This window comes from Marinomonas lutimaris (assembly GCF_019426345.1).
GTDB lineage: Bacteria > Pseudomonadota > Gammaproteobacteria > Pseudomonadales > Marinomonadaceae > Marinomonas > Marinomonas lutimaris.
Genome location: NZ_JAHLLW010000005.1, coordinates 113,852 through 171,522, shown reverse-complemented (window position 1 = coordinate 171,522; position 57,671 = coordinate 113,852). Strand labels below are relative to the sequence as shown.

The window sequence follows — 57,671 nt, the reverse complement described above, 5'->3', positions numbered from 1 at the left end:
CGTCGTCTCCGCAGCTGAACAGAACTCTGATTGTTTAAGCAATAACACATTACGCGGAATATGCATGGCTGCCCTCTATGCTCCGACCAAGCCACAACTCGAGCAAAACATTAATATCAATATTAATCCGTTTAGTGACCTAATCTTATCGGATACAGCAACGGCATCGGGTTACTTAGGTCCTCAACAAGTTGTGTCCTCCCCAAAACTACCACTCGCCTTTTCGGCAATAGAATATGCTTTGTCTGTAGCGCGTTTTCATCAAGGGTTTGATGACAGCTTAAAAGAGTTAGGATTACCAAAACATTTCGATCCGGTACATTATGAGCCTGAGTGGCAATCAGCCTTTGCTCAATTAACACAATGGCTGTGGAGCAATCGAAATTATCAAACTAAGACTGGCGAAGTGGCTGATAGCACTTTAATGGATCGCTTTTTTCAACCTCTACTCGTCCCTGATTTAAAAGGAAAAGTGACCGAGTTTGATCTCAATGCCACTCAAAATAAACAGCAGCAGGTCGATCTCGCTCCACATAGAGTATTTATCATTGGCGACTCGACAGCGTCAAATTACCCACAAGTCGTTGCCCCACGCATGGGCTGGGGACAAACCTTCCAAGAAAATTTTGACGCCACGAAAGTACAAGTTATTAATGGCGCACAATCTGGCCGTAGCTCTCGCTCCTATTATAATCAAGGCTGGTTTCGCTACATCAGCAGCATGATGCGTCATGGAGACTATCTATTTATCCAATTTGGTCACAATGACGAAAAATGTGACGCGAGCAGCGCTGGACGCGGCCCTCATGATGTCGCCAACACCTGTACCTATCCGAATGATGCCGATGGCCAAATACAAGCACCAGCAGGCCAAGAAAGCCTTTCATTCCAGCGCTCACTGGAGATCTTTATTGACTATGCCCAGTTACATCAAATCACACCAGTTCTACTAACGCCCGTAACTCGGGTGAAAACTATGAAAGGAAAAGATAAATTCACTGTAATTTCTACTCACCTTACTAAGCAAAATAACACCAAAGGATTTGCCTTTATTGGCAATTATAGCCAAACCATTAAAGACACAGCCCAAGCAAACAGCTCGATTTTATTAGATATAGAAACACGTTCAATAGAGCTTGCTAATAGACTAGGAGAGGATAAGTGGAAAGATTATTGGTTAGCGGTCGACCCAGCTAAATACCCTTATTACAAAGACCGAACCGGTAGATTAGATAAACCAGATATTACCCATTTCCAAGAACAAGGCGCTAAAGCGGTTGCGAAATTAGTCGCTGACGAAATCCAAAAAGCACCAAAACTAAAAGCATTATCAGAATCAATAAACAATTAATCCAGCATAAAAGCTTAATCTAACATAAAAGTAACGGGGCCATCATTGGTAAAAGACACCTTCATGTCAGCACCAAAACGCCCCGTTTCAACCTTGTCATACTGAGTACGAACCTTATTCACAAAGTCGTTAAATAAGCGCTCTCCTTCTTCGGGAATAGCCGCCGTGGAAAACCCTGGACGTAAACCTTTTTTAGTTTCAGCAGCTAAGGTGAATTGCGATACCAGTAAAACACTACCATTAACTTGCTGAACATTTAGATTCATCTTGCCATCTTCGTCACCAAACATGCGGTATTTCAATAGCTTATCAGCTAATCGCTGTACATCATCTTCCGTGTCACCTTTCTCTATACCGATCAATACAAGCTGTCCATGATCAATCGCACCAATGGTTTCACCATCAACGACAACGCTTGCGTTTAAGGCTCGTTGCACTAAGACTTTCACCAACTTCTCCCCAATACTTGCCCAGATAAATAAGGCCAACAACCTTACCAAAGTCCAGAAAAAACAAAAGCGCCCGAAGGCGCTTATGTCGCTCACGAATTCATTTACATGAACTCATTTGCTGCTGCTCTTTATACTATTACATCAAAAGAACACTATTACTTACGACCAGCGCGTTTACGCTCGTTTTCAGTCAATAATTTCTTACGAATACGAATGCTTTCTGGTGTTACTTCTACCAATTCATCGTCTTCGATAAACTCAAGCGCTTGCTCTAGTGTATGACGAATCGGTGGAGTCAAAGTCAATGCTTCATCTGTACCAGAGGCACGCATGTTAGTTAACTGTTTACCTTTAACTGGGTTAACAGTTAAGTCATTATCACGTGAGTGAAGACCGATAACTTGACCTTCATATACTTCAACCGCGTGACCCAAGAATAAACGACCACGGCTTTGCAGGTTAAACAAAGCGAACGCTGCTGTTTTACCAGTCACCATACTGACCAATACACCATTCTGGCGGCTACCAACATCACCTTCTTTTACTGGACCATAATGGTCAAATACACTGGTCATGATACCAGAACCAGAAGTTAGTGTTAGGAACAAGCCACGGAAGCCGATCAAGCCACGAGAAGGCGTCATGAACTCAAGACGAACACGACCTTTACCATCTGGTTCCATGTTAGTTAACTCAGCTTTACGCAAGCCAAGTTCTTCCATGATAGAACCTTGATGCTGTTCTTCAACGTCGATAACCACTAATTCAAATGGTTCTTGAATTTTGCCGTCTACTTCTTTCTGAACCACTTCAGGACGAGAAACACCCATCTCAAAGCCTTCACGACGCATATTTTCAATCAATACAGAAAGATGAAGCTCACCACGACCTGAAACAATGAATTTATCAGGTGTTTCGCCTTGACGAACACGCAATGCTACGTTGTGGATAAGCTCACGATCAAGACGATCTGAGATATTACGAGTGGTAATGTATTTACCTTCTTTACCAGCAAACGGAGAGTCGTTAACCATGAACGTCATGCTTACTGTTGGCTCATCTACTGTTAGAGCAGGAAGCGCTTCAACACACTCAGGATTACACAAAGTATCAGAAATACTTAGGCCGTCGATACCAGTAATACAAACGATATCACCAGCGCCAGCTTTGTTTGTATCAACACGCGCTAGACCATGGTAGCCCTTAACGTTAAGAACTTTACCTTTACGCTCTTTACCGTCAGCAGATTTTACAACTACTTGTTGGTTAGGAGACAGACTACCACGGGTAATGCGACCGATACCGATAACACCAACATAAGCATCGTAATCTAATGCAGAAACCTGCATTTGGAACATGCCCTCTGGATCAACATCAGGAACAGGTACGCTGTCTACGATCATTTGGTAAAGTGGCGTCATGTCTTCTGCCATGTTTTCTGGGTCATTACCAGAAATACCATTGATTGCAGATGCATAAATAACAGGGAAGTCTAGCTGCTCTTCAGTTGCACCAAGGCTATCAAACAAATCAAAAACCTGATCCATAACCCAATCAGGACGAGCGCCTGGACGGTCAATTTTGTTGATAACAACAATAGGACGTAGGCCACGTTCAAATGCTTTTGATGTTACGAAACGAGTTTGTGGCATTGGGCCATCAACTGCGTCAACCAACAAAAGTACAGAGTCAACCATAGACAATACACGCTCAACCTCACCACCGAAGTCGGCGTGTCCAGGTGTGTCTACGATATTAATACGGTAGTCGTGCCACATAATTGACGTATTTTTCGCCAAAATCGTGATGCCACGTTCTTTCTCTTGATCGTTAGAGTCCATGATTCGTTCAGAACCTTGATCTTTACGATCTAGTGTGCCAGATTGGCTTAATAGCTGATCAACCAAGGTAGTCTTACCATGGTCAACGTGGGCAATAATAGCTACGTTACGTAACTTATTGATATCATTAGACATTTATAGTTCTCTGCATTTAGCGTGAGCAAAAAGATATACCGCCGCTTGATACGGGCAGATATGCTCTTCAAGCGTCTCGGATCTTGGTGCGGGGTAAAATTGGCGCAATTGTACCCTTATATTGATAAATATCCCATTAAAGTGACAAAAAAAGTCCACAAAAATACTTCAATAGGGTAACAATGCGCATTCATATAAAACGATAACATTCATATACTACAAAAATGCTACCGTTCATTAGTACTTATTAAGGTAAGTAAATACCTATATTTTCATGCCCTTTACCTAAAAGGTAAGAAGCATGCATACGACTCATGACACCTTTGCCGCAGTACAACAAATGCGTCACATCTTTTTCTAATTCAGCCCAATTAGATTCTAGCGCAAAAAATGGAATCACTTTGACAGGACGACCACTTACTTTTAAAGGTCGGTTGCTTGCTTCATCAGGATGGCGAATATCAATAATCACTTCATCACCCACTGGCATACGCACAACGGGCACTTCACCCTGATATTGTTTCGCCACATCGTCCATTACATTTTGAATAGACATGACCTGGGCGTTTTCAATCGCGCGCTCTAATACAGCAAAATCAAAATTAGACTCTTGCTTCTCTACACGATGCATTTTAGCGCGAGTGGTTGGTTTGACAGAAATAACACCACAGAATTCAGGCATACTGGCCGCAAATGGTGCAGTTCCGATTTCAATAGCCTTATCTATGATGACCTGCTTATTCGTGGTAATCAAAGGACGAAGCACTAACTCTTCCGTCACCTGATCAATGACTTTTAAATTCATCAAGGTTTGGCTGGATACTTGAGCAACACTTTCGCCCGTCACTAAGGCTTTTGCTCCGACTTCTGACATTAACTGAGAGGCTGCTCGCAACATCATACGTTTTAGGATCACGCCCATCTCAGCGTTATCGACTTTAGTTAAAATTTCACCAACAACCGCCTCGAAAGGCACAGTAATAAACTTAACATTAAGCGCTGAACCGTATTTTTCCCAAATGAAGTTAGAGACTTGCTTTACCCCAATCTCATGGGCATCACCGCCAAGGTTAAAGAAGCAAAAGTGTGTCTTCAATCCTCGACTCATGGTCAGAAAGGAACTCACGGTAGAATCGTATCCACCAGACATTAACGACAACACTGAATCTTGCGACCCAAGCGGATAACCACCAAGGCCCTCAACACGTTGTTCAATCATCCACACTCGATTATCACGAATATCGATAGGCACTAATACTTCAGGATTTTTTAAGCGAACAGCCAAGGCACCACAACGCGCTTTTAAGCATCCGCCAATATGTCTTTCTGCATCAACTGATGTGAAGTCATGATGACCAACACGTTTGACACGAACGGCAAACACCGCATCTTTAATAACATCGCCATAAGAAAGGATGGCTTGTTCTACAATGTCATCCAGATCTACTAATGGAAATTCGCGGACGAACTGAAAATGGGCAATGCCGGCAATATTAGATAAAGCCTGTATAAAGTCTTCTCGTAATTCATCCCTATCGGAAAACACTTCAATAAAATCCCAATTGCCAGAAACAACAACATCGGCATCATGTTTTTTAAGAACCAACTTAACATTATGTCGAAGCTGTTTAATAAAAGCCTTTCTAACTGGACGACTTTTAATAGTGATTTCTGCAAAGAACTTAACAATAAATTTCATAGAGGGTGCGATTTATACCGGATATTGGAAAGGCGCATAGTATAAAGAAAAGCCAGTAGATACGAAAACGCTAAATGCGCACCAACATAGAACAAAAAGCAAAAATGATGATCGAATATGGTGCATATTAGCTTTTTTAAAGGCTGGATTTAGCTACGATTAAGTGCACCACAAAATAAAAAGCACTTATCTTATTGTAATATAAGGAATTGTTAGTCCGCACAAAATTCTGGCACAAGTTATGCTTACTATCTGTTTGATAAATAACTCGACAAATGGCGCTTTGTATTAAATATTAAAGCACCTTTTACAACGAAAAATAATTTCGCTTTAACTACGACTGGAGAACAACTATGTCAAACAAGACCCTTGCCTTGATTGCTGAGCATGACGCGAAGTGGGTTGACCTTCGCTTTACCGACTTTAAAGGTAAAGAGCAACACGTAACTATTCCAGCTATTACGGTAGATGAAGAGTTTTTTGAAAACGGCCAGATGTTTGATGGTTCATCTATCTCTGGCTGGAAAGGCATTAACGAATCTGACATGATCATGTCTCCTCAAGATGATACTGCCGTTATCGATCCTTTCACTGAAGAATCAACTGTTATCGTTCGTTGTAACATCATCGAACCTTCTACTATGCAAGGTTATGACCGCGACCCTCGCTCTGTTGCCCTTCGCGCAGAAGAGTTCCTTAAGTCGACAGGTCTTGGCGACACAGCTTTCTTTGGTCCAGAGCCAGAATTTTTCATCTTTGACGATGTTAAATGGAAAACAGACATGTCAGGTTGTTCTGTAGAAATCAACTCTGAAGAAGCTGCTTGGTCTTCTAACAAGAAATTTGAAGGCGGCAACATGGGCCACCGTCCTTTCGTAAAAGGCGGCTATTTCCCAGTACCACCAGTTGACTCTCATCACGATCTTCGTGGCGCTATGTGTAACGCTATGGAGAGTATGGGCCTTGTTATTGAAGTGCATCACCACGAAGTAGCAACTGCTGGTCAAAACGAAATCGGTGTTAAATTTAACACGCTAGTTAAAAAAGCAGACGAAGTTCAAATTCTTAAGTACTGCGTACACAACGTAGCTCACGCTTACGGCAAAACTGCGACTTTCATGCCTAAACCAATCGTTGGTGACAACGGTTCTGGTATGCACGTTCACCAGTCTTTCTGGAAAAACGGCGAAAACCAATTCGCTGGCGATCAATACGCTGGCCTATCTGAAATGGCGCTTTACTACATCGGTGGTATCATCAAGCACGCTAAAGCATTGAACGCATTCACTAATGCTTCAACTAACTCTTACAAGCGTCTTGTTCCTCATTTCGAAGCTCCAGTAATGCTTGCATACTCTGCGCGTAACCGCTCTGCTTCTATCCGTATCCCATACGTTGCAAGCCCTAAAGGCAAACGTATTGAAGCTCGTTTCCCTGATCCAACCGCTAACCCATACCTAGCATTCGCAGCTATGTTGATGGCTGGTATCGACGGCATCAAAAACAAGATTCACCCTGGAGATGCTGCAGACAAAGATTTGTACGACCTTCCAGCTGAAGAAGCTCATGCCATTCCACAGGTTGCTAGCAGCCTAGAAGAAGCGCTTAAGTGCCTAGACGAAGATCGCGCGTTCTTGACTCAAGGCGGCGTATTCTCTGATGACATGATCGATGCTTACATCGAACTTAAAACTGGCGAAGCTCGTCGCGTATCTATGACGACTCACCCACTTGAGTTCGAACTTTACTACAGCGCTTAATATTTTAGACCGCTAAGTAAAACACGAAAGCCTCGACCTAGTTCGGGGCTTTTTTTTTACGATTATTTAAACACTTTTCTTACCAATCTTTTTTTATCCGTTGATTTATTTTGCACAAAAATAAACACGAACACCTACATGCACTATAATTGTGCATTAAACTTTTATAGTTAATACAAAGGCCTTAATAAATAAGCTATCTCGGACTGCCCAATGTTGGTTCGCTTTTTGCAACTATTTTTCAAGGAAACCATAAAAGCAGGAGTCAATAGAGAGGCACTGTCTGTGTATAGCTTATTAATAGACCATTTATCTACTGCGGTTGTTCAACTGAACGACAAGCTTGAGATCGAGTATCTAAATCCTGCAGCCGAAATGTTGCTGGCGGTGAGCCGACGCCGAATTTATGGCAATGATATTGGCGCCGCTTTTCGCGAAAACGAAGAAAGTATTCAAGCTCTGTATGCAGCAATAGAATCTGGCCACCCGTTTACTAAACGTGAGGCTGAAATTGAATGTAGCAACAGCAAAAAACTCTTTTGTGACTATACCGTCACACCAATAATGGGGACATCAAGCGATACCGAAAGTCTCATTATAGAACTGTACCCACGCGACAGAATGAAACGCATCTCACAAGAAGATGAAATCATAGCGAATCATGAAAGCAGCAAAGAGCTGGTTCGCGGCTTAGCACATGAAATTAAAAACCCATTGGGTGGAATTCGTGGCGCGGCACAATTGATTAGTCGCGCCTTCACTGACGAAGCCCTAAACGACTACACACAAGTAATCATTGAAGAATCGGATCGTTTACGTGACCTTGTCGATCGTTTGTTAGGGCCGAGGCAACTGCCTAAAAACAAATCACTCAATATCCATAAAGTAATTGAGCGTGTTAGACAGCTTATTTCCGTTGAAACAGAGAATCAAATTGAACTGATTCGTGATTACGATCCAAGTATTCCAGATCTGATTGGTGACGAATCTCAGTTAATACAGGCGTTGCTGAATATCACCAGAAACGCCATGCAAGCCCTAATGGATGATGAAGATAATCACCATAAAACGATTCACATGGTGACCCGAACATTGCGTCAATTCACTATTGGCTCTAAACGCCATCGCTTAGTGTGTAAAATCAGTATTATTGATAATGGACCAGGTATACCAGAAGCCATTCTCAAAACCCTCTTTTACCCCATGGTCAGCGGACGAGCCGATGGAACAGGCTTAGGACTGTCCATCGCACAATCCGTTATTCATCAGCACCATGGCATTGTTGAATGCAACAGTTACCCGAAAATGACCGAATTTAATATATTAATTCCCATTGAGACGACAGTCCAAGACCAGGAGAAACACTCATGACACCAGAAGAAACCGTATGGATTGTTGACGACGATCGTTCTATTCGCTGGGTATTAGAGAAGACATTAGAGCAAGAGGGAATCCAATGTCGTTTATTTGATTCCGCAGAAAATCTAGTCAACATGATTGATAAAGAGCAACCAAGTGCCATTATCAGCGACATACGCATGCCAGGCATGGATGGCTTAAAACTGCTCGAAAAATTGCAAAAAGATCACCCTTATTTACCTGTTATTATTATGACAGCGCACTCAGATCTTGAGAGCGCTGTTGCTTCTTACCAAGGTGGTGCTTTTGAATATTTACCTAAACCTTTCGACGTAGAAGAAGCAGTTAGTCTTGTTAAGCGTGCCATGCTGCATCACCGTAACGCCAGACCTAGCACTGATAACATGGAAGTGGCAGAAGAAGAGCCACAAGTTGATAAAGAAATCATTGGCGAAGCGCCAGCTATGCAGGAAGTTTTCCGAGCTATTGGCCGTCTTGCAAATTCAAATATTACCGTTTTAATTAACGGCGAATCTGGAACAGGTAAGGAATTAGTTGCACAAGCACTACATACCCACAGCCCTAGAGCTGCCAATCCTTTTATCGCTTTAAACATGGCAGCCATTCCACACGACTTAATCGAGTCTGAGTTATTTGGTCATGAAAAAGGCGCATTTACGGGAGCCAATACTCAACGTCGTGGCCGCTTTGAACAAGCTAACGGCGGTACACTTTTCCTAGATGAAATAGGTGACATGCCAGCTGAGACACAAACTCGTTTATTACGCGTTTTAGCCGATGGAGAGTTTTATCGTGTTGGTGGTCATACTCCAGTAAAAGTTGATGTTCGTATCATTGCTGCGACACACCAGAACTTAGAAAACTTGGTACAAAAAGGCTCTTTCCGTGAAGATTTATTTCACCGCCTAAACGTCATCCGTATTCATTTGCCTAAATTAGCTGAGCGTCGCGAAGACATTCCAAAACTTGCTCGCCATTTTTTAAGCCGTGCGGCGGACGAACTTTCCGTTGAACCAAAACAACTCACTAAAGAAACCGAAAACTACCTTACTCAACTTGAATGGCCAGGTAACGTTCGCCAATTAGAAAACACCTGCCGTTGGCTAATTGTAATGGCATCAGGCCGTGAAGTTTTGGTGGAAGATTTACCACCAGAATTACTTGCTGCGGTTCCTCACGAACAACCGTTCGCCTCATGGGAGGAAGCCCTTAAAAATTGGGTGGACAGCACATTGGCAACAGGCCAGAAAGGTATTCTTGACCAAGCTGTACCAAAGTTTGAGCGTATCATGATAGAGACAGCACTTGCTCATACTGGTGGACGCCGCCGTGATGCTTCTTTGTTATTGGGCTGGGGGCGCAACACGTTAACTCGTAAAATTAAAGAGTTGAATATCGACCACGCTGAGCAAGATGAGGATTAGCATCAGTTGAGATGCATGAAAATAAATGCAGGCAAAACTATATGCAATTTGCCTGCATTATCTCAGTTTTCTGCCATTTTTGACTTGCTTTTACGAACGCAATCCCCTACTAATTAAAGACAACTAATTGGTCATTAATAAACGGGAAAATAGTTATGTATCCAACACTTCAGTCCATGGGTATCACAAGCATACAGGACATTGAAAAATTTACTTTGCGTTACGAAGGCGGACACGACGTACTAAAAATTTATTACCGCCGTGAAAAAGGCTCATTACTTCCTAAAAGCAAAAAATTCAAATTTGGTCGCTCAACCAAAACCGTATTAGCAGATGGCGGTCAACAGACTTACCGACAAGTACAAGAGCCTTCTCTTATCGTTTTACGTGCAATGGAAGAGCTAGAGCAAATTGTTGGCAAACAGCACGAAACTAAAGCAACAAAAGCTGACTTGATTAAAGAACTAGAACACTTAGAAAAAGTAGTGAATAGCAAAATCAGCGAAATCAAAGAAAAAATCGATTCAATGCAATAACAGAGTTAAAAAGTCTATTTATAGGCTCACTAGCAGGAATGCTTTTCTATCGACTAAAACATGGCGTTTAGGTCATTAATTGCAAGGCATCCTGCTAGCCCCATTTTAAAAATCCCGCTACAATCCATTCCTCTGCGTTTTTTGTTTTTCATATTTTTAGAAGCCAATTTATATGCATCTTGTAACGTCCGTAGAAGAGCTTGCTGATATCATCCGACAAGGTGGTGTCATCGCTTACCCAACTGAAGCTGTTTGGGGATTAGGTTGTGATCCGTTCAATGAATCGGCAGTAAGGCGTATTTTGACTCTTAAATCCCGTCCAGAATCAAAGGGACTCATTCTAGTAGCGGGCGCACAAGAGGAATTATCTCCTTGGCTAAATACATTAGACTCTAAAGCAGCACTGCGCCTATTAAGCCGTAATCAAACCCCCACCTCTTGGGTTGTTCCAGATACGACGATCACTCCAAGCTGGGTCAGAGGCGAACACCAAAGCGTAGCAATACGCCTATCTCAACATGAGCCAGTACAGCGCCTGTGTGCAGCTTTTAAAGGGGTTATTGTTTCCACTTCCGCGAATCCTGCTAGGTTGGAGCCTGCCATGAGCGCAGAAGAAGTGAACGCGTATTTTGGTGAGAAAGTAGATGCGATTTTTGATGCATCGCTCGGAGAAGCGTCACAACCTTCACAGGTTCGAGACATTTTGACGGATACGCTATTTAGAGCCTAAACCTTATTAGAGCCTAAACCTTTCTTATTTTATTAGACCGTCACTCAAATATAGCTAAAAAACAGCTTAAAACACGACGTTCAGCGAACTTCCTGTGCAAAAGCCTTATTTTTATCCACAATTATAAAAAAGCCACGCTTCATTATTTGTATAATGAAGCGTGGCTTTTATCTAAACAGTAGAACTCAACACTTCTACAGGAAAAATCGTAATTGAGATGCCTTTAATGACCACCTAAGTAGGCTTCACGCACTTCAGGATTAACTAATAATTCCGCACCAGTTCCCGTCATACGAATTTCACCATTCACCATTACATAACCACGATTAGCTAGTTTTAGCGCGTGATTGGCGTTCTGCTCAACCAAGAAGATTGTCATCCCCGTACTTGCCACGTCTTTCAGAATCTGAAAAATTTGCTTAACGATAATTGGCGCCAAACCTAGACTAGGCTCATCCAACAAAAGCAATTTTGGGCGACTCATTAGTGCACGCGCAATGGCAAGCATTTGCTGCTCGCCACCAGACATAGTCGAGGCACGCTGATTACGTCGTTCTAACAGTCGAGGAAATAACTCAAACATATGCTGCATATCTTCTTCAGCATGATCCATACCGATTGGAATCGTCCCCATCAGCAAGTTTTCTTCTACTGACATGCTAGGGAATATTCGACGACCTTCTGGGGATTGAGCCAAACCATGTGACGCCACATAGTGAGCCGATTTTTGCGAAATATCTTCGCCACGATAAATAATTTCACCAGAAGAAATGCGCGGCTGTCCAAAAATAGACATCAGCAAGGTAGACTTACCCGCACCATTTGCTCCGATTAGAGTTACAATTTCACCTTCGGTCACAGTCAAAGACACTTTCTTCAAGGCTTGGATTGGGCCGTAATGCACGTCAACGTCTTTAAATTCCATCAATGTAGTCATAGAGTTACCTCCTCGCCTTCTTCTGCACCAAGGTAAGCAGCAATAACCTTTGGATTACTCTTAATGTCATCAGGACCACCTTTTGCAATTACCTCACCGTGATCCAACACAACGATGTAATCAGAGATATCCATCACCATCCCCATGTCATGCTCGATTAATAATACTGTCGTATTATGCTCATCACGCAATACACGAATCATCTTGGTCAAAGCTTCTGTTTCAGACGGGTTCAAACCTGCAGCAGGCTCATCCAAACAAACAATCTCAGGATTGGTACACATAGCACGAGCAATTTCTAAACGACGCTGTTGACCATAAGAAAGCTCACCAGCCAAACGGTTAGCCGAATCCACCAGATCCACAACGCCCAACCAATAAAAGACACGCTCAAGCGCTTCTTCTTCAGCTTTTCTATAAGATTTCGTATTCAAAATACCAGCAATCAAGCTGCGATTTACTCGCATATGCTGAGCAACCAATAAGTTTTCTACTACCGACATCTCTTTGAATAAACGGATATTCTGGAAAGTACGAGACAATCCTGCACGGTTTACAAGATGCGATCCTCCAAACATTTTGTACTTAAGACGAGCAAAAAATGCGAATGGAGAAAAAAAGTCAGTCACCTGGAATGGTTCGCCAAGCACTTTAATGATGCTGGTCTCTTTGCCGCCAGCCGACAAAAGAATCTTACCACCAGTCGCTTTATAAAACCCTGTTAGACAGTTAAACACAGTGGTTTTACCCGCTCCATTTGGCCCAATTAAAGCCGATACAGAACCGCGCTTGATATCAAAAGTCACATCATTTAGCGCTTTAATACCACCAAAGTGCATCACCAAGTTTTCAACAGCTAAAATATTTTCTTGGTTCATTTAACCACCCCTTTTCTCGCAGCAAAACCTGTTCGAGTAACACGAACAATACCTCGAGGTTTCCAAATCATCATCACTACCATCAAAATACCAAACATCAAGACACGGTATTCTGCGAATTCTCTTAGCATTTCAGGTAACACAGTCAAACAGAAAGCGGCAATTACAACACCTAATGTGGATCCCATACCGCCCAATACCACGATTGCCAAAATCAAAGCAGACTCGAAGAAAGTAAACGAAGAAGGGTTAACAAAACCTTGATAAGTCGCAAAAAACACGCCAGCTAAACCGCCAGTTGATGCACCTAACATGAAGGCAGAAAGTTTCACCAATACATGGTTTAAACCTAATGAACGACACGCTATTTCATCTTCACGAAGCGCTTCCCATGCACGGCCAATTGGCATTTTCACCAAACGATGCTTGATAAAAAGTACAGCCCACACAACCGCGAACAATACGATATAAATGAACATGTATTTATAAGCAGAATCATAAGGAATATTAAAAAACTCGTGGAAGGTTTGTCCCTCACTGGATCGACGCTTAAACTCCAATCCAAAGAAAGTTGGCAATGGCGCTGAAACACCGTTTGGTCCGTGAGTGAAAGACGCCCAGTTAGTCAAAATAAGACGAATTATCTCCCCAAAACCTAGTGTAACAATCGCCAAATAGTCGCCATGCATTCGCAATACAGGAAAGCCTAATATAGCGCCTGCAACCGCAGCCATTAGCGCGGCAATCGGCAACATTGACCAGAAGCCAAGCCCAAGGTTTTCATAACCTAATGCTAAACCGTAGGCTCCAATGGCATAGAAGCCAACAAAACCCAAATCCAATAAGCCAGCCAAGCCGACAACTATATTAAGACCAAGACCTAGCAATACGTATATCAGACCAAGAATAACAACGGTAAGGACATATTTTGATGCGATAAAAGGCACTAAAAGACCAATTACTATCACCAATGGAATAATCCACACCATTTTAGACTTATGTCCAGGCTTAAGAACTTCTACACCTTCATCATTATTCGCATAACGAAAAGCCATTGCGATGCCTTTTTCTGTCTGAAAGAAACTAGACATAACAAAACGACCAACAGCAACAGCGGCGACCATCCAGGCTACCCGTACAAATTCCGTATTAAAACCATAACCATCTAGCACAACACCGACAATCGGGCCGAACAAGACAAGAGCCATAAAACCGGCAATCAGGGCATCAATACTACTTTTCTTAAAATTTATTCCTACAGCTTGGCTCATTTATACTTTCTCCACTTCAGGTTTGCCGAGAAGGCCACTTGGGCGAACAATCAAAATGAGAACTAATAAAGAGAATGAAAATACATCTTTATAATCAGAACTAATCAACCCAGCAAACAAAGCCTCGGACAATCCAAGAATTAGCCCACCTAGCATGGCTCCAGGTAAAGATCCGATACCGCCCAACACTGCTGCGGTGAAGGCTTTAATACCAATAATAAAGCCGACATAAAAATCAAATGCACCGTAATCTAGCGTAACTAGCACACCAGCTAATGCCGCCATAACAGCACCAATAACAAAAACAGTTGAGATAACTTTGTCAGTATCTATACCCAAAATAGACGCCATTTTTCGGTCTTGCTGAGTAGCACGACACATACGGCCCAATTTTGTTTTTTGGATAACATAGGTGAGAACACCCATGCCTAAGATGGAAATAAACAAAATCAATAATTTCATGTAAGTGATCTGCACAAAACCATCACCTACGTGAAAACGCAATGCACCGGTTAAAAGAGTCGGCACACCTTGTTGGTTAGCGCCCTGACTAAGCTGCACATAGTTTTGCAAAATCAGTGACATACCAATCGCAGAAATCAATACAGATAAACGACTAGAGCTGCGCAGTGGACGGTATGCAATACGCTCAATCACCCACCCGTACGCACCAGTAACGGCAACAGTAAGAAACAACGTGCCGACAAGAATAATAGGAAAAGATTCGATACCGAAAAAAGTTAAAAGAGCTAGAGCAATAGCGGTGATATAAGCTGATACCATGTAAACATCGCCATGGGCAAAGTTAATCATGCCGATAATGCCATACACCATGGTGTAACCGATCGCAATGAGTCCATAAACAGAACCAAGGGTAAGACCGTTTACCAACTGCTGGAGAACGATATCCATCGTAAGACCTCGTGGGAATTTTTTTAATATAGAGAGCATGTTTACCAGCGCAATCCTTGGCTGGTAAACATGAGTCGGTTATTACTGAAATGTAAGAACTAAATAAAAATCAGTCTACTACGTGATATTTACCTTGAGCATCCCACTCATACATAACGTAATCAGAAACAGTTAAATCGCCTTTTTCGTCGAAGTCTTTCTTACCCATTACGGTGTCAACAGAATGAGTCTTCAACCACTTAGCACCTTTGATTGGATCTAAATTGTTATTAGCTAGAGCTGCAACAGCAACTTGCATCGCAGTGTAAGAGTACAAAGTGTACCCTTCTGGCTCATAACCGCCGTCGCGGAACTCTTGGATGACTTTTTTACCAGATGGGTAAGATGTTGGTGGCGCACCAAATGTCATCAATACACCGTCTACGTATTCAGGTGAACCCGCAACTGAAACAAACTCGTCAGATACGATGCCATCACCTGAGATGAAGATTGCTTTAGAGCCTTGCTCGCGCAACTGACGAACAAGTGGGCCAGCTTCAGAGTGAAGACCACCGAAATACACAACATCCGCGTCTACAGAACGAATTTTTGTAATCAAGGCATTAAAATCTTTCTCGCCACGAGTCAAACCTTCGTACATAACTTCTTTCAAGCCGTAAGCGTTAAGCGTTGACTTCATAGCATCAGCAAGGCCTTTACCATAAGTGTCTTTATCGTGAATTACAGCAACGCGTTTTGCTTTCAATTTATCTACAATGTAGCTTGCTGCCACATCGCCTTGCTGATCATCACGACCACATACGCGGAAAACGTTTGGCAAACCTTGGTCGGTAAGTGTTGGGTTTGTTGATGCAGGCGTTACCATGATAACACCAGCTTCTTCGTAGATTTTTGAAGCAGGGATAGAAGAAGATGAACAGAAGTGTCCGATGACAGCCACAGCACCATCAGAGTCAACTAGACGGTTAGCAACCGACACGGCTTGTTTGGGCTCACAAGCATCATCTGCTTTAACAAGCTTAATCATTTCACCTTTAACACCGCCTGCAGCATTGATATCTGCAGCCGCTTTTTCAGCCCCTTTCCATAATTGCTCACCAAAAGCCGCATAAGCCCCTGTATGAGGGCCAGCAACACCGATGACTACATCTGCTTGAGCAAGTGTCGCAGCACCCGCAATAGCAAGAGAAATTAATGTTTTTCTAACAACCGCATTTGACATAAGAAAAGCCTCTACTCGTTTTGTGTTTTATCGTTATTATTCAAAAGCAAGAAGCGTTCCAACAATTAAACCCTAAAGAAAAGGCATTAATAATGGAACTTTCACAGCAACTATTCAAAAAATGTGCACCTTTATAATGCTACACATTAATATCAGACTAAACTTTGGTCAATAGTAGTGCGCATAAATAATGTAATTAGCTTGGATAAAACTCTACATTCCTAAAAAAGTGCAAAATTAATCACTGATTTTTTTTGTTTGTATGGTTTTTTCTACTTCAAAGAGAGGGCGTCGCACTAAGCAGGAGCAAAAGATTAAGAGGTCGAAATGAGAGGGCAAAAATAGATGTATAACACCCATCCTAAAAAATAACTACTTACTATAATTTAGTACAAATCAGCTGCTAATGAATTAGTGAAAAGTCGGATTTTTTATCAAAAAACTCCGACTCTATCAAAAAAAACAGAATCTCTAGGTTATTTGTCGCTGAGAGCAGGTTCTGATGGGGAAGCACTTAATAGATCAGATAGACGAACTAAGCGAACACCATCTTGCTCTAGATGATTAAGACGCTGTTTAAGATAAGCCATAGTTTCTGGATATGGATGCCCAATTGCCAGAGCGCTGCCATGCTTCCTTGCAAGCTTTACTAAACGAGAAAATTGTTTATCGATAGCTTGTTCAGTGCGAATGTTATCCAAAAAAACATCTCTACTGACTGTCTCTAAACCATAGTCTTGAGCTGTTTTTTTGGCCACACTTTTAGGACTAGTTAGACTGTCTATAAAAAACAGTGAGCGACCTTTAAGGGTTTCCATTACCCACTTCATCGAGTCTGCTTTGGTTGTTAGCAAACTGCCCATATGATTGTTGACGCCTTGTATCCCTGGTAAGCCATCCAAGTCCTTACTCAGAGTCTCTTTTAATTCATGCTCCGTCATTTTGGCATACAGTCCACCAGGACCAAGCTTCAACTCTCGCTGGTTTTCCATCGGTGCATGCAGAAGAGTAATGCGTTTTTGTTTCTGCGCCGTCAATGCCGTCTGCATAGCAAACGGTGTGCTGGGTAATATCGCCAAAGCTACCTCGGTAGGCAGCATTAACGATGAATCCATACCGTTGCGGTTATAACCCAAATCATCGATCAAAATGGCTATTCGCGGCATCTTAGGATGAACATCAACAGCTAAAATTTTAGCTGGCTCCCCTTCTTTTTTAGAGTGATTAGGCTGCTGATCTACTTTAGGAAATGATTTAAAAGGCTTTGACTCGTAATCAATAGGAGCATCTAGAAAAGGCACAATCGCCGGTGTCCATGGCTTAGCAGCTTCCAATACTGAGGAATTAGATTGAGTCGAAGTGTTCGGTGGCGTAGCACTAGAATCATCTACCGAAACAGAGTTGTTAGACGATACGGGGAAATAGGATTCTACTGGAAAGCCTGATGCTTCTGTAGGCTCTTCTTCTTGCGGTGCTAAAAGGGGCCCTAAATGCTCAGGAAGGACAACGGGTTCTTCAAAAAAAATCGCGCTATCCTCCTCTGTTACTTGCTCAGCTTCAAGGGCAAGCATCTCTACCCTATCTACAGGTACCGCTTCTGAGTCATCAAGAGTACGACTTAACTCATCCGCACACCCAGGAAGGGCGAGCAGACAAAATATAACCACTAGGAATTTCTTAAAATCAAACAAGCGCGCTTTTACCAAAAAAATATATTTATCAAAAAATTACTATTTCTGCGCTAACTTAGGCAGCGTTTTCAAAATAGTAACTGCTTGGAATAACTGAAAATCCGTTTTAGCCAACTCACCAATATCAGACTTCACATCAGCACTGGTGCGCTCTTCGCCACCCGTTCCGTTACCCAGATGTCCTTTTAACTCAGCTTCTTTAACAAAAAATTGCCCCTTATCAAAAGTCAGAGTCGCCTGTGGAACTATCAAATCAGGCGTTATTCCTTGAGCTTGGATAGAACGGCCATTGGGCGTGTAATACAAAGCCGTTGTTAATTTCACTGCGTCACCATTCGAAAGAGGGACGACGGTTTGTACAGAACCTTTACCGAATGTTTCTGTACCTAGAATCACGGCACGTTGGTGATCTTGCAAAGCGCCAGCAACAATCTCTGAGGCTGAGGCAGAACCTTCATTAACTAACACTACAACAGGCACATTATCGAATTGGGTATTTTTCTCTGTGGCAACAAACTGACTTTTAGACAATTCGTGACGACCATTTGTATACACAATCATGCCTTTATCTATAAAAGCATCCACAACCCCAACAGCACTTTGTAAAACACCACCTGGATTATTACGCAAATCTAAAACAACGCCTTGGATTTTGTCTTCTTTCTTAAGCTTATCAATGGCTTGATAAAACTCTGACGCACTATCACCTTGGAACTGGCTAATACGAAAATACGCAATACCATCACCTAACCATTTATCGGTAACACTGGTATCTTCTACTAAGCGGCGTGTTAATTCATAATGTTTAACTTCACCGTTTCGCTCAATATCCAAGGTCACTTTAGAGCCAATTTCACCACGCATTAAAGTGACAATATCTTGCATACCAAGATCCGTTATTAAGGTGTTATCAATCTTAATAATCACATCACCGGGCAAAATTCCAGCTTCTGCTGCCGCAGAACCATCAACAGGCGTCACAATAGTAAGACGTTTATCTTTCATCTCAACTTCAACACCAATGCCTGCATAGTTTCCGGATGTCAGCTCATTAAAATCGACCAATTCCGCCTTAGTAAAATATTCAGAATGTGGATCAAGCCCTGAGACCATACCTTTCAACGCTTTATGAAGAATATCTTGATCAGACATCACTTCAACATAACCTTCCCGGATTGTCTCAAAAGTTTCTACAAAAGACTGAATTTCAGCAGTAGGCAACTTTGATTTTTCCTGAGCATCCACAGGAGGCTGCGCAGAAAAAGCAGGCTGCACCAATAACACCATAAATAAAAAGGGAATTCGTTGACGCAAAATATTGATCATGTTTCTTCCTATGAATTTCTTACTGGCTTAAGGTCTAAGTATGTAAAGTAAACTACCCTGCGTTCACCCAAGAAAGTGGTTTTAATGGCGTACCATTATGTCGAATTGCAAAAAACAACGCTGGATCAGGACGACCACCAGTGCTACCAACCATAGCTATAGTATCGTTTGCCCCTACCCATTCGCCGACCTCTTTTAATAAGCTTTGGTTGTAACCGTATAATGACATGTAACCATCACCGTGGTCTAAAATAAGTAAAAATCCGAAGCCTCGCATCCAGTCAGAAAACACCACTCGACCAGAAAATATGGCATGAACAGGCTCACCTTCTTTAGCTCGCAATGTAACGCCACCTAAGTTGATACTGCCATTAGAGGATAATTCAGTCAGTGTTTTTAATGGGCGAACCAATTTGCCACGCTGTGATGAGAAAGGTACATCTTGATCAGGGATTTGTATGTCAGCAAGCGCCTCTTCAAGACGTTTCAACATATCCTGTAGGTTTTTCTGATCTTGTACTAATTGTTTAGAGCGTTTATCACCCTTAGCTAAGTCACTGTCTAACTTAGCCAATAAAGTGCGTCGATCAGCTTGTTGACCAGTAAGACGGCTACGTTCTGCTTTTAATTCGGCTTCTTCTTTGGCTTGCTGAGCTCGATGGCTACGAATGCTTTTTTCAACCAAATTCAAATCACTCACTTCGGTCACAAAGCCATTAATAAGCGACTGTCTAGCATTGGAAAAATAACGATTGTATTGCACCAAGCGCTGAGCTTCTTCAGAGCTATCACCATTCAACAATAGCTTGATACTTTCTTCATTACCGGAACGATAAACCGCCCTTAATTGGGCGGCTATTTGTTCATTTTGTTGTTGAATACTTAATTGAAGTGTTCGCTGCTGTACTCTCAATTCTCCCAGCTGCTGCTCACCTTTTTTTAAGCTTTCTTGAATGTTCTGAATTTTTTTAAGCAATTCCTGAATGTCTTTCTCTTTGACTTCAAGCTGCTTTTCCACATCAGATCGCTCCGACTTAATATCTTTCAACCAGCTATTAAGCTTTTGCAGATCTTTCTGTAAAGCCTGAATCTGCTGTTTAGCCTCCTCCGGAGTTTGTGGTTCACCTGCCGCCCAGCCGAAGCTGGACAGCAAAAACAAACTCAAAAGAAGACAACGGGATAGTAAGATCATTCTTGCCTCATGCTCGCGTCAGCAAGCTCACACCTGTCATCTCAGCAGGTTTGTCCATTCCCATCATATCTAGCAAGGTAGGTGCAAGGTCACACAATGCGCCTTCTTTAATGCCTAAACCTTGAGTTGGAGAGAACAAAACCAAAGGCACAGGTCCAATAGTATGAGACGTTAAAGGCTGAGCACCATCGTCACTTAACATTTGCTCAACGTTGCCATGATCGGCAGTAATCAAGCATTGGCCACCATTCACTTTCAAAGCTTCAATAATACGACCTAAACAAGCATCAACCGCTTCAACCGCCTTAACCGCCGCTTCGAAAATACCGCTGTGACCAACCATGTCACCGTTGGCAAAGTTACAGATAATAGTGTCGTATTTACCCGCTTCGATCACTTCAACAAGCTTGTCAGTCACTTCTGGCGCGCTCATTTCTGGTTTCAAATCGTAAGTGGCCACATTCGGTGAAGGAATCAACTCGCGCTCTTCGCCATCAAACAAGGCTTCTTCACCACCATTAAAGAAAAAGGTTACGTGAGCGTATTTTTCAGTTTCAGCAATACGTAGTTGTTTCTTACCATGCTTGGCTAGCACTTCACCCAATGTATTCGTCAAAGCAATAGGAGGAAACGCCACATCGGCTTTAATATCGGAAGCAAATTCAGTGAAGGTAACAAAAGACGCAAGTTTTGGATAAACAGCGCGTTTAAAACCATCAAAGTCAGCATCGGTGAAAGCACGAGTTAATTGACGCGCACGATCAGGACGGAAGTTAGCAAAAATAATCGCATCGCCATCTTGAACTGGTGCAGACTCACCAACGATAGTGGCTTTTACAAACTCGTCATTTTCGTCACGATCATAAGCGGCTTGAATCGCGCCCTCGGCTGTATCAGCTTGAAACTGGCCCTTGCCTAGAACGATGGCATCGTAAGCTGTTTGCACACGATCCCAACGATTATCACGGTCCATCGCATAATAACGACCAGTCAAGGTAGCTATTTTACCAACACCGAGTTCAGCAAGCTTAGCTTCCAATTCAGCTGTTGGTGTTTTAGCAGAACGAGGCGGCGTATCACGACCATCCGTAAAACCGTGAACATAAATCGCTTTCGCGCCACGTTTTGCCGCTAATTCGCACATCGCCATAATTTGCTCATGATGACTATGAACACCACCATCAGACAACAAACCTAAAATATGAACCGCTTTGCCAGCACTGACAGCTTTATCAACCGCATTAACAAGCGCTTCATTTTCAAAAAAAGAACCGTCTTCAATGGCTTTTCCGATACGAGTAAAGTTTTGGTAAACCACACGACCGGCACCTAAATTCATGTGACCTACTTCAGAATTACCCATTTGGCCTTCGGGTAAACCCACCGCAAGACCAGACGTTTTAATTAAAGTATGAGGCTGATTATTCCAAAGCGCGTCCCAGTTAGGCGTGTTTGCTGCACTAATCGCGTTGGATTTAGAAGTTTCGCTGTATCCCCATCCATCAAGGATAAAGAGGGCTGTCGTTTTTTTGTTCATGTTAATCTATCCCGTAAATTGATCATGATTATGCCTCGATACTATCACAGGCTTGTAATTTAGTTACAGACTAGCGTTCCTATTCAGACTATTAATTTCACTAATAAAGACTGTTTCACCACTAATAGGAAGCTGACAACTCATTCCGCTTTGCCAATAACCAATCTCGAAAAATCACCACCTGTTCAAGATCTGCCTTGTCGGCAGGATAAGACAAAAGATACTCATGAGGCGTCGAAACTGCTTTACCGAAAGGCGCCACCAGCTCGCTATTTTGCAAGCTGCGTTCTGCCAATATGGTCGGCATAATAGCAATGCCCATGCTGTTTTTAGCCGCTTCGAGCAACATATGAAAATGCGCGAAAGAAGCACCAGCAAAGGAACCACTTTCTAGTCCTTGTGCCACCATCCAGTCTGGCCATGCATTAATACGTGATGATAAATGTAAAAAAGGAAATGCTGTGACATCTTCAACGTTCCACGCATCAAATAACTTGTCGCCAATGCGAGCCAATAATTCCGGTGAGCAAACCGCAACCACGCTTTCTTTCATCAATTGATGAGAAATAGCACGAGGCCAATGATCGCCACCGTAGTGCAAAATAATATCGATGCTTTCAGGGTCGATCTTTGCAGCATCATCTAAGGAACGAACTTTAATTTGAAACTGCGGGTGAGCAGTTTGAAATTCAGCAAGCAGAGGCATCAACCAATAGGACGCCAAGGTGGGCAATGCAGAAATCGTTAGCGTGGTTTTTTCATCTTCTCGATGCAGCATGCGTAAACAGGCGTTTTCCATGCCATCCAGTAAGGGAACCACTTCTTTGTAATAAGCAGCGCCCGTGCCTGTTAATACCAAGCGCTTATTGAGACGAATAAATAAATCTCGCGACAAAAACTCTTCAAGGTTACGAATCTGCCGACTAACAGCACTTTGGGTAAGATGCAGCTCTTCCGCAGCCTTAGTAAAACTTAAATGCCTGACCGAAGCCTCAAAGCATTTCAACGCGGTTGACGATGGGATATAACGGCGCATGTAGGCGTTACTCAATTAGCTAAAACTGGAAGACAATAACTGTATCCTATATCTCGCTTATTCCCAACCAGTAAAATAAAAAACGCACCATAAAGATGCGTTTTAACAAGGTGATTAATCGCAGCAAACTTACTTTACTGCCAAACTAACCGAAACATTTACCATGTAGCGAACGAAGCAAAGACAAATGATGTAGCGAGCGAAGCCAAGACGAGGCAAAAACAGACGATAAAGCGGAGTTTATAGGTTATAAATGAGCATTTCGAGTCTGTTTTTAACAAAGTATTGGCGAGCGCAGTAATCATTCTAATCCAAAGCGTGCGACTGCTGACCAAGATGATAAGTATGGGCACCAACCTCATAAAACAAACGCTTCAATTCCCGAAACGAAATATCTCTAAGCACTGTCGTTGGAATCGATAGGCTTTCTCTTCGACCCGAAATCCATTCAGCCAACTCAGCACCGACCACAGTTCCTGGCCCAATACCTCGACCACTGTAACCAGCCACACTAAACAAGCCTTTTTGTAACTGCTGACAATGAGGCAAATGGTCTTCACTATAGGCAATTTTACCCGTCCAGCAATAATCCCATTCCGCCTTACTTAAGATAGGAAATAATTCGGTGACACGCTGAGTTGCCCAGTTCGACAACACGCTACCCTCGCCGCCCATACCACCAAACACTAAGCGGCCTTGTTTATCCAAGCGGAAAGAGCTCATCACGGTACAAGTATCCCAAACGCCTTCTTTGTTTGGTAAGACGCTGGCTAATTGCGTATCACTTAACGGCTTGGTCGCCAATTGTGAATAAAAGATTGGCACAAACTTACGTGCTTGTTCTTTTACACCAAATTCACTGTACGCGTTGGTCGCCAAAATGACTTTTTCAGCATGTACCTGACCCTTTTCTGTATGCAAAACCCAGCCATTTTCGGCAGGTTCTATTTTGCTTACTGGAGACTGATCAAAAAGCTTAGCGCCTTCTTTTAGCGCAGCATGGGCTAAGCCTCGAGCATACGCCAAAGGCTGAATAGTGCCGGCTCTTGGATCAAACAACGCAGAGTTAAATTTACTGGAACCAATTCGAGCTTGTGCTTCTGCCGCATCAAGCAACTGAACTGGCGCACCGCGTTTCTTCATTTGCTCATAACGGCGCTGTAATTGAGCCAAACCCGTTTTACCCACACCTGCGTGTAAGGTCCCATTACGAACTGGCTCGCACTGAATATCGTATTCTTGAATCAAGCCATATACGAAATCTGGTGCTGCCGCCAAAGCCTTATACATGACACTGCCCGCTTCAGCCCCGATGGTTTTATCCAGCTGATCCGGTTCCAGCCAAACACCTGCATTCGCCAAACCAACATTACGCCCTGATCCACCAAAGCCAACTTCTTGCGCTTCAACTACGGCAACAGAAATACCAAATTTAGCTAGATGCAACGCTGCAGAAAGGCCTGTAAAACCCGCGCCAACGATAACAACTTCAACATCAACACGCCCTTCTAAAGGCACTAATACTGGCGCATCAGGAGAACTTGCACGCCATAAAGAATTGCAGATTTTATCAGACATAAGACAGCCTCATCAGGACACTGGTCAAAACCTATAATCAAAACTAAACAGGCGAGAAAATCTCGCCTGTTACTTCTTAATTAAACGCGTTTGCTCTATAAAGCGAGCGCTTGAGTGCGGTTACTCAAATACGATACCTTGTGCAAGCGGCAAATCACCACCGTAGTTCACCGTATTTGTAGTACGACGCATGTAGTTTCTCCACGCATCAGAACCAGACTCACGACCGCCACCCGTTTCTTTCTCGCCACCAAACGCGCCGCCAATCTCAGCACCAGACGTACCAATATTAACGTTGGCAATACCACAGTCAGAACCTGCTGGAGACATAAACATCTCGGCTTCACGCATGCTTTCTGTGAAAACAGCAGAAGACAAACCTTGTGGCACTTCGTTTTGAATTTCAATCGCTTCTTCAAACGTTTTGTAAGTCAAAACATACATGATAGGCGCAAAAGTTTCTTCATGAACGATTGGCGCATCGTGAGCAATACGAACAATCGCAGGACGAACGTAGAAACCACCAGCTGGAACGCCTTCAGTGACACGTTCGCCACCGCAGATAATTTCGCCACCTTGTTTTTTCGCAGTATCTAGAGCCGCTTGCATACGGTTGAAGCTGCCTTCGTCGATTAGTGGACCAACCAAATTACCTTCAACGATTGGGCTACCAACGCGAAGCGAACCGTAAGATTTCGCTAAACGCTCAACCAAACCATCAACAATAGATTCATGAGTAATCAAACGACGTAATGTTGTACAACGCTGACCCGCCGTACCTGCCGCAGAGAAAACAATGGCACGTAGTGCAAGGTCCAAATCCGCCGTGTCAGAGACAATCATCGCGTTATTACCGCCAAGCTCTAACAAAGAACGACCTAAACGACCTGCAACTGTTTTCGCAACAGCACGACCCATTACAGTAGAACCTGTTGCAGAAACAAGTGGGAAAGTCTCGCTTGCCGCAATCGCTTCACCAAGATCGCGGTCACCAATCATTACAGACACAGCTGCTTTAGGAATATCAGGCATATCGGCAATAACGTTTTGTGCGATTTGGTACATAGCCAAGGCACACAACGGCGCTTTTTCAGAAGGTTTTAGTAGGATTGGATCTCCACAAACAAGACCCAGCATGGCATTCCAAGCCCAAACCGCCATAGGAAAGTTAAATGCTGTGATGACAGCAACAGGACCTAGTGGATGCCATTGCTCCATCATACGATGTCCAGGACGCTCAGACACGATAGACAAACCATGCAACATACGAGATTGACCTACCGCGAAATCACATACGTCGATCCATTCTTGTACTTCACCCAAAGCTTCAGGAACAATTTTACCGGCTTCCAAAGAAATCACTTGCGCCAACTCATTTTTGTACTTGCGCGCTTCATCACCAATACGACGAACCAATTCACCGCGACGTGGCGCAGGAATAGTACGCAATACTTTAAATGCATCTTTTAGTTCGGCATTTACTTTGTCTAGCTGCGAAGGTGTCGCATTGTTAAACGTAGACAGTGTCGCACCATCAATTGGGCTGTGAGCTGAAAAAGTACTGCCTTCGCCCAAAGCAACTGTGTTGCCTGTTAATACGCTGTAAAACGTATCGCCTTGTTTCAGGGTATTTATACCCAATGTTTCTAAGCAAGTAAGTGACATATGAACCTCTAAGATTTATGTATGTATAAATTTAACTTCCACCACCATAACTAGCTCAGACTAGAATGAGAAATACCGTTTTCCTGCTAGTGGTCTAGTTTTTACCTATAGCTAGATAATCCACCTATAGGTATATTAGAAAGGAACATAAAATCAATCTTCACAAAAGCCGACTTATAGAAAGAGCATACAGATGGACATCCGATCATTACGTTACTTTATTGCCGTTTACGAAGAACGCAGTCTAAGCGCCGCCGCTAAACGTTGCTTTGTAGCGCAACCTTCCATATCGACAACAGTCGCGCAATTAGAAGATGACCTAGGCACAAAACTCTTTGTTCGCCATTCAAAAGGCGTATCACCAACTGATAGCGGTTCACAACTTTATCCCCATGCTTGCAAAATGGTCAGTGACCTTAGCGCGATGCGCAGCTTATTTACCGACACACCCGCACCGCTTGCTCTATCTATCTCATTAACGCCCTTTTTGTCTGGCGCGTTAATCAGTCAAGTGATCAAAACCATGCTCGATGAAGTTCATGGGCTTACTTTAAAACTCGTCGATGAATCAGAAAGTGCCGATTTGCGTTTTACTTGTCATCGTTACACCGGTGAAGAAGACGTGTTTTATCCCCTTTGGGAAGATGACTATGTGATCGCCATGCCATTAGATCATTGGTTGGCAGATTTTCCTTCGTTATCAATTAAACAAATTGACAAGCAACCCTTTATTTCCCGAACGCCATGCGACATTTTGGAATCTTGGAACTACTTAATGCAAAAACAAGAACTCACCACAGACGTTCGCGCTCAAGTAAAAACTGAAGAGTACGCATTAGATTTGGTTGCTGCTGGATTAGGGATTTCACTTATTCCAGAACACTCCTCACGAGGCCGAAACGACCTGTGTTTGCGGCCATTGAACGATGTGAAATTAAAACGCGTGGTGGGTTTGGCTCATAAGAAAGAACGCAGCTTTCCAGCTCATCTAATCAATACCATTCTAACTGCCAAGCAACAATTACTGGTCAATAAGAATCCGCCAGAAATGAGACTCGCATAACTTTTATGCATCACAACGTGCATTTTTACCTTTTGCGTTTCGACTAATTACTGCACTAAAGTAACTCAATCGACCTAACACACTGCAGGAAACCTTATGACACCAAATGATTTTTTCACATCCTTGTGGGATCACTACACAGTCATCACACCACAGGCCCAGCGCATTCAACAATTATTTAAGAGCCATGGCGAAAATGTACTTAATGATCATGTGGCCTTTCGTACCTTTAATAACTCGCCTATTTCGTTAGAAAAACTGGAACCTCAACTAGAAGCTATTGGTTATAAAGCCTATGGTGCATTCCGTTTTGAAAGCAAACACCTTAAAGCTCGCTGCTACAAACACCAAACAGATGTAGATTCACCAAAGATCTTTTTGTCTGAACTGTTGGTAGAAGAACTGCCTGCGAACTGCCAGGACATCATCGGCAAGTTCATTGCGCAAATTCCAGCTGATGCTGTGCAAACACCAGCTATTTTTTGGGCAGGTAAATTATGGGAAACACCAACGGAAGCTGAATATCTTGCTTTAGCAGAGCACAGCGAATATGCCGCTTGGTTATCGACCATGGGGCTGCAAGCTAACCACTTCACAGTCAGCATCAATCACTTGAAGAAATTCCCAACCATTGAAGAAGTGAACACAATGCTGCAAAACGAAGGTTACGCATTAAACCTTATTGGTGGTTTAGTAAAAGGTTCGCCTGAGTCTTTCTTGGAGCAGTCTTCCACTATGGCCGACAAAGTCGACTTCACCTTTGCCGATGGTAAACAAAAAACCATTCCAAGCTGCTTTTATGAATTTGCTCGTCGCCACACCATGCCAGACGGTGTGCTGTTCGATAGTTTCATCGAAGGCAACGCAGATAAGATCTTTGATTCAACCAGCGCTAAATGAAGAGTAAATAAATCGAAATAATAGAACGAGCCCAAGTGGCTCGTTTTTTTTCGGACTAATCTGGTCTTCCGAGCATCATATATTTGTCACCTAGCGCTTGTAGTATGTACCGATTCGGCTGGCCGTGTATAATGCTGGCAGTTTAAATATGGGCCTTACGATTATGATGAACCAACTTATTGAATTTTCTATCAACCACTGGGAAATGGTCGCTGTATTTTTAGCGATTCTTGCCACACTACTTTTCGTTGAAAGCAAAGGCGGCGCACAAGGGCTTACACCTTCAGCTGCGACTAACCTAATGAACAGCGAAGATGCGGTTGTTGTCGATATCCGTCCAGAGAAAGAATTCAGCACGGGCCACATTACAGGCGCACTGAATATTCCTGCGACTAAGATGAAAGACAGCATGAACCGCCTTGAGAAACACAAAGACGCCCCAATTATCATAGTTTGCAAATCTGGTGTAACGTCTGGCGCAAGCGCGAAAGACCTTAAAAAAGCTGGCTTTGGTAAAGTTTACAAACTTCAAGGTGGCATTGCAGAATGGCAATCATCTAACCTGCCACTGGTTAAAGGATAAGAGAAAAATTATGGCTACTGTCACTATCTATTCGAGCGATTACTGTCCGTTTTGCGTTAGAGCAAAACAATTGTTAACGGCAAAAAATGTTGCCTTTAATGAAATCCGTGTAGACGGAGAACGTGAATTACGACAAGAAATGATGGAGAAAAGTGGCCGCCACACCGTTCCACAAATTTGGATTGGTGAACAACATGTTGGTGGATGCGACGATCTTTACGCCCTTGAACGCGAACAAAAATTGGATGCCTTACTTGCATAAAGATCGGCACCCAATAACCGCACGGCATAAATGAGCGATGCATTCATCACTTTTATAAATTATTAAAAAAAGGAACCAAGATGTCCGATACAGCTGAAACACCAGAAGCACAAGCACAAGAAGCGCAGACACCACAACTTTCCATGCAACGTGTATTTTTGAAAGATATTTCTTTTGAATCGCCACGTTCACCAATGATTTTCCAAGAAGAATGGAAACCAGAAGTTGGCTTAGAGCTAAATACTAAGAGCCGCCAAGTGGGTGAAAACGTATACGAAGTTGTTTTGGAAATAACCGTAACGGTTAAGAACAATGGCAATACAGGCTATTTAGTTCAAGTTCAACAAGGCGGTTTGTTTGTTATTTCTGGTCTTGATGACCAACAACTACACCATGCTTTGGGTGCGTTCTGCCCTGCAACAATCTTCCCTTACGCTCGTGAAAACATCGATGCGATTGTAGTAAAAGGCAGCTTCCCAGCGATTATGCTTGCTCCAATCAATTTTGATGCGCTTTATATTGAAAGCCTACAAAAACAACAAGCTGAAACGACTCAGTAATCATTGTTGAATGATAAAAGCAACGAAGAGTAACGAAAAAAGGAAGCTGCGCGCTTCCTTTTTTATTGCATAATGGTAGCGTTCAACTTTTAGTATTGGAAGCTGTGATGAAAAAGAAAAAAAAACCATGTCCAAATTGCCTTAGAGCCCGCTGGTTAATACTCTATCTTGGCTGTTTTGCTCTATTCGCGATACTCTTTGCTAATCAGTTTTTAGAAAAAGGAATGTAAAGTGAAGTGGGCATTTCTTTTGATGAGTATCTATTTGTTAGCTGGCTGCGCAACCTATAAACAAGATATAGATGCAGGCTTAAGCTTAGCAAAAGAAGGCGAATGGAAAAAAGCCGAAGATAAACTCGAAGACGTTTTGGACAGCTCGCAAGACAAACTACTTTATTATATGGAAATCGGCGCTCTCGCCCAGAACCAAGGTGATTTTGAGCGCAGTAACGAATTGCTAGAACAAGCTGAAAGATTAAGCGATACCTTCTTGCCCGAAAACTTTTCTAATCGCTCTTGGGCATTGCTAAGCAACCCAAGACAAAGCGACTACCGCGGTAACGGCATAGAACGCGTTTACATCAGCTATCTCAAATCAATGAACTACATCGCCCTCGCAGAAAAAGAAAACAATACTATTAAAAAGCGCGAGCTTAACGATGCGGCTTTAGTTGAAATGCGGCGTATTGACATCAAACTCAATGAAATCCGAGCGCAAACGCCTAGTTACCAAGATCTTAATGCCAAAGAAAACCAAGCCTTTTATATGAAAGCACTAAGCTGGTTAGGCGATTTTTATAGCGGTGGGCGAGATACTGACAAGTTCCTCTATCGCGATGATGCATGGGCACGCTACATGGAAGGGCTGCAATACGAGATGAATGGCGAAATAGATGATGCTCGTATCAGCTATGAAAAAGCGGCCAACTTGTATGAAGACGGTTATACCAAACAATATGATTTATCGAGTACGACGGCGGATCGTGCTTGGTTAGATGCTATTCGCATGATGCAAAAAGGCGGTTTTAGCCAGAGCGAGATAGAAGAAAAGATCAAAGCAAAACTGTCTCCAGCTATGCAAGAAACACTCAAGCAATATCACAAAGGCGATGCGGAATTAGTCGTTTTAGAACATCAGGGCTTCATTCCTGACAAAAAAGAAATGACAGTATTGTTATACGCAGACCCTCGCGCTTATTCCTTGGTATTACAGCCTCTTCATGGCGGCGGCAACGCAGAAGAAAACGATGCATTTCGTTGGTTTACCATGACTTATGCTGATATCAACCCACTCAACCTAATTGCCAATTATAAAGCAGGTGGCGCATGGGGAACCTTCTCAGGCATTTTCACCAAACGAGTCATTCTTGGTAAAGCAGCTTGGAAACAACTTAGCGACGTCAAAATCGACAAATTGCTAACTGAACAAAGCATCCGCGTTACTGTACCTTATTATGGCCGCTTCACATTAGATCAACATCAGCCAACATTGCTGATTAATAGTCCGGCAATCGCTCCTTTTAATAACAGTTTACGCATGACATCTCTTGCTGATATCGCTTTTCAGGAACAACTGGCGCAAGCACAACGAGACATTTATGAAGGCTTGGTAAGAGAACTTTTGCGCAGCTGGTTGTCGTATCAGGTTTCGTCAAATGTGCAGGATCAAAATGTCTCTTTGCTGTTAAACCTAATTGGACAAGTCGCAGTCTTTGCCTCATCCGCGGCAGATACACGTAACTGGCTGACTCTACCAGCACAAGTCAGACTAACCCGTGAACCATTAGCTCCTGGCGAATACTCGCCAGATTACAGAGTGAATAACAAAACTTTCTCGCTCGGCAAGGTCAACTTAGAAGCCAATAAAATTAAACTTTGGAATCTACGCAACCCCTATTAAATTGATTACACTAACGGCTTAGCATCAAGCTAAAACGGACATAAGGAAAATATTATGCACATCGGCAAACTTAAACAGTCTAATTTGATCTCTGTATCGTGGAAGGGAATTGTTGCTCTATCCATGGCTGTGTTATTAACTGCTTGTTCTGGCAGCGTAAAGCGCCTAGACACGAATGAAGACGTTATGCTGTCTGACCGTTGGAATGACACTGACTCACGCCTAGTGGCTGAAGAAATGATGGGCGACATGCTAACCTTCCCATGGTTCCGTGATTACAACTTCAGCAAGAAAGGTAATCCAACTGTTATCGTACAGAGTATCCGTAACAAAACATCTGAGCATATTCCTGTTGACACCTTCATTAACGACATCAAACGCAGCTTATTACGTGCCGGTAAAGTCGATTTTGTTGTTTCTGGTGCAGAACGTGATGACGTCCGTACTGAACGAGAAGAGCAAGAGCTTAATGCTGCACCAGATACGGTTGCTAAATTTGGTCTAGAGCAAGGCGCTGGTTTCGCTCTATCTGGCACTATTAACTCAATCGTTGACTCCAATGGCGACCAACGCGTGAGCTTCTACCAAGTCGACCTTAAGTTGATTGATATGACGACCAACCGTGAAGTTTGGAACGGTCAGAAGAAAATCAAAAAATTGGCTGACAAAGGCTTTTTCTAACCATGAAATTCTCTGCTGTGCCTACACCGCTCAACTGGGTAATGATAACGGCTATATTGCTCAGCTTAACTGGGTGCTTTGGCTCTAATACTAAGTCTGGCCAATCGACGGTGGGTCAATCAATGGAAGGGATGCCCGACTGGGTATCCTCTCCGCCGCAGGACAGCACACATTTGTATGGTGTTGGTAGCGCACCTCGCATTGAAAACATTGCCTTGGCGTTCACTCAAGCCGAACAAAACGGCAATGTTCAAATCGCGCAGCAGCTTCGTACTCAGGTGAGTCAGGTAAATACACAAGACACCCAAGTTCGATCTGGACAAGGCACAGAGCAAGTTTCAAAGACACAAACCGCCTATACGCAAGTGACTACGTCACCCATAGAACTAGAACAAGCCATCAATCAGCGGCGTTTTGCTGACAAGAACTACGTTTATGCGCTGCAATCTATTGATCGTAGCCGCATTGTCGCGAAGCTAAAGATCGCCATTAACGACACCGACGATGCGATCCGCAAACGGGCCGCTTTATTGAGTAAGACTGAGTATCCTGCACCGCAAGATTGGCAAACTTACATGCAGCTCATCCCGTATTTTGCTCAACGCAAATCCTATGAAGATGAGCTCAGCCTTTATTCAACCGCACACACAGCAGCAGGCAAAGCGGATACAGACATTCAAGACATAGAGCAGCGCCTTAACCTAGCACTTAGCAACTATGGCTTTGATGTTTCCTCAACCAAGCAAGCGGACAGCTTAGCCAGTGCTCTTTCGCATTTTGGCCTGACACCTAAAAGTGACTCCCTGTTCAAACTTAATAGCCGAACAGCGCAACATCATGAAACCCAAGATGGACGCTTTTATGCATTTGAAGACGGTACACTGGAACTCATCGATCCAACAGGTTCACGCCTTGCCTCTTGGACAGTCAGCGCCAGAGGGATAGCAAAAACCCTGCAAAGCGCCCAAGAAAAAGCGACCATTAACTGGTCAAATCAAGCAATTGAAGCCATGTTCACTTGGTTAACACGCTTAGATTAAGACCTTTCAGTAGCATTAAAGATACGCGCTAACCACTCTAAATTCTGTTAGACTGCACTACATTGAGCCACTCGCTGTGAGTAGGTTTTACATATCATTAGGAACACCAGTGTCAAAATTTTTTTATCGTGGTAGACCCGATATCATGGGTAAGCATAATCTAGGCAATTATCAGCCTAAGCCTAAAGTGAAATCTGGAAGCGAAGAAAATCCGCTCATTTTGCAAGTACAAACGCCAGAGCGTGAGAGTGAAATAAGCGCCATATTGATCGCTAACGATTTATTCGGAACCATTAGCATTAACAGTGAGATGCCTGAGGATATTACGCCTCTGGACATTCTACTCAATAAACCTGTTACTCAAATTGTTGAAAAAACACCGCAACGTAACGACCCTTGTTCATGTGGAAGTAATAAAAAATACAAAAAATGCTGCGGCTAAAATACTAAGCTCATTAGCATCACTAGGTTCTAACAAGCGAAAATAGCGGTAATCTAATTAGATTACCGCTATTTTTTCATCACAAACTAGCCGTTATCCGTTAAGCAAGATCTTCATAAGGCAAACCGACATATTGCATGGCAATAATACGGCGCCCTTCTTCATTGTCCGTGTAAAAACCCAGTTCAGAACTCATGAATTTGTCATGCGTTGCAGCGTCAGTGTCATGCACATCGCCCTGTCCAAAGTCATGCAACATGCTGGTCATCCACCATGAAAAACGTTCTCCGTGCCAAACACGACGCAAACAAATATCTGAATACTGAGCAATACAGTCTTTGTCGCCTTCTTTGTAGACCCGCGTCAGCACCTTATACAAGGTAGCTACATCAGAAGCCGCTAAATTTAAACCTTTCGCGCCTGTTGGTGGCACGATATGCGCCGCATCACCAACCAAAAATAAATTACCGTATTGCATCGGCTCACAAACAAAGGAACGCAACGGCGCAATACTCTTTTCAATACTTGGCCCAGTCACTAATTTCGCAGCGACATCGTCTGGCAGACGGCGTTTTAATTCTGTCCAAAAATCATCATCGCTCCAGTCTTCTACCTTGTCAGTCAGAGGAACCTGAAGGTAATAACGAGAGCGAGTCGCAGAACGCATGCTGGTCATAGCAAAACCACGGTCAGTTTTACAGTAAATTAATTCGTCGTTAACTGGCGGAGTATCAGACAAAACACCTAGCCAACCGAACGGATAAACGCGCTCAAACTCTTTACGAGACGACTCTGGAATGCTTTGACGTGATACGCCATGGAAGCCATCACAACCCGCGATGTAGTCGCAATCCAATCTGTGCTGTTCACCATTCTGCTCAAAGGTGACATAAGGAGTATCGCTTTTCACATCATGCAGAACCACGTTACTGGATTCATAATACGTGGTTAAACCAGCACCAACGCGGGCTTCCATCAAATCACGTGTCACTTCTGTTTGACCATACACCATCACCGTACTGCCGCCAGTGAGCTTTTCTAATTCAATCTTCACACGTTTGTTGTTAAACGCTAACTCAACGCCGTGATGCACTTGGCCTTCACGATCCATGCGCTCACCAACACCGGCTTCACGCAGCAAATCCGTCATACCTTGCTCAAGGACACCGGCGCGAATTCGACCAAGAATGTACTCACCAGACACTCGCTCAATGATGATATTGTCGATGCCTTGTTTTGCTAACAGTTGCCCCAGTAATAGACCCGATGGACCTGCACCAATAATCGCTACTTGTGTTTTCATGTTTCTCTCCAATTTATTGTTATTTTTTCGACGTTGAGTCAGTGATCAACGTGCTAGTAACAACATGATGGAAGATAAATAGAAAATACGTTAGGTGATTTATGATCAAAAAATTGTACTTTTTGATCATAATTGATTTTTAAAGTCGGCAACTAAAACTTGATTTAAAATGACTTTTTGGTTCTTTTCGCTTATAAAAACCTATAAAAATAGGTTTACTTGTACATTCTAGTTTTATAGAAAGTAACAACTAAAAAAGTACATTTTGTAACTTATAAAAAATAAGAAGAGCGACATGCAGAAACCTAATATCCCTCACTTTGGACTTTATGGCGAATCCAGCTGGATCAATGACCCAGAGTTTTTCCATATTGAAGACATAGAATCCCGCAGCGGCGGCTTGGGCTGGAAAATTAATCCGCATCGTCATGCGCAACTTTTTCAGATTCTAATTTTAAAATCTGGTGAGGCCAAAGTTCAGCTAGACGACCAACAACAAAAGCTACAAGGCGCGTGGGCGATCATTGTTCCTGCTGGTGTAGTGCATGGTTTTCGCTTCGCTCCGGATACCGATGGCCGAGTAATAAGCATTGCCGAACCCTTACTTGAAGATGCCTATCAAGAAAAAGCAGCAAAGTTTATCCAGCCGCTGCTAAGTCAGGCTTGTTACATAGATTTTAATGGCCATCGCAGTATGTTTTCGGAGCTTTGGCCGTTAATACAACAACTTGAAAGTGAGTCTTCATTAATACGCGAAGGTCGAGCTTTAATGAGCGAATACCTCATTAAAGCTATTTTGCTGCTGCTATACCGCCAACACATCAATGGTGAAACGAATATCGCCAGTAAAACCGAAAACAGTCACGCTCACCAACTCAAAGAATTAATAGAGAAACACTACCGGGAACATTGGAGTAGTCATCAATACGCTGATGCATTAGGCACATCCACCAGCCGTTTGAATCGGCTCAGTAAAACCACGTTTAACCAAAGCATATTGGATTTAATTCATGATCGAGTTTTGTTAGAAGCCAAGCGCAGTCTTATCTATACCGTGCGCTCCGTCGAGGAAATCAGCTACGACTTAGGCTTTAAAGATCCGGGGTATTTTTCACGCTTTTTCAAACGATCTACCGGCATACCGCCGGGGAAGTTTAGAGTCCTGAGTAATCAACCATCCATTTGATGAATTTATCTAACCTATTAGCTGAAAATTGATCGTTTGCTGAATGATTGGTCAGAACCTAGAATAACAAGGGTCAAATATGACTGAACTTTTTAGGAGAATCACTATGAAAAACGATCTTAAATATGATGCTTTCGGTAACCTTGATGCTGATTACTATGTAGAAAAAGCATACGAATTACGTCGTGCATACTACGCAGAATTGACTAAAAAAGCTGTTGCTAGTACTAAAGCATTCTTTGCAAAATTGACGGCGAACCGTCCATTGAAATCAGCTCAACCTCAGCACTAACATTTTCAGTACAAAGCTTTTACGTCACCTGTATTTGACTGATTTATTGCCGTTGTTGTAACTAAGAAATCGACAGCCGTTATAAAAGCAAATTAAGCATGACGATGAAGAACCCAATGTTCCCGATGATCGAAAGGCAAGAATAAAAAATCGATCCGGTAACGGGCTTCTCTTCACAAAGTCGCATCATAATGTCAACTTTTCTCTAGATAACTCTTCCCTTAGCAAAGCATTTTCATCTCACCCCAAGTCATCAAAGTGTCACAAATTTGACATAAAATATTGCTCTAGCCACTTTTTTAATCTAGACGTATTTGAGAGAAAATGAGCCAAATGGATAATAATGCTCTACTGGAAAAAATCCTTTCGAATGGATTAATCACGCCATACTTCCAACCTATTTACGATTTAAGTAATGGTGAAATATATGGGCATGAAGCCCTCTCTCGTGGCCCAATGAATTCGACACTTTTTTCTCCTGATCCGCTTTTCACTCTAGCGCAGCAATCAGGAAAGCTGCATAAATTAGAATTGCTTTGCCGAGAAAAAGCCCTATCTAAATTCGCCAAACTCGAATTAAAAGGTCGTTTATTTTTAAACGTTAGCGCTTCTTTATTAGGATCACCAGATCATCAATCCGGAATGACATTGGCCATTTTAAATGAGCTGGGATTGGATCAAAAAGACATCGTCATCGAACTTTCCGAACAACATCCGTACGACCATAATGGTTTGCCTCGTAGCAGTGTCGATCACTATCGTAAAATGGGCTTTCAAGTTGCCATCGATGATCTTGGCGTGGGTTATTCTGGCTTACAACTTTGGTCTGAATTACAGCCAGACATAGTCAAAGTCGACAAACACTTCATTAAAGGAATCGACAAAGACGAAATCAAGCGCGAATTTGTCCGCTCTATTCTTACTATCGCTCAGCGCTTGAATTGCATGCTCATTGCAGAAGGTATTGAAACACAGCAAGAACTCGATCAACTGATTGAGATTGGTGTCACCTTAGGACAAGGTTATTTTCTTGGCCGTCCTGTGGAAAACCCTGCTTTTTCGACTCATCCCTATTTAGTAAAACAAGCTCAGCGACGTTCGCAATTCCAAGTGGATCACGCAGAAACCGTACAAACACTGTGTCGTCCTACGCCAAGCTTGCAAGAAAGCAGCTTATTAGAAGACGCCTCTCAATGCTTTAAAAAGCAACCAGACTTAGTGGCTATTCCCGTACTAAACCACAACAACGAGCCTATCGGTGTGGTTCGCAGACATCAGCTGCATGAGCTTTTTTCTACACCTTATGGACGCGCTTTATACGAGCACAAACCGGTTACTAATTTACTTAGTAGTGATGTACTGATTGTTGAAAGCAACGTCAGTTTATCCAGTGTTTCCACCTTGATGACCAATCAAGAAGCCGACACGCTAAACAACGAGATCATTGTGGTCAGAGAAGGTAAGTTTATCGGCACAGGTCATCTTAGAGATCTATTAAAACGTATCACTGAGCTGAAAATTCAAAATGCCACCTACTCCAATCCACTAACCTTATTACCCGGTAATGTCCCAATTCATCGAGAAGTCAGCCGTCGTTTATTAGCTAATGAAAACTTCTACGTGGCGTATTTTGATCTAAATGACTTTAAACCATTTAATGACTTCTTCGGCTATTCAATCGGTGATGAAGTAATTCAACTGGTTGGTTCTTTAATCAAAAACCAAGTTAATCCCGATAATAATTTTATTGGTCATATTGGCGGCGATGATTTTGTGGTGATTTTTGGCGACCAAGATTGGCATCGACAATGCAGTAACATCCTAGAAATTTTTGAACAACAAGTTCGCGGCTTTTATTCTGCAGACACCTTACAGGAAGGCGGTGTTTGGACCAAAAACCGCCAAGGCGACACCTTGTTTCACCCGATATTAAGCCTCGCTATTGGCGTCGTTCACCCCAATCCCAAACAATGTACCAATCATCACCAAGTGGCCGAACTCGCAGCTCAAGCAAAAAAATCTGCCAAGCAACAAGGCGGCAACCATATCTATCTACAACCTTATCTAAACACATACACGCTTGAAACAATGAACTAAGGTTTATTGAACTGTCATAAAGTCCTCACAACAGTGTCACATAAGCACCTTATCTTTGAGACAGACCTTAGAGGAGGCGCTTATGCAGACCACATTTCGATCCGTATTTATTTCCGACGTACACCTAGGCACCAAAGCCTGCCAAGCGTTGCACTTATTGGATTTTTTGCAAAGCATCAAAACCGATACCTTGTATCTAGTCGGTGACATTATCGATCTTCAGGAAATGCGCCATAAAGCCTACTTTATTGATGCTCACCATCAAGTGGTTGAACGTATTCTCGACATGGCAAAATCCGGCACCAAGGTCATTTATATTCCCGGTAATCACGATGCCTTCTTTCGCCAGTTTGCAGGACAAACGCTTTCTGGGATTGAGATTAAGCTCAACGCTCGCCACAAAACTGCCAACGGTCGTACTTTTTACATCAGCCACGGGGATGAGTTTGATCAAATGGTAAAAATCAGCCCACTCATGCTCGCCATTGGCGATAAAGCCCATGGTCTCATGTTGTCGCTGAATCAATGGATAAACGGCATGAGACGCCTTATTGGTTTGCCCTATTGGTCACTGGCAGGCTATTTAAAAAGCCACATCAGCAAGGCAAAAGAGTTTATCGAACGCTTTGAAACCGCTGCACTAAAATCTGCCAAAAACCACAAAGTCGATGGCTACATTTGCGGCCACATTCACTTTGCTTCTTTCCGAATCAAAGACGACATTCTCTATTGTAACGATGGAGATTGGGTCGAACACTGCACGGCATTAACAGAATCCGCCGCAGGGGAAATGAGCCTGATACATTGGTCGGAAAACCCAAGAGTCTTAGCCACCGAACCAAAAGAAGAAGATTGGGGATTATCGCCGATTCCTTCTAGGAGTTAGAAATTGAAAAGGCCTTCATTCTAAAACGACTTCCATCGATTTTGTAGGTCAGATGAACCGAGGAACGAAGGTGTGATCTGACGATGAACAGTATACATAACGATTGAAAACGTACGTGATACCAATAGCCTCACGGCATTACCTTTGAAAAAGAGTCGATTAGCTAATGATTCCATACAAAAATTTTATACATCAACCAATTGTAGTCTAAATAACGTCACACGCCTGATCACGGTCGTACCTCCCTCATCAGGCCTACAAAACCTTTAACGACAATTGTCTTCATGGGAATAACGTGTTTAAAACAACCTGCTCAAAACCACTACCGCGTCGTAAACCTCACTCGCCCGCCACCCATTTGGTTTAGGTCGTGTAGTCGGCAATCTTTGCCCTGATAAGCAATTTGAGCGAGTAGTAGTTCAGCGGTGGCTAGGGCGTCGGTTAGTGCGTCGTGTCCTTGGTATTCTGGTAATCTGTAGCGTTCTCGGCAGGCGCCAAGGCGAAAGCCGCCGTCTTGAATGGGTTGTTGGGATCGGTTGGCTTTGGTGCGTTCAATGGCAAGTGTGTCTAGCCAGTTGGCAGAAAACGTCGGTAAGGCTTCTGCTTGCCACGCTTGTTTTAAAAAGCCCAGTTCTATTGGCGCGTGGTGCATAACCAAGACGCGTTCGCGTAGTAGATGCCGTAAGTAACGCAACACGCTTTCTTGTTTTTTGCCTTGTTGCTGAACATCCGAATCAGTAATCATGTGTATACCAACACTGTCGCCAATTTGTGCGCTATCCAACACAATATGCCGAGCCGTATCCAGTTCAATCACGCCTTTATGAATGCACACCCAACCAAAGCTAACGATATGATCTTGCTTGGGATCTAACCCAGAGGTTTCGATATCCAATACGAGATAATTCCATTCAGACCAAGCTCGCTTGACCGATTGTCGAGACAAATTCCACGCACTGAGCTTTTGCAGCAAATCCAATGACATCTAACTGTATCCTTTTAAAAAACGCTGCTGCGCCACATCTTGTACATCGCTGATGATGCTAAAGGTGGTTTTCAGATGTTTGCGTTCTAACGAACTCAAGTCTTTCGGATCTAAGTAAGCACTGGCTTTGCCTGTTGCTTGCCAATGACGTCCTTGAGCTTCTAGGCGCAGGCCATTGAGTTTGTCCCACGCATCCATAAGATTTCGTGCGGTGTCGACACTAATGAGTTTTTCTCGAATCGCTTGCTCTATTCTGTCCAAGGTGCCAGCTCGATAGGTCTTACATGATAAGCCATACAAGCGCGCTAAATCGTTGATCAAGACCAAACCTTGGTGCTTAAGGTCAAGCTGGTTTTTATGCTCACCAGAGGACTCCAAAACAAAATGTCGGAAGAAGCCCAGTGGTGGCTTGCTTGCCAACGCGGTACGGGTCAAAGTCGCCAAAAACACGCTATTTTTACTCACCTCCAGCTGCATGGCTTTGATTAGATTATTCACCGACTCGCCTTGCTTACTTCCTGAATCATACACGCAACGAATGTCGAAAAAGATGCTGGCGTGAAGTAAGGCACTGGGCGCGCTGCTTTTTATCCAAGTGGAAAAAGCTTGTTGCCACCCAACTGTCGTTCTGCGCCATTCAGGATTACTCGCCATAATATTGCCGGGGCAAAGGCGAATACCGCAAAGCCCCAAGCCTTGGCAGATGAACTCGGATAAATCGGCAAAGTACTGACTTTCTTCGGCCGATGGTTCGCGTTCTAACATCAGGCCGTTATCTTGGTCGCTGCCCAAAGATTGATCGCGTCGTGCTTGCGAACCAAACACTAAAAACTGAAATGCCATCGGCGCAGGGCCAAACTTATCTAGCGCCAGCTCAATCACGCGACGCGTCAGGTTATCACTGACTGTCGCCAATACTTTGCCCACATCAGCGGGTTTCATATCGGTCACAATCAAATTGATAATCAAGGTCGGCCATTGTTTGCAAACACGGGCTAAATCTTCGATGGATTGTTGACGATGTATTTGATTGATTAATAGCAGCGGGCTTAGTTCTTGATGTCGCAACAAATCTGCGGCGGTTAGCATGCCGACCGCTCTTTGTTCTTCATCGACGATGGGCAAATGGTGAATATTGCTTTCACTCATTAAGGTTTGCGCCTGCATCACCAAGGCATCTGGTCTCAGGCTAACCGGATCTCGGGTCATCACATCTTTGACCAAAGAGTCCGCCGAGCCGCCTAAGGCCAAAATACGCGAACGTAAGTCTCGATCCGTGACTATGCCAGACAGCTTTTCATCTTCCACCACCAGAATCGAACTGACTCGCGCTTCGGTCATACGCATAGCGATGGTTTGTACCGTTTCCTCTGGTATCGCCAGAACTAGCTGACGAGTCATTATGTGTGCTACCGGTGTTGATAATTGCAAGGCAGGCGAGGCTAATTCATTACTCTGGCTACGGGATAATTTACGTAAACGATTGTGTCGAGTATGTTCAAAAAAAAGTTCGAAGGCTTCACTCTTTTCCAGCGTTTCCTTAAAACGAGTTTTGTCGAATCGATATACCAAGCTGTCTTCCATGGCGACCACTTGCAATCCATCTGGATTTTGCGCCATAAGGCTAGATATACCAAAGCATTCGCCGTCGGCAATTTGATCCACCAGCCCGCCTTTGGGAGTGCGAATTTCACAAGCACCACGACGAATCAAATGCACGGTTGCGGCTTCATCTTTTAATATCAATGTCTGCCCCTGTCGCACGTACAACATAGAAACGCCGGTCAGTAATTGCTTACGCTCAAGTAAACTTAAGCTGGAAAAAGGCGGAGTAGCTTCAATAAATTTATGTACTTCAGGAATGTCGATCGCAGCCATTTTATTATTCTCGCTGATGTGCGTTTATTGACGGAATAGTCGTCTATCGATTCAAAAGAGTGTGCGCTTTTATCATAGACAACAAAATGCTTCTTAGACCAATGTCTAAAACAAACTATTCGCTTATCTTCGCCCAGCAAAGGCTAACAAGGCACAAAAAGATCCCCTTACATATCAATCATCTATAATTAACCCAGAATTTTATCTAGAAATGGACTTGACTAGATTCAAATGTTATCGGTAACATTGCCGCCTTAGTTACCGGTAACATTCAGCAAAAGCACTGTTCCTAAAAACTGTTATTAAAAAAATAATCAACGGGAAGCAATACCATGAATAAATTCAGCACCACGTTATTGACCGCCACTATGGCCGGCATTCTATCCACGTCAGCAATTGCTGCGGATTACAAATTCAAGTTCCAATCCTCTGATCCAGCTGGTGACAAAAACTTCCAGGTTCAAAAAGAATGGACTAAACGCGTTGAAACTATGACCGGTGGCCGAGTTAGTATCGACTTGCTTCCTGTTGGTAGTATTTTCAAACACACAGAAACGCTAGATGGCATCAAAATGGGCATCATCGATGGCCAAATTACCGCGACTGAATTCTTCTCTGGTAAAGATCCTGCTTTTGGCCTAATTGGTAACACAGTAGGCGCTTGGTCAAACACTCAGCAACTTCTGCAATACGTGAACTACGGTGGCGGTTACGAGCTAATGAATGAACTGTACGCTCCTTACGGCGTGAAATTCATCGGTGGTTCTACAACTGGCGTTGAATCTTTGGTTTCTCGTGTTCCACTAGACAGCGTTGCCGATCTAAAAGGCCTAAAACTTCGCGCTCCTGAAGGCTTGGTTCAACGTGTATTTGCAGCAGCCGGTGCAGCGCCAGTTAACCTACCGGGTTCTGAAGTATTCACAGGTCTAAGCAAAGGCGTTATCGATGCGGCTGACTACACTGTGTTCTCTACTAACCAGAAAGCAGGCATGAACGATATTGCGACACACCCTGTTCAACCAGGCTTCCACTCTTTGCCATTGATCGATATTTCAATGAATAAGAAAAAATGGGACAAGCTTCCAGCTGACATCCAAGCAATCCTAACGGTTTCAGTTCGTGACTTCGCAGAAGATATGACAACGCAATTGCGTATTGCCGATCAAGCAGCGGTAAAAGCAGCGAAAGCGGATCCAAACATTACTATTCACGATTGGTCTGCTGAAGAACGTAAAAAATTCCGTGAAATTGCTCGCACCCAGTGGGCAGAATTCGCTAAAGGTTCTGCTAACGCACAAAAAGTGTATGACTCTATTACAAAGTATCTAGAAGAGAACGATCTCCTCTAATCTGAGACAAACCTTTTAAACCTGCAAACAGGCGTCCTGTAATTATAAATTGCATCGGCGCCTGATTTTCATTGGATTATGATCATGAAAAACGAAATTCATCCAGAGACGCCTGATAGCTCAGAACGCCCTAGAAATCCGTTAGATAAGGTGATTTTTACTTTTGGTAACGCCATCAGTCTATTGTTTCTTTTTACCGTAGCCATCTCTTTTTATGAAGTGTTGATGCGCTATGTATTTAATGCTCCCACTATGTGGGTACATGAAACGGCCTCTTTCATTGGCGGTGTATTATTTATTTATGGCGGCATCTATGCCCTATCGATTAATAAGCATGTTCGAGTCGTACTTATATACGACCTTGTCTCTGATACCGCACGCCGCTGGCTGAATATTTTTCATCACATTATGGGGCTAATCTTTTCTGGACTGCTTAGCTGGGCCGCTTATCAAATGGTACAAGACTCTTGGTTTACACCATTAGGCGAACTTCGTTTAGAAACCTCAGGGTCTGCTTGGGATCCAGTTTTCCCAGCATTAGTCAAAGGCATGGTTTTCGCTACCTTATGCATCATGTTTGTGCAGTTTTCTTTGCACCTACTACAAGAATTAAATGGCTTGAGGAAACGCAAAGATGTTTGATTTATCCGCTATGGGCATAGGCTACGGCAGCCTATTAATGCTCGGTTCTATGATTCTTTTACTGCTAACAGGTATGCAATTAGCCTTTGTTACCGCGTTAGTCGCACTTGTTTTTGCTATTGGTTGGTTTGGCGTTGGCGCCTTGCCTTTGATCACCAGCCGTTTGTACAGTTTTGTTGGCGACTATGTTTTTCTCGCCGTCCCCATGTTCGTACTAATGGCTGCATTATTAGATAGATCCGGTATTGCTCGAGATCTGTTCGATGCCATGAAGGTGTTTGGTCGTAAACTGCGTGGTGGTGTTGCCGTACAGACGTTATTAGTTGCCATCGTTTTGGCTTCCATGTCTGGTGTAATCGGTGGTGAAACTGTTCTATTGGGTATTTTAGCTTTGCCACAAATGTTGCGTCTTGGCTATAACCGTAAACTGGCGATTGGTACTACTTGTGCTGGTGGCGCGCTTGGTACCATGTTACCGCCTAGTATCGTTTTGATTATTTACGGCTTAACCGCCAGTGTTTCCATTGGCGATTTGTTTAAAGCGGCCTTTTTACCTGCCTTTATTCTGGCATTTGCTTACATGGCTTATGTGCTTATTCTGTGTCGTATCCATCCTGAATACGCCCCACTACCTAGTGCAGAAGAGCTTGCAGCAGACGAAGATATTAACTATTTCAAAGCTCTGCTATTTCCTCTACTCACAGTAATGATGGTACTCGGCAGTATTTATACTGGTGTGGCTTCTGTAACCGAAGCGTCTGCGCTTGGCGTAGTCGGCATCATCATCAGTGCGGCGATTCGCGGTGAACTGAACTTTGCCATGCTAAAAGACAGCGCCAAAGCGACCATGAGTACCTGTGGCATGATCATCTGGATCGGTATTGGTGCAACAGCTCTGGTTGGTGTTTACAACCTAATGGGCGGTATCGATTTCGTTGAAGAGATCATCTTGTCATTAAGTGGTGGCAGCGTGATGGGCACTGTCATGATCATGATGCTGATCTTGTTTGTGCTAGGTATGTTCTTGGATTGGGTCGGTGTTGCACTATTAACCATGCCGATCTTTGTCCCAATCATTACCGGACTTGGCTTGGACCCTATTTGGTTTGGTGTGGTGTTCTGTTTGAACATGCAGGTATCTTTCCTATCACCACCTTTTGGTCCTGCCGCATTTTATCTTAAGTCTGTGGCACCAAAAGATATTAGTCTTGGCGAAATTTTCAGCTCCCTGCTGCCGTTTATTGGCCTGCAAGTTTTTGTACTCGCCTTGGTCATATTCTTCCCTGAGCTGGCCCTTTGGTGGAAATAACCCATTGAGACCATGCCGTTCAACACGGCTTTTTGAACGACACTGCTGCCTTGCTGACAACAGCAAGGCGATAAGGACTTAAGAAGATGACAAAGAAAATTGTAGTATTAGGCGTATCAGGCTCAGGTAAATCTTTGATAGGCAAAAGCATCGCTGACAAACTTGGCTATCCGTTTTTTGATGGCGATGACTTTCATTGCCAAGCAAATGTAGACAAAATGCGCCAAGGCACGCCGCTCACTGATGAAGATCGCAAGGATTGGTTGGCAACACTCAATACCATCTTGACCGATAACCCAACAGCAGTAATCGCCTGCTCTGGATTAAAACCAGAATATCGTGCCATGCTGCGAAATGGCTTAGACGACGTCACCATGATCTACCTTAAAGGCACTATCGACACCATTTGGCAACGTCACCAAAAACGTGATGGTCATTATTTTAATGGTCGAGAAATGTTAGAAAGTCAGTTTGCTACCTTGATTGAGCCAACAGAAGACGAAGCACTGGTGATCGATATTTCTCAAGATGCTGACGCAGTACTAAACGAAGCGCTTGCGCTTTTAGCGAATAAATAAAATAAACAAAAGAGGCAAAACACTTAGTTTGTGCCTCTTTTAACTAAATAAGTAAATGCTCACTTTCGATATAAACCCTACATTTATTAGTATCTACTCAGCTAACACCTACTTTTTTGTTTCTAGCCATGAATGGCTTATGGTAATGTTACTTGTAACAAAACATGGATATGTCACTGGTATGAAAAGCTCCGATATGAAAAGCCCCAGTATGAAAAATAAACGCCCTACATTGCAAGATGTGGCGAATTTAGTTGGTGTGACGAAAATGACCGTAAGTCGTTTTCTTAGAAATCCAGATCAAGTCTCTGCGCCATTACAGACAAAAATCGCCGAAGCATTAGAAGATCTAGGCTACATACCAAATCGAGCACCCGACATTTTATCCAAATCAAAGAGCCATGCAATTGGCGTTTTGCTGCCCTCTTTGACCAACCAAGTTTTCGCCGAAGTTATTCGAGGCATCGAATCCGTAGTAGAACCAGCTGGCTATCAAACTATGCTAGCCCACTATGGTTACAGCAAAGAGGCCGAAGAGTCGCGTATTGCTACTCTGTTGTCTTACAGTGTGGATGGTTTAATTATTTCCGAAAGCTATCACACCGAACGTGTGAGAAAGATGCTTGCTGTCGCTGGTATTCCCGTTATCGAAATCATGGACTCAGTCTCTCCACCAATCGAGCAAGCTATCGGCATAGACAACGAAGCTGCTGCTTATGCGATGACAGATTTTATGATCAAACGAGGCCGACAAAAGATTGTCTACTTTGCGGCGCGAATGGACCAACGGACACTCTTCAAAATAAAAGGTTACGAAACCGCTATGCTCGACAATGGCTTAACGCCTTTGTGCTTAAAAACCAATAGTGCATCATCTTTCACGCTAGGCGCGACTTTTCTAAAAGACGCGCTGCAGCAACAACCCGACACCGACGGCATTTTCTGTACCAACGACGACTTAGCCATTGGTGCGCTGTACGCTTGCCAAAAAGCTGGCATCAAGATTCCACAAGACATCAGCATTGCAGGCTTCCATGGCCACGATATTTCTCGAGCTATGGTGCCATTACTCGCTACGGTGATCACACCTCGTGAAGAAATGGGGCGCCTTGCTGCCGAACATTTACTGTCTCGTTTACAAGGGAATTCTGTTTCACAAAGAATTATTGATTTGCCTTTTCAAATAGAACCTGGCGAAACTATCTAAAAGTACGCAACACACCGTAAAGAGCGCCATATAAAGCAGCAATAAACGCGGAAAGCACTTCAAATAACACTGAGAAGTGTTATCATTATCGCGTTTTTTAACCTCTCAAAGGCTGTTTTATGAAACGCTTGCTGTTGATCGCCCTCTCTACTCTCTTACTCAGTTTATCTCTTTCCGTTCAAGCCGTTTCTTCGACACAAGACAGCATTAAAAATAGTGTAGAAGACAGCAAAGGCACGTTTAGCATAGATTACGTACCAAAACGCATTGTTGTCTTGGAGCTTTCCTTTGTGGACGCTTTAGCCGCTGTTGGCGTAAGTCCAGTTGGCATCGCTGATGACAAAGACCCCGAACGAATTCTAAAAGAAATTCGCAATGAAATTGGCGAGTGGACGTCCGTAGGTACTCGCTCTCAACCCAGCCTTGAAACGATTTCTGCATTAAAACCCGACCTTATCATTGCAGACATTTCTCGCCATGAAGGGGTTTATGCAGATTTACAAAAAATAGCGCCGACCTTGATCCTACCTTCGCGTAGAGCTAACTATGAAGAGAACCTTCATGCCACGGCTATCATCGGCAAAGCCATTGGCAAAGACAAAGAAATGCAAGCACGTTTGAAGCTACATGCTCAAAGAATGGCCGATTTTGCCAAACAACTACCAGAAGGCAAAGAAGTGCAATTTGGCGTTGCACGTGATGATGCTTTGTTCCTGCATACTGCCGATTCCTATGCTGGCGGAGTCATTCGCGCCTTAGGTTTAAAAAATGCTAATACAGGCCGAAGCGACGATGCCTATCGTCAAACCAGTTTAGAACAGTTTCTTGCGGTAAATCCTGACTACTTTATCGTCGGCAATTACGTCACGCCAAGCATCGTGGATAAATGGAAAAATGAGCCGCTTTGGTCTGTCTTAAAAGCCGCTAAGAATCATCATATTTATTCGGTTAACCCTAATACCTGGTCTCGTTGCCGAGGCATTATTTCAGCCGAAACCATGGGGCAAGATCTTATTAAGGTCTTTAAAGCGAATAAATGATCTCAATACGCCTGCCTTTTGTCGGCCAATGCCTAGCATTGTTGCTGCTTTTATTCATTTGTTCATGGATCAGCTTATTTAGCTGGTCGGTGATAACTATTACGCCGATGGATGCTCTACACGCTTTGTACGATATGAACGCAGAAAGCATCGCTCAGCATATTGTCCACGATTTAAGGCTGCCTAGAGTACTCGTTGGCATTATGGTGGGTGCTAATCTCGCCGCAGCGGGCGTCATCATGCAAGGGCTGACACAAAACCCTCTCGCTTCACCTTCTGTTTTAGGTATCAACGCTGGCGCAGCGCTTGGCATGGCGACAGTTTCCAGTATTGCACCTTGGTTTGGTTTACTTGGTACTTCAGTCGCAGCCATCATTGGCGGTGGCATTGCGTGGGCTTTCGTTATGTTGCTTGGCAGCGCATGGCGAGGTGGTAATGAACATGGAAGATTGGTGTTGGCGGGCGTGGCTATTTCTGCGTTATGTGCCGCCTTAACCAAAGCCGTTATTATCATTGCAGAAGACCAAGCGGCGGGCGTACTGACTTGGCTCGCGGGCAGTCTAGCCGATGCTAGATGGCAAACCTTTGATTCCTTCTGGCCTGTCTGCCTTATTGGTTTATTAGGCGCCATGTTAATAGCTCCCACGCTGAATCTTTTGCAGCTAGGCGATGACAATGCACGTAACCTTGGCGTGTCACTCATGTGGGTAAAACTAGGCGGCAGCTTTTTAGTTTTATTGTTGGTTGGTAGCGCCATCAGCAGTGTGGGTGCAATTGGCTTTGTCGGGTTACTGGTTCCTCATATGGCAAGAATGCTCGCAGGGCAAGATCATCGGAAATTTTTACCCATTGCTATGATGCTGGGCGCTTGCTTAGTCGTCCTATCCGATACCGTCAGTCGAGCTATTATTTATCCGGCAGAAACGCCCGCTGGTGCTATTTTAGCCTTGATCGGCGCGCCGTTTTTCATCTATCTCGTCCGCAAGAGAACCTTATAATGGCCACGCGCTCGCTGCCTATTTTACTACTTGCCTTGTTAGGATTGTTGGTCGCTAATCTGATGTTTGGCGCCGTTTCCATTCCCTTTAAAAGCATTTTTGAAGGGTTTCAGGTCGGCAATGCCAACTACTTCACCGTTCATGAATACCGTTTTCCTCGTGCCATTCTCGCCATGTTAGTTGGCGCTATGATGGCACTTGCTGGCGCCTTGGTGCAGGGTGTGATTCGCAATCCATTAGCGTCACCCGATGTGCTTGGCGTCAGTCATGGCGCTGGATTGGCAGCCGTGTTTTACATGACATTTTTCCCTGATGCCGATATTCGCTGGTTACCAGCTGTTGCGCTAATCGGGAGTTTAATCGCTGCGTTAACGTTGTGGTGGCTGTGCGGCTCACATAGCAGCACCATAAAACTGGCCATTACCGGTGTGGCATTAGCGGCGTTATACGCCAGCTGTATAGACTTTCTGATGCTGGTTAAACCACTGGAAATAAACAATGCTCTGTTGTGGTTAACGGGTAGTTTATGGGGGCGCGGCTGGAATCAGCTTTCTATGTTATTGCCTTGGTTGCTGCTCATTCCTTTTGCGCTTTGGCTGGCCAAACCTCTGAACCTAATCCACCTCGGCGACGACAGTGCCATTAGCCTTGGTATCAAGGCCAACAAACTGCGTTTAGCGTCTTTGGCGATTGCCGTTGGACTGACAGCTTCTTGTGTTGCGATTTGTGGTCCTATCGGATTTTTAGGCTTAGTGGCTCCGCATTTAACGCGTAAATTGGTCGGTGGACGCCATCAAATACTCTTACCGTCCACCATGCTAGTTGGCGCGATTTTGTTGCTGCTTGCCGATCTCGTGGCTCGTACCATTGATCCACCTATTGAATTACCCGCCGGCATTATGACCGCCATTATTGGTGCGCCGTATTTTCTTTGGCTACTCCTTAGGACGAAATGATTTATGTCTCTTAGCACTCATAATTTATCTGTTGGCTACCATGATAAAGCCATTGTAAAACAGGTCGACCTAACCATTCCTGAAGGAAGAATCATCGCTTTACTCGGGCCAAATGGCTGCGGCAAATCCACTTTACTAAAAGCCATGGCACGTATTCTTTCGCCTATGGAAGGCCAAGTTCACTGGCAAGGTAAAAACCTTCACAGTATTGCGTCCAAAAAACTGGCTCAACAACTGGCCTTATTGCCGCAAACTCAGCCTATCCCGGAAGGAATTAAAGTCAAAGATTTGGTCGCCTATGGACGCAGCCCATATACCGGGTTTTGGGGACGGATTAACAAAGATGATCAAGTAATAATAGACAAGATGATGGAAGAGACAGGCATTACTGAGCTTGCGGATCAATTGGTCAGCGAACTCTCCGGCGGCCAACGCCAACGTGTTTGGCTCGCCATGACCTTAGCGCAAGATACGCCGTATTTGCTACTAGACGAGCCAACCACTTATATGGATTTGAGCCATCAAGTAGAGCTGATGCACTTGTTACGCAAATTGAATCTACAAGGAAAGACTATCATCACAGTGCTTCATGACATCAACCAAGCTGCTCGATATTGCGACCATCTCATCGTGATGAAAGAAGGAGAAATCATCACTCAAGGTTCGCCCGAGTCGGTACTCACACAAACCATGCTTAAAAACGTTTTCTCATTGGATGCGCAGATTCACCAAGACCCAATCGCCAAAACCCCAATGTGTGTGGTGGAGTAATTAGGCCTAACAATAGCGCGCTGATTGACAAAAAAGTAACCAACTAGTTTAATGCGACTAATTATCGTTTACAATTGTTACTTATTTAAATCAGAGGAGCTATTTCATGCCGCACAATGCGGATCCAAGAGCGCAACAAAGTGCTATGCACGCGCTATATTCAGATAACCATCGTTGGCTGTATACATGGATACGTAAGCGCTTAGATAACCACTTTGACGCGGCAGACTTAACTCAAGATACCTTTTTACGTATTCACGCTCGTCAAAACGTCGATACCATAACTCAGCCTCGTGCCTACTTAATGACAGTCGCAAAAGGAATTGTCAGTCATTTTTATCGTCGTAAATCGTTGGAAGATACCTACTTAGAATACATCGCATTATTTCCCGATCCAGTAACCTCTTCCCTAGAACAGCAGCAAATTATTTTACAAACATTAGAACAAATTGATGCGCTCCTTAATGAATTACCGCGTCATGTCAAAACGGTCTTTTTAATGTCGCAAATTGAAGGCAAAAAATATCAGACCATTGCTGACGAGCTGGGGATGTCACTTATCAGTGTAAAACGCCATATGAAACAGGCCTATGTGCAATGTTTGACTCTTATGGAGGAAGATTTTTTTGAATAAGGCAAACACATCAATAGCAAAGCATAGCCTTGAAGAAGCGGCCGACTGGCTAATACGCCAACAAGAAGCGCCGTTAACCAACGAAGAAAAGGCACAGCTGAAACAATGGCAAGACGCCAGTCAAGAGAATACACATGCTTGGCAACTTGCTCAGCGACTCATGGGCCATGTGGATAGGTTACCGAAAGATGTGGCTGCGGCGGTACTCAATCGCCCCGAAGATGAAGGCCGTCGCATTGCTATAGGTAAACTAGCGCTCTTACTGGCAGCAGGACCAACACTATGGGGCGGCTATAAAGCAATTGAAGTTCAACAATGGACAGCTGATTACCGGACAGCCAAAGGTGAGTTTCAAAAAATCACCTTGCCTGATGGTTCAATGGTGAAACTGAATACTGCGACCGCATTTGATATGACATTCAACACTCGCTCTCGCCTATTGTCACTGCGAGAAGGCGAAATCGAAATACACACAGGGCAAGTAGATCCGCAACAATTCGGCCCATTCCTCATTCAAACACAGGAAGGCACGCTAACAGCTCTTGGAAGAAGATTAACCGTACGCCAATGTGATGGTTTTACTCAACTTGCTGCAATAGAAGGACAGGTTCAAGCCACTCCTAAGCTCGCACAGAATAATGAAGTAATAACCATAAAATCAGGCCATCAAGCTCAAATGTCTAACCTTGGATTGCTGTCTAGCCAATTGATCTCTCCCGCGACAACCGCTTGGCTAAATCAAATGCTGGCTGCTCATGATATGCCGCTGAAACAATTTGCCGAGGAAGTTTCCCGCTATCGAAAGGGCTATTTACGTGTTTCACCTGAGATACAAAACCTATTGGTATCGGGTGCATTTCCAACATCCAACACTGACACCATTATTAATATGCTGACTCACACTTACCCTATTAAAGCCAAGCATCACCTGGGCGGCTATTGGGTCACTCTTGAGCCAACTTAATACGACATTAGCAAGTAAATAAATCAAAAAAGAAGCTAATAAAAATTATTTTCATTTCGATTGATACCTTTTTTCTTTTCAAGTGGCTTATTAGGTAGATAAAAAATAACCCAACGATTTTAAAAAAGGAGGTAGCTGTGGCTGCCCAAAGAGAACAGTTTTTGAAAACACCTTTCTTGAAAACACCTTTCTTGAAAACAAAGCGACACAACGCCATCAGCGCTGCGCTTCTCAGCACAAGCTTAATCCTTGGTGCGGGCGCTAGTTCATTTACTTTGGCGGAAAATGCCGGACAACAAGAAACCCGCCAACAAGTCTCTGTTCCCGCCGGAGATCTTGGTAAAACACTTACCGACATTGCGGTACGTCATCATATCGCGCTCTCTTTTGATCCGGCTCTAACTCAAGGACTCAAAAATGAGGCTGTTTCAGGTAACTTCTCTGCTCTGGAATTGATCGATGCCTTGCTACAAAACACCAATCTCATCATGACACCAAACCAAGACGGCACATACAGTCTCATGGATCAGAGCGATTACACTATGTCAGGCTTAGCGGTATCTGCCTCGCAAATTAACGACAGCGTACTGAGCGAATATAAGGGAGGGCAAATCGAATCCGGTGGCCGATTAGGCGTATTTGGTGAACAAGACAGTTCCAACGTTCCTTTTAGTGTGGTGTCTTATACCAACAAAGCCATCGAAGACCAGCAGCTAGAAAGCATTGCAGAAGTACTTGATAACGACGCTTCAGTTCAATCAGGGCATGGCTATGGTAACTACGCAGAAAAATTCATGATTCGTGGTTTTGAACTCGATAGCGACGCTATTTCCTACGGCGGACTCTATGGTATTTTGCCTCGCCAAGTCGTTTCTACTAACGCTGTAGAAAGCGTGCAACTACTAAAAGGCTCTAGTGCTTTCTTAAACGGTGTAACGCCTGGAGGAAGCGGCATTGGCGGCGCGATTAACCTTGAACCTAAACGCGCAGATGACGACCTAAATGCTGTGACACTAGATACAACAGCCGAAGGCCAAGTAGGTATTAGTGCAGATATAGCGCGACGTTTTGGTGATAAAAACCAATGGGGAATTCGTGTTAATGCATTACACCGCAATGGTGACAGCGCCATTGATGACGAAACTCGTGAAGAAACTTCCATCAGTGTTGGCGTGGACTATCAATCAAAAAAACTTAATGTTTCTACCGATATGGGTTACCAGAAACAAACCATCGACAGTGGGCGTTCTGTCGTTTATGCAGGCACCATCACGAAAGTTCCAACTGCTCCAGATGCAGAAACAAACTATGCGCCATCTTGGGCTAATTCTGAATTAGAAACCCTATATGGCATGGTCTCAGCAAATTATAAATTAAACCAAGATTGGACATTAAACGGCGCGCTCGGCGCTAATAAGAACAAAGAGTTCGGTGATTATTCGTCTCCCACCGTTAATAGTCTAAATGGTGACGCCACTGGCAGACGATTATCCGTGCCGTACGAATCTAATACTTTTTCCTCCTCTGTCAGCCTATTAGGCGATCTAACAACAGGAAAAGTAACTCATCAATTGAATCTTGCTTATTCAGGTTTTGTTAATAAAACCTATACAGCTTACACCATGTCTAACCCAACTTATGACACGAACATCTATAATCCGGTTGATATCGCTTATCCAGATACTGTTTTTGCTGATGGCAATATGGATGATCCAAATATTCGCTCTAAAACCGATACTAAAGGACTTTCTTTTGCGGATACGTTGGGCTTTATGGACGATCGCTTATTAGTGACTGCAGGTGTGAGATACCAAGAAATAAAAGCAAACAACTACAATTACGATGGTTCAATTGACACCTCTTACGATGATTCTGCCACGTCGCCTATTTATGGCATTGTCTACAAACCGACTGACGCCATCTCCTTGTACGCTAATCACATAGAAGCCTTACAAAAAGGCGAAAATGTCTCAACCAGTAGTAGCAACAACTACTCAAACGCAGGCGCAAGCTTGAAGCCTTATACCTCTAAGCAAAATGAGGTGGGGATTAAATTTGAAGATGGAACCTTAGGCGCGGGCGCTGCTCTTTTCGAAATAACCAAACCCGAAGCCTACGGTGAGGCAGGAAGCGCCTATGATTACTACGGCGAGCAACGTAACCGAGGCATTGAACTAAGCTTGTATGGTGAACCGTCGACAGGTCTGCGTATTAATACCTCGGCGACATGGTTAGACCCTAAACTAAAAGACACTCAAAACGGCACTAATGATGGCAACGACGCGGTTGGTGTTGCTAAGTATCGATTAGTACTTGGAGGCGAATATGACATTCGCTCGTTACAAGGTCTAACGCTAGGCGGAAAAGTCATTCGCAGCGGCCCACAATACTTGAATGCGAGCAATACATTAGAAGTCGATGCTTGGACACGATTAGACGTAAACGCACGTTATGTCTCTAAAATTGCTCAACAAGATATTACTTGGCGTTTAAACATCACCAACTTGATGAATGAAGGCTACTGGGCATCGGCAGCTGGCGGTTACCTAACACAAGGCAATCCACGCGAAATCAAATTATCCGTCTCCACCGAGTTCTAAATCACTCTCATAATCTTGTGATGTTAATCGCCGATAAAATTCATTCCAGTGGCGATTAGCATCACTCTTCACAAGAAAAGCCGTAAAACTCGCATCATTTTTTGAAATGACTAGACGACAAATCCTCGTATTGAATGTCCAAACAGTCAGTTTTTTATGAGGTAACATATTCTCACTAGAGAAGTTTACCGTCTTTAAAAGCTGAGCATAATAATGACCCTATCCTTTACAGATACAGCAACACCGATTAATTTTGACAAGGTCACTCACACGTTAAAAGAAGCCGCCATTCCATCTTTGGCGCGAGCTTCTATCCGTGAGCTTGTCGCACTAGTCAATCGCATTGAATCCGCGACAGGTGAAAAGTTTATCCGCATGGAAATGGGTGTGCCTGGCCTGCCTGCGCCCAGTATCGGCATAGAAGCAGAGATAGCAGCACTGCATCAAGGCGTGGCCTCTAAATACCCGATGCTAGAAGGTATTCCTCAGTTAAAGCAGGAAATTAGCCGTTTCTGTTCTTTATTTATGAATATCAACGTCAGCCCAACAGGCTGCTTTCCAACCGTTGGTTCAGCCCAAGGAGCCTTGGCGGCTTTTTTAGTCGGCAACCGTACAAAAGAGCAAGGCGCAACATTGTTTATTGATCCGGGCTTTCCAAACCAAAAACGCCAGCTTGATATGATAGGCCAACCTTGGGGTAGCTTTGATGTATACAATCATCGTGGCGCAGCGTTAAAACCAGAGCTAGAGAAGCATTTATCCTCAGGAAAATATGCCACCTTGCTTTATTCCAACCCAAATAATCCGGCTTGGATTTGTTTCAATGAAGAAGAGTTACAGATCATTGCCGAGGTGGCTAGACGATACGACGTTATTGTCATTGAAGATCTCGCCTATTTTGGTATGGATTACCGCGAAGACTATGCGACACCCGGTCAAGCCCCTTATCAGCCTAGCATTGCGCATTACACCGATCAGTACATTTTATTGATTTTAAGCTCTAAAGTGTTCAGCTATGCAGGCCAACGAGTAGCAAGTTTGGTTATTTCAGATGCACTTTACCAACAAGAGTTTGCAACCTTAAAAACGAACTTTGGACAAACACAGTTCGGCAAAGCCATTACCTTCGGCGCTATGGGAGGTTTATCCGCTGGCGTTACGCATTCGGCACAATATGGCTTAGCTGCAATGTTGAAGGCAGCCAATGATGGGGAATTGCCTTTTTTGAATCTTACTAAGGTTTATGAAAAACGCGCGGCCATCATGAAAAAGCTATTTATAGACCATGGTTTTGAAATGGTGTATTTCGAAGATAACGGCAAGGCGCTGAGCGATGGTTTCTATTTTACTTTCTCTTATCCAGGATTGGATGGAGACAGTTTATTAGAAGCGTTGCTGTACCATGGAATCAGCGCCATATCCTTGGTAAATACAGGTTCAGAAAGAGTGGAAGGCGCACGGGCTTGTGTATCCCAAGTGAAAGACGAACAACTAGCAGATCTTGAAAAACGCTTAAGTGCCTTTCAAGCACGTTTTCCCCCTGCTTAACGCTTTACTCCCATTGCTCGCGATGTTTTCGATTGAAGCGGAATTAATCAGTTTGAATCCTCTTCAATCGAAGACATCGCGTTCTTTTTTAAAGCTACGTTAACTATCGGACAGGCTCAAGAAAGCAGCGAAAACGCATAATCTTGACTAATAACTGTGGCGTATTCGCCATGCAAATTTGCCAATGACATAGCATGCACTTCATCTGCACTGCGCGATTGACCAAAGAAGTCATCTTTTTCAAAAGCAAAACAAGCACTGCCAACCACATACGTCTTAAAACCTAAATTCCCAGCACTTCGCACTGTCGATTCCACTGAATTATTCGTGCTGACGCCAACGACAACCAAGGCTTGCGCATCTTGTTCCCGTAGCCAAACATTTAAATCAGAATAGGTAAAAGCATCAGGGACCGATTTTTCAATGACTTTTTCATCGGCTAACGGCTGAAAGGCATCCTGAAAC

At 43.5% G+C, this 57,671-nt stretch carries 51 protein-coding genes (2 of these 51 running past the window's edge); 32 read left to right on the top strand and 19 right to left on the bottom strand.

Annotation, left to right across the window (positions count from 1 at the left end):
- A protein-coding gene (locus tag KPL72_RS08350; protein ID WP_219702440.1) for a pectinesterase family protein crosses the window boundary here: on the top strand, nucleotides 1-1,351 show its 3' portion. It extends 1,247 nt beyond the left edge of the window; 1,351 of the gene's 2,598 nt are visible here — the last part of the coding sequence; the start codon falls outside the window, past its left edge; it ends in the stop codon at nucleotides 1,349-1,351.
- A gap of 14 nt (nucleotides 1,352-1,365) precedes the next feature.
- On the opposite strand, the gene dtd is transcribed toward KPL72_RS08350, so the two are convergent.
- From dtd to thiI, 3 genes are all read right to left on the bottom strand, one after another.
- Entirely contained in the window at nucleotides 1,366-1,800 is a 435-nt protein-coding gene (gene dtd / locus KPL72_RS08345) for a D-aminoacyl-tRNA deacylase (protein WP_219702439.1), read from the bottom strand.
- 158 nt (nucleotides 1,801-1,958) lie between these two features.
- Nucleotides 1,959-3,779 (bottom strand): translational GTPase TypA, encoded by a 1,821-nt coding sequence (typA, locus tag KPL72_RS08340; RefSeq protein WP_212917628.1) that lies wholly within the window; start codon nucleotides 3,777-3,779, stop codon nucleotides 1,959-1,961.
- Between the two features lie 247 nt (nucleotides 3,780-4,026).
- Complete coding sequence (thiI, locus tag KPL72_RS08335) at nucleotides 4,027-5,478, bottom strand: tRNA uracil 4-sulfurtransferase ThiI (RefSeq protein WP_212917627.1); 1,452 nt, start codon at nucleotides 5,476-5,478, stop codon at nucleotides 4,027-4,029.
- Nucleotides 5,479-5,831: 353 nt separating this feature from the next.
- Here thiI and glnA point away from each other — a divergent pair, with 353 nt between their 5' ends.
- From glnA to tsaC, 5 genes are all read left to right on the top strand, one after another.
- Nucleotides 5,832-7,238 (top strand): glutamate--ammonia ligase, encoded by a 1,407-nt coding sequence (glnA, locus tag KPL72_RS08330; RefSeq protein WP_212917626.1) that lies wholly within the window; start codon nucleotides 5,832-5,834, stop codon nucleotides 7,236-7,238.
- Nucleotides 7,239-7,523: 285 nt separating this feature from the next.
- Entirely contained in the window at nucleotides 7,524-8,609 is a 1,086-nt protein-coding gene (glnL, locus tag KPL72_RS08325) for a nitrogen regulation protein NR(II) (protein WP_212918832.1), read from the top strand.
- Entirely contained in the window at nucleotides 8,606-10,042 is a 1,437-nt protein-coding gene (gene ntrC, locus KPL72_RS08320; protein WP_212917625.1) for a nitrogen regulation protein NR(I), read from the top strand. The genes glnL and ntrC overlap by 4 nt, the downstream gene beginning before the upstream one ends.
- A 155-nt stretch (nucleotides 10,043-10,197) precedes the next feature.
- Nucleotides 10,198-10,578 (top strand): DUF3461 family protein, encoded by a 381-nt coding sequence (locus KPL72_RS08315; RefSeq protein ID WP_212917624.1) that lies wholly within the window; start codon nucleotides 10,198-10,200, stop codon nucleotides 10,576-10,578.
- Between the two features lie 172 nt (nucleotides 10,579-10,750).
- Nucleotides 10,751-11,308 carry an L-threonylcarbamoyladenylate synthase type 1 TsaC gene (tsaC, locus tag KPL72_RS08310; protein WP_219702438.1) on the top strand — a complete coding sequence of 186 codons (558 nt, stop codon included), beginning with the start codon at nucleotides 10,751-10,753 and terminating at the stop codon, nucleotides 11,306-11,308.
- 223 nt (nucleotides 11,309-11,531) lie between these two features.
- On the opposite strand, the gene KPL72_RS08305 is transcribed toward tsaC, so the two are convergent.
- The 12 genes from KPL72_RS08305 to amaB all read right to left on the bottom strand — a co-directional run bounded on the left by KPL72_RS08305 (nucleotide 11,532) and on the right by amaB (nucleotide 26,553).
- Nucleotides 11,532-12,245, bottom strand: a complete 714-nt coding sequence (locus KPL72_RS08305; RefSeq protein ID WP_072838944.1) for an ABC transporter ATP-binding protein — start codon at nucleotides 12,243-12,245, stop codon at nucleotides 11,532-11,534.
- Nucleotides 12,242-13,123, bottom strand: coding sequence for an ABC transporter ATP-binding protein (locus tag KPL72_RS08300; RefSeq protein ID WP_212917622.1), 882 nt, complete (start codon nucleotides 13,121-13,123; stop codon nucleotides 12,242-12,244). The genes KPL72_RS08305 and KPL72_RS08300 overlap by 4 nt, the downstream gene beginning before the upstream one ends.
- On the bottom strand, nucleotides 13,120-14,394 hold the full coding sequence (gene livM, locus KPL72_RS08295) for a high-affinity branched-chain amino acid ABC transporter permease LivM (protein ID WP_212917621.1): 1,275 nt from the start codon (nucleotides 14,392-14,394) through the stop codon (nucleotides 13,120-13,122). Before livM ends, KPL72_RS08300 begins: the two co-directional genes overlap by 4 nt.
- Nucleotides 14,395-15,306, bottom strand: coding sequence for an ABC transporter permease subunit (locus KPL72_RS08290; RefSeq protein WP_011978557.1), 912 nt, complete (start codon nucleotides 15,304-15,306; stop codon nucleotides 14,395-14,397).
- A 109-nt stretch (nucleotides 15,307-15,415) separates the two neighbouring features.
- The gene (locus KPL72_RS08285; RefSeq protein ID WP_212917620.1) at nucleotides 15,416-16,528 is read right to left on the bottom strand and encodes a branched-chain amino acid ABC transporter substrate-binding protein; all 1,113 of its coding nucleotides are present in this window, start codon (nucleotides 16,526-16,528) and stop codon (nucleotides 15,416-15,418) included.
- Between the two features lie 476 nt (nucleotides 16,529-17,004).
- Nucleotides 17,005-18,195 (bottom strand): divergent polysaccharide deacetylase family protein, encoded by a 1,191-nt coding sequence (locus KPL72_RS08280; RefSeq protein ID WP_346729503.1) that lies wholly within the window; start codon nucleotides 18,193-18,195, stop codon nucleotides 17,005-17,007.
- 63 nt (nucleotides 18,196-18,258) lie between these two features.
- A complete protein-coding gene (locus KPL72_RS08275) occupies nucleotides 18,259-19,545 on the bottom strand; it encodes a S41 family peptidase (protein WP_219702437.1) in 1,287 nt (428 codons plus the stop codon).
- Nucleotides 19,546-19,597: 52 nt separating this feature from the next.
- Nucleotides 19,598-20,737 carry a murein hydrolase activator EnvC family protein gene (locus KPL72_RS08270; RefSeq protein WP_219702436.1) on the bottom strand — a complete coding sequence of 380 codons (1,140 nt, stop codon included), beginning with the start codon at nucleotides 20,735-20,737 and terminating at the stop codon, nucleotides 19,598-19,600.
- Between the two features lie 7 nt (nucleotides 20,738-20,744).
- A complete protein-coding gene (gene gpmI / locus KPL72_RS08265; protein ID WP_219702435.1) occupies nucleotides 20,745-22,274 on the bottom strand; it encodes a 2,3-bisphosphoglycerate-independent phosphoglycerate mutase in 1,530 nt (509 codons plus the stop codon).
- Between the two features lie 121 nt (nucleotides 22,275-22,395).
- Complete coding sequence (locus KPL72_RS08260; RefSeq protein WP_219702434.1) at nucleotides 22,396-23,310, bottom strand: LysR substrate-binding domain-containing protein; 915 nt, start codon at nucleotides 23,308-23,310, stop codon at nucleotides 22,396-22,398.
- Between the two features lie 306 nt (nucleotides 23,311-23,616).
- Nucleotides 23,617-24,888 carry an NAD(P)/FAD-dependent oxidoreductase gene (locus tag KPL72_RS08255; RefSeq protein WP_219702433.1) on the bottom strand — a complete coding sequence of 424 codons (1,272 nt, stop codon included), beginning with the start codon at nucleotides 24,886-24,888 and terminating at the stop codon, nucleotides 23,617-23,619.
- A gap of 120 nt (nucleotides 24,889-25,008) precedes the next feature.
- Nucleotides 25,009-26,553 (bottom strand): L-piperidine-6-carboxylate dehydrogenase, encoded by a 1,545-nt coding sequence (amaB, locus tag KPL72_RS08250; protein WP_219702432.1) that lies wholly within the window; start codon nucleotides 26,551-26,553, stop codon nucleotides 25,009-25,011.
- 193 nt (nucleotides 26,554-26,746) lie between these two features.
- On the opposite strand from amaB, the gene KPL72_RS08245 reads away from it, so the two are divergent.
- The 9 genes from KPL72_RS08245 (at nucleotide 26,747) to KPL72_RS08205 (ending at nucleotide 33,983) form a co-directional block, all read left to right on the top strand.
- Nucleotides 26,747-27,616, top strand: a complete 870-nt coding sequence (locus tag KPL72_RS08245; protein ID WP_212917613.1) for a LysR family transcriptional regulator — start codon at nucleotides 26,747-26,749, stop codon at nucleotides 27,614-27,616.
- A 96-nt stretch (nucleotides 27,617-27,712) separates the two neighbouring features.
- On the top strand, nucleotides 27,713-28,516 hold the full coding sequence (locus KPL72_RS08240; RefSeq protein WP_219702431.1) for a DUF1338 domain-containing protein: 804 nt from the start codon (nucleotides 27,713-27,715) through the stop codon (nucleotides 28,514-28,516).
- A 148-nt stretch (nucleotides 28,517-28,664) separates the two neighbouring features.
- Nucleotides 28,665-29,099, top strand: a complete 435-nt coding sequence (locus KPL72_RS08235; protein WP_212917611.1) for a rhodanese-like domain-containing protein — start codon at nucleotides 28,665-28,667, stop codon at nucleotides 29,097-29,099.
- A 10-nt stretch (nucleotides 29,100-29,109) separates the two neighbouring features.
- Nucleotides 29,110-29,361 carry a glutaredoxin 3 gene (gene grxC, locus KPL72_RS08230; RefSeq protein WP_212917610.1) on the top strand — a complete coding sequence of 84 codons (252 nt, stop codon included), beginning with the start codon at nucleotides 29,110-29,112 and terminating at the stop codon, nucleotides 29,359-29,361.
- Nucleotides 29,362-29,441: 80 nt separating this feature from the next.
- Nucleotides 29,442-29,921, top strand: a complete 480-nt coding sequence (secB, locus tag KPL72_RS08225) for a protein-export chaperone SecB (protein WP_212917609.1) — start codon at nucleotides 29,442-29,444, stop codon at nucleotides 29,919-29,921.
- Nucleotides 29,922-30,152: 231 nt separating this feature from the next.
- Complete coding sequence (locus tag KPL72_RS08220; protein ID WP_219702430.1) at nucleotides 30,153-31,820, top strand: COG3014 family protein; 1,668 nt, start codon at nucleotides 30,153-30,155, stop codon at nucleotides 31,818-31,820.
- A gap of 54 nt (nucleotides 31,821-31,874) precedes the next feature.
- A complete protein-coding gene (locus KPL72_RS08215; protein ID WP_219702429.1) occupies nucleotides 31,875-32,501 on the top strand; it encodes a penicillin-binding protein activator LpoB in 627 nt (208 codons plus the stop codon).
- Nucleotides 32,502-32,503: 2 nt separating this feature from the next.
- A complete protein-coding gene (locus tag KPL72_RS08210) occupies nucleotides 32,504-33,541 on the top strand; it encodes an LPP20 family lipoprotein (protein WP_219702428.1) in 1,038 nt (345 codons plus the stop codon).
- 109 nt (nucleotides 33,542-33,650) lie between these two features.
- A complete protein-coding gene (locus tag KPL72_RS08205) occupies nucleotides 33,651-33,983 on the top strand; it encodes a PBPRA1643 family SWIM/SEC-C metal-binding motif protein (protein ID WP_219702427.1) in 333 nt (110 codons plus the stop codon).
- 100 nt (nucleotides 33,984-34,083) lie between these two features.
- On the opposite strand, the gene pobA is transcribed toward KPL72_RS08205, so the two are convergent.
- Nucleotides 34,084-35,286, bottom strand: a complete 1,203-nt coding sequence (gene pobA / locus KPL72_RS08200; protein WP_219702426.1) for a 4-hydroxybenzoate 3-monooxygenase — start codon at nucleotides 35,284-35,286, stop codon at nucleotides 34,084-34,086.
- A gap of 295 nt (nucleotides 35,287-35,581) precedes the next feature.
- On the opposite strand from pobA, the gene KPL72_RS08195 reads away from it, so the two are divergent.
- The 4 genes from KPL72_RS08195 to KPL72_RS08180 all read left to right on the top strand — a co-directional run bounded on the left by KPL72_RS08195 (nucleotide 35,582) and on the right by KPL72_RS08180 (nucleotide 39,747).
- On the top strand, nucleotides 35,582-36,472 hold the full coding sequence (locus tag KPL72_RS08195; RefSeq protein ID WP_219702425.1) for a helix-turn-helix domain-containing protein: 891 nt from the start codon (nucleotides 35,582-35,584) through the stop codon (nucleotides 36,470-36,472).
- 106 nt (nucleotides 36,473-36,578) lie between these two features.
- Nucleotides 36,579-36,764: a hypothetical protein gene (locus tag KPL72_RS08190; protein ID WP_212917602.1), complete on the top strand. Its 186-nt coding sequence runs from the start codon at nucleotides 36,579-36,581 to the stop codon at nucleotides 36,762-36,764.
- Nucleotides 36,765-37,088: 324 nt separating this feature from the next.
- Nucleotides 37,089-38,861 (top strand): GGDEF domain-containing protein, encoded by a 1,773-nt coding sequence (locus KPL72_RS08185; RefSeq protein ID WP_219702424.1) that lies wholly within the window; start codon nucleotides 37,089-37,091, stop codon nucleotides 38,859-38,861.
- Between the two features lie 82 nt (nucleotides 38,862-38,943).
- A complete protein-coding gene (locus KPL72_RS08180) occupies nucleotides 38,944-39,747 on the top strand; it encodes a UDP-2,3-diacylglucosamine diphosphatase (RefSeq protein WP_219702423.1) in 804 nt (267 codons plus the stop codon).
- A 322-nt stretch (nucleotides 39,748-40,069) separates the two neighbouring features.
- On the opposite strand, the gene KPL72_RS08175 is transcribed toward KPL72_RS08180, so the two are convergent.
- Complete coding sequence (locus KPL72_RS08175; protein WP_219702422.1) at nucleotides 40,070-40,732, bottom strand: 3'-5' exonuclease; 663 nt, start codon at nucleotides 40,730-40,732, stop codon at nucleotides 40,070-40,072.
- Entirely contained in the window at nucleotides 40,733-42,610 is a 1,878-nt protein-coding gene (locus KPL72_RS08170) for a DUF294 nucleotidyltransferase-like domain-containing protein (protein ID WP_219702421.1), read from the bottom strand.
- Between the two features lie 332 nt (nucleotides 42,611-42,942).
- On the opposite strand from KPL72_RS08170, the gene KPL72_RS08165 reads away from it, so the two are divergent.
- The 13 genes from KPL72_RS08165 to KPL72_RS08105 all read left to right on the top strand — a co-directional run bounded on the left by KPL72_RS08165 (nucleotide 42,943) and on the right by KPL72_RS08105 (nucleotide 57,206).
- On the top strand, nucleotides 42,943-43,959 hold the full coding sequence (locus KPL72_RS08165) for a TRAP transporter substrate-binding protein (protein ID WP_212917595.1): 1,017 nt from the start codon (nucleotides 42,943-42,945) through the stop codon (nucleotides 43,957-43,959).
- A gap of 84 nt (nucleotides 43,960-44,043) precedes the next feature.
- Nucleotides 44,044-44,601, top strand: coding sequence for a TRAP transporter small permease subunit (locus KPL72_RS08160; protein ID WP_249411682.1), 558 nt, complete (start codon nucleotides 44,044-44,046; stop codon nucleotides 44,599-44,601).
- Nucleotides 44,594-45,910, top strand: a complete 1,317-nt coding sequence (locus KPL72_RS08155; RefSeq protein WP_212917593.1) for a TRAP transporter large permease — start codon at nucleotides 44,594-44,596, stop codon at nucleotides 45,908-45,910. Before KPL72_RS08160 ends, KPL72_RS08155 begins: the two co-directional genes overlap by 8 nt.
- An 86-nt stretch (nucleotides 45,911-45,996) precedes the next feature.
- Nucleotides 45,997-46,488 carry a gluconokinase gene (locus KPL72_RS08150; protein WP_212917592.1) on the top strand — a complete coding sequence of 164 codons (492 nt, stop codon included), beginning with the start codon at nucleotides 45,997-45,999 and terminating at the stop codon, nucleotides 46,486-46,488.
- Nucleotides 46,489-46,669: 181 nt separating this feature from the next.
- Complete coding sequence (gene gntR, locus KPL72_RS08145) at nucleotides 46,670-47,695, top strand: gluconate operon transcriptional repressor GntR (RefSeq protein ID WP_346729502.1); 1,026 nt, start codon at nucleotides 46,670-46,672, stop codon at nucleotides 47,693-47,695.
- Between the two features lie 119 nt (nucleotides 47,696-47,814).
- Nucleotides 47,815-48,735, top strand: a complete 921-nt coding sequence (locus tag KPL72_RS08140; protein WP_219702420.1) for a Fe(3+) dicitrate ABC transporter substrate-binding protein — start codon at nucleotides 47,815-47,817, stop codon at nucleotides 48,733-48,735.
- The gene (locus tag KPL72_RS08135; RefSeq protein ID WP_219702419.1) at nucleotides 48,732-49,733 is read left to right on the top strand and encodes an iron chelate uptake ABC transporter family permease subunit; all 1,002 of its coding nucleotides are present in this window, start codon (nucleotides 48,732-48,734) and stop codon (nucleotides 49,731-49,733) included. Before KPL72_RS08140 ends, KPL72_RS08135 begins: the two co-directional genes overlap by 4 nt.
- Nucleotides 49,733-50,689: a Fe(3+) dicitrate ABC transporter permease subunit FecD gene (gene fecD, locus KPL72_RS08130; RefSeq protein WP_219702418.1), complete on the top strand. Its 957-nt coding sequence runs from the start codon at nucleotides 49,733-49,735 to the stop codon at nucleotides 50,687-50,689. Before KPL72_RS08135 ends, fecD begins: the two co-directional genes overlap by 1 nt.
- A 3-nt stretch (nucleotides 50,690-50,692) precedes the next feature.
- A complete protein-coding gene (fecE, locus tag KPL72_RS08125; RefSeq protein ID WP_219702417.1) occupies nucleotides 50,693-51,460 on the top strand; it encodes a Fe(3+) dicitrate ABC transporter ATP-binding protein FecE in 768 nt (255 codons plus the stop codon).
- A 106-nt stretch (nucleotides 51,461-51,566) separates the two neighbouring features.
- Nucleotides 51,567-52,094, top strand: a complete 528-nt coding sequence (locus KPL72_RS08120; protein WP_219702416.1) for a sigma-70 family RNA polymerase sigma factor — start codon at nucleotides 51,567-51,569, stop codon at nucleotides 52,092-52,094.
- Nucleotides 52,087-53,058 (top strand): FecR domain-containing protein, encoded by a 972-nt coding sequence (locus KPL72_RS08115; protein WP_219702415.1) that lies wholly within the window; start codon nucleotides 52,087-52,089, stop codon nucleotides 53,056-53,058. The genes KPL72_RS08120 and KPL72_RS08115 overlap by 8 nt, the downstream gene beginning before the upstream one ends.
- 137 nt (nucleotides 53,059-53,195) lie before the next feature.
- Nucleotides 53,196-55,658 (top strand): TonB-dependent siderophore receptor, encoded by a 2,463-nt coding sequence (locus KPL72_RS08110; RefSeq protein ID WP_219702414.1) that lies wholly within the window; start codon nucleotides 53,196-53,198, stop codon nucleotides 55,656-55,658.
- A gap of 213 nt (nucleotides 55,659-55,871) precedes the next feature.
- The gene (locus tag KPL72_RS08105) at nucleotides 55,872-57,206 is read left to right on the top strand and encodes an aminotransferase class I/II-fold pyridoxal phosphate-dependent enzyme (RefSeq protein ID WP_219702413.1); all 1,335 of its coding nucleotides are present in this window, start codon (nucleotides 55,872-55,874) and stop codon (nucleotides 57,204-57,206) included.
- 116 nt (nucleotides 57,207-57,322) lie between these two features.
- Here KPL72_RS08105 and KPL72_RS08100 read toward each other — a convergent pair whose 3' ends face one another.
- On the bottom strand, nucleotides 57,323-57,671 hold the 3' portion of the coding sequence (locus tag KPL72_RS08100; RefSeq protein WP_219702412.1) for a cysteine hydrolase family protein. Its footprint extends 206 nt past the window's final position; 349 of the gene's 555 nt are visible here — the last part of the coding sequence; its start codon lies beyond the right edge, outside the window; it ends in the stop codon at nucleotides 57,323-57,325.

Excerpts from the sequence above, each read along its gene's own strand:
- KPL72_RS08185 (WP_219702424.1), top strand. The coding sequence starts at position 37,089 with ATGAGCCAAATGGATAATAATGCTCTACTGGAAAAAATCCTTTCGAAT.
- fecD (WP_219702418.1), top strand. The coding sequence starts at position 49,733 with ATGGCCACGCGCTCGCTGCCTATTTTACTACTTGCCTTGTTAGGATTG.
- KPL72_RS08160 (WP_249411682.1), top strand. The coding sequence starts at position 44,044 with ATGAAAAACGAAATTCATCCAGAGACGCCTGATAGCTCAGAACGCCCT.
- KPL72_RS08140 (WP_219702420.1), top strand. The coding sequence starts at position 47,815 with ATGAAACGCTTGCTGTTGATCGCCCTCTCTACTCTCTTACTCAGTTTA.
- grxC (WP_212917610.1), top strand. The coding sequence starts at position 29,110 with ATGGCTACTGTCACTATCTATTCGAGCGATTACTGTCCGTTTTGCGTT.
- glnA (WP_212917626.1), top strand. The coding sequence starts at position 5,832 with ATGTCAAACAAGACCCTTGCCTTGATTGCTGAGCATGACGCGAAGTGG.
- pobA (WP_219702426.1), bottom strand. The coding sequence starts at position 35,286 with ATGAAAACACAAGTAGCGATTATTGGTGCAGGTCCATCGGGTCTATTA.
- gpmI (WP_219702435.1), bottom strand. The coding sequence starts at position 22,274 with ATGAACAAAAAAACGACAGCCCTCTTTATCCTTGATGGATGGGGATAC.
- secB (WP_212917609.1), top strand. The coding sequence starts at position 29,442 with ATGTCCGATACAGCTGAAACACCAGAAGCACAAGCACAAGAAGCGCAG.
- KPL72_RS08175 (WP_219702422.1), bottom strand. The coding sequence starts at position 40,732 with ATGTCATTGGATTTGCTGCAAAAGCTCAGTGCGTGGAATTTGTCTCGA.
- KPL72_RS08245 (WP_212917613.1), top strand. The coding sequence starts at position 26,747 with ATGGACATCCGATCATTACGTTACTTTATTGCCGTTTACGAAGAACGC.
- KPL72_RS08315 (WP_212917624.1), top strand. The coding sequence starts at position 10,198 with ATGTATCCAACACTTCAGTCCATGGGTATCACAAGCATACAGGACATT.
- gntR (WP_346729502.1), top strand. The coding sequence starts at position 46,670 with ATGAAAAGCTCCGATATGAAAAGCCCCAGTATGAAAAATAAACGCCCT.
- KPL72_RS08105 (WP_219702413.1), top strand. The coding sequence starts at position 55,872 with ATGACCCTATCCTTTACAGATACAGCAACACCGATTAATTTTGACAAG.
- KPL72_RS08180 (WP_219702423.1), top strand. The coding sequence starts at position 38,944 with ATGCAGACCACATTTCGATCCGTATTTATTTCCGACGTACACCTAGGC.
- KPL72_RS08135 (WP_219702419.1), top strand. The coding sequence starts at position 48,732 with ATGATCTCAATACGCCTGCCTTTTGTCGGCCAATGCCTAGCATTGTTG.
- KPL72_RS08120 (WP_219702416.1), top strand. The coding sequence starts at position 51,567 with ATGCCGCACAATGCGGATCCAAGAGCGCAACAAAGTGCTATGCACGCG.
- KPL72_RS08290 (WP_011978557.1), bottom strand. The coding sequence starts at position 15,306 with ATGGATATCGTTCTCCAGCAGTTGGTAAACGGTCTTACCCTTGGTTCT.
- amaB (WP_219702432.1), bottom strand. The coding sequence starts at position 26,553 with ATGTCACTTACTTGCTTAGAAACATTGGGTATAAATACCCTGAAACAA.
- KPL72_RS08195 (WP_219702425.1), top strand. The coding sequence starts at position 35,582 with ATGCAGAAACCTAATATCCCTCACTTTGGACTTTATGGCGAATCCAGC.
- KPL72_RS08270 (WP_219702436.1), bottom strand. The coding sequence starts at position 20,737 with ATGATCTTACTATCCCGTTGTCTTCTTTTGAGTTTGTTTTTGCTGTCC.
- typA (WP_212917628.1), bottom strand. The coding sequence starts at position 3,779 with ATGTCTAATGATATCAATAAGTTACGTAACGTAGCTATTATTGCCCAC.
- KPL72_RS08300 (WP_212917622.1), bottom strand. The coding sequence starts at position 13,123 with ATGAACCAAGAAAATATTTTAGCTGTTGAAAACTTGGTGATGCACTTT.
- KPL72_RS08190 (WP_212917602.1), top strand. The coding sequence starts at position 36,579 with ATGAAAAACGATCTTAAATATGATGCTTTCGGTAACCTTGATGCTGAT.
- ntrC (WP_212917625.1), top strand. The coding sequence starts at position 8,606 with ATGACACCAGAAGAAACCGTATGGATTGTTGACGACGATCGTTCTATT.
- KPL72_RS08240 (WP_219702431.1), top strand. The coding sequence starts at position 27,713 with ATGACACCAAATGATTTTTTCACATCCTTGTGGGATCACTACACAGTC.
- KPL72_RS08165 (WP_212917595.1), top strand. The coding sequence starts at position 42,943 with ATGAATAAATTCAGCACCACGTTATTGACCGCCACTATGGCCGGCATT.
- KPL72_RS08305 (WP_072838944.1), bottom strand. The coding sequence starts at position 12,245 with ATGACTACATTGATGGAATTTAAAGACGTTGACGTGCATTACGGCCCA.
- livM (WP_212917621.1), bottom strand. The coding sequence starts at position 14,394 with ATGAGCCAAGCTGTAGGAATAAATTTTAAGAAAAGTAGTATTGATGCC.
- KPL72_RS08155 (WP_212917593.1), top strand. The coding sequence starts at position 44,594 with ATGTTTGATTTATCCGCTATGGGCATAGGCTACGGCAGCCTATTAATG.
- KPL72_RS08210 (WP_219702428.1), top strand. The coding sequence starts at position 32,504 with ATGAAATTCTCTGCTGTGCCTACACCGCTCAACTGGGTAATGATAACG.
- KPL72_RS08260 (WP_219702434.1), bottom strand. The coding sequence starts at position 23,310 with ATGCGCCGTTATATCCCATCGTCAACCGCGTTGAAATGCTTTGAGGCT.
- KPL72_RS08285 (WP_212917620.1), bottom strand. The coding sequence starts at position 16,528 with ATGTCAAATGCGGTTGTTAGAAAAACATTAATTTCTCTTGCTATTGCG.
- fecE (WP_219702417.1), top strand. The coding sequence starts at position 50,693 with ATGTCTCTTAGCACTCATAATTTATCTGTTGGCTACCATGATAAAGCC.
- tsaC (WP_219702438.1), top strand. The coding sequence starts at position 10,751 with ATGCATCTTGTAACGTCCGTAGAAGAGCTTGCTGATATCATCCGACAA.
- KPL72_RS08150 (WP_212917592.1), top strand. The coding sequence starts at position 45,997 with ATGACAAAGAAAATTGTAGTATTAGGCGTATCAGGCTCAGGTAAATCT.
- thiI (WP_212917627.1), bottom strand. The coding sequence starts at position 5,478 with ATGAAATTTATTGTTAAGTTCTTTGCAGAAATCACTATTAAAAGTCGT.
- KPL72_RS08215 (WP_219702429.1), top strand. The coding sequence starts at position 31,875 with ATGCACATCGGCAAACTTAAACAGTCTAATTTGATCTCTGTATCGTGG.
- KPL72_RS08235 (WP_212917611.1), top strand. The coding sequence starts at position 28,665 with ATGGGCCTTACGATTATGATGAACCAACTTATTGAATTTTCTATCAAC.
- KPL72_RS08275 (WP_219702437.1), bottom strand. The coding sequence starts at position 19,545 with ATGATCAATATTTTGCGTCAACGAATTCCCTTTTTATTTATGGTGTTA.
- KPL72_RS08170 (WP_219702421.1), bottom strand. The coding sequence starts at position 42,610 with ATGGCTGCGATCGACATTCCTGAAGTACATAAATTTATTGAAGCTACT.
- KPL72_RS08255 (WP_219702433.1), bottom strand. The coding sequence starts at position 24,888 with ATGTCTGATAAAATCTGCAATTCTTTATGGCGTGCAAGTTCTCCTGAT.